General features: G+C 62.9%; 49 protein-coding genes (2 of these 49 running past the window's edge). 22 read left to right on the top strand and 27 right to left on the bottom strand.

Translation table 11 applies throughout. The features are described from left to right. The 3 genes from N436_RS11935 to N436_RS11925 all read right to left on the bottom strand — a co-directional run. Positions 1–391 carry the 5' portion of an amino acid synthesis family protein gene (locus N436_RS11935; protein ID WP_003256068.1) on the bottom strand. The gene continues 206 nt to the left of window position 1, outside the view, so only the first 391 of its 597 coding nucleotides appear in the window; its start codon is at positions 389–391; its stop codon lies off the left edge, out of view. 323 nt (positions 392–714) lie between these two features. After that, positions 715–1,755, bottom strand: coding sequence for an LLM class flavin-dependent oxidoreductase (locus N436_RS11930; RefSeq protein WP_110741118.1), 1,041 nt, complete (start codon positions 1,753–1,755; stop codon positions 715–717). Between the two features lie 75 nt (positions 1,756–1,830). After that, positions 1,831–2,316: a flavin reductase family protein gene (locus tag N436_RS11925; protein WP_060497080.1), complete on the bottom strand. Its 486-nt coding sequence runs from the start codon at positions 2,314–2,316 to the stop codon at positions 1,831–1,833. 317 nt (positions 2,317–2,633) lie between these two features. On the opposite strand from N436_RS11925, the gene N436_RS11920 reads away from it, so the two are divergent. Further along, positions 2,634–4,040: a cytosine permease gene (locus N436_RS11920; RefSeq protein WP_110741117.1), complete on the top strand. Its 1,407-nt coding sequence runs from the start codon at positions 2,634–2,636 to the stop codon at positions 4,038–4,040. 151 nt (positions 4,041–4,191) lie between these two features. On the opposite strand, the gene N436_RS11915 is transcribed toward N436_RS11920, so the two are convergent. Further along, complete coding sequence (locus tag N436_RS11915) at positions 4,192–5,817, bottom strand: methyl-accepting chemotaxis protein (RefSeq protein ID WP_105948830.1); 1,626 nt, start codon at positions 5,815–5,817, stop codon at positions 4,192–4,194. 232 nt (positions 5,818–6,049) lie between these two features. Then, the gene (locus N436_RS11910; protein WP_060497077.1) at positions 6,050–7,246 is read right to left on the bottom strand and encodes an NAD(P)/FAD-dependent oxidoreductase; all 1,197 of its coding nucleotides are present in this window, start codon (positions 7,244–7,246) and stop codon (positions 6,050–6,052) included. Between the two features lie 257 nt (positions 7,247–7,503). Here N436_RS11910 and N436_RS11905 point away from each other — a divergent pair, with 257 nt between their 5' ends. Continuing rightward, complete coding sequence (locus N436_RS11905; protein ID WP_060497076.1) at positions 7,504–8,043, top strand: Rrf2 family transcriptional regulator; 540 nt, start codon at positions 7,504–7,506, stop codon at positions 8,041–8,043. An 18-nt stretch (positions 8,044–8,061) separates the two neighbouring features. Here N436_RS11905 and N436_RS11900 read toward each other — a convergent pair whose 3' ends face one another. Continuing rightward, complete coding sequence (locus tag N436_RS11900) at positions 8,062–8,973, bottom strand: AraC family transcriptional regulator (RefSeq protein WP_105948829.1); 912 nt, start codon at positions 8,971–8,973, stop codon at positions 8,062–8,064. A 102-nt stretch (positions 8,974–9,075) separates the two neighbouring features. Here N436_RS11900 and N436_RS11895 point away from each other — a divergent pair, with 102 nt between their 5' ends. The 5 genes from N436_RS11895 to N436_RS11875 all read left to right on the top strand — a co-directional run bounded on the left by N436_RS11895 (position 9,076) and on the right by N436_RS11875 (position 13,565). Then, the gene (locus tag N436_RS11895) at positions 9,076–9,636 is read left to right on the top strand and encodes a carboxymuconolactone decarboxylase family protein (protein WP_105948828.1); all 561 of its coding nucleotides are present in this window, start codon (positions 9,076–9,078) and stop codon (positions 9,634–9,636) included. Between the two features lie 99 nt (positions 9,637–9,735). Beyond that, positions 9,736–10,800 (top strand): acyl-CoA dehydrogenase family protein, encoded by a 1,065-nt coding sequence (locus N436_RS11890; protein WP_105948827.1) that lies wholly within the window; start codon positions 9,736–9,738, stop codon positions 10,798–10,800. Next, positions 10,797–11,618, top strand: a complete 822-nt coding sequence (locus N436_RS11885) for an ABC transporter ATP-binding protein (protein WP_105948826.1) — start codon at positions 10,797–10,799, stop codon at positions 11,616–11,618. The genes N436_RS11890 and N436_RS11885 overlap by 4 nt, the downstream gene beginning before the upstream one ends. Next, positions 11,605–12,810, top strand: a complete 1,206-nt coding sequence (locus N436_RS11880) for an ABC transporter substrate-binding protein (protein WP_105948825.1) — start codon at positions 11,605–11,607, stop codon at positions 12,808–12,810. The genes N436_RS11885 and N436_RS11880 overlap by 14 nt, the downstream gene beginning before the upstream one ends. Then, complete coding sequence (locus tag N436_RS11875; RefSeq protein WP_105948824.1) at positions 12,810–13,565, top strand: ABC transporter permease; 756 nt, start codon at positions 12,810–12,812, stop codon at positions 13,563–13,565. The genes N436_RS11880 and N436_RS11875 overlap by 1 nt, the downstream gene beginning before the upstream one ends. Positions 13,566–13,614: 49 nt before the next feature. Here N436_RS11875 and N436_RS11870 read toward each other — a convergent pair whose 3' ends face one another. Both N436_RS11870 and argC read right to left on the bottom strand, forming a co-directional pair. Beyond that, positions 13,615–14,301 carry a GNAT family N-acetyltransferase gene (locus tag N436_RS11870; protein ID WP_110741116.1) on the bottom strand — a complete coding sequence of 229 codons (687 nt, stop codon included), beginning with the start codon at positions 14,299–14,301 and terminating at the stop codon, positions 13,615–13,617. A gap of 80 nt (positions 14,302–14,381) precedes the next feature. Further along, positions 14,382–15,323: an N-acetyl-gamma-glutamyl-phosphate reductase gene (argC, locus tag N436_RS11865; RefSeq protein ID WP_110741115.1), complete on the bottom strand. Its 942-nt coding sequence runs from the start codon at positions 15,321–15,323 to the stop codon at positions 14,382–14,384. Between the two features lie 116 nt (positions 15,324–15,439). Here argC and N436_RS11860 point away from each other — a divergent pair, with 116 nt between their 5' ends. Then, positions 15,440–16,321: a LysR family transcriptional regulator gene (locus tag N436_RS11860; protein WP_105948821.1), complete on the top strand. Its 882-nt coding sequence runs from the start codon at positions 15,440–15,442 to the stop codon at positions 16,319–16,321. Between the two features lie 12 nt (positions 16,322–16,333). On the opposite strand, the gene N436_RS11855 is transcribed toward N436_RS11860, so the two are convergent. After that, positions 16,334–16,540 carry a 4-oxalocrotonate tautomerase family protein gene (locus N436_RS11855; protein ID WP_105948820.1) on the bottom strand — a complete coding sequence of 69 codons (207 nt, stop codon included), beginning with the start codon at positions 16,538–16,540 and terminating at the stop codon, positions 16,334–16,336. Between the two features lie 18 nt (positions 16,541–16,558). Beyond that, positions 16,559–17,293, bottom strand: a complete 735-nt coding sequence (locus N436_RS11850) for an SDR family NAD(P)-dependent oxidoreductase (protein ID WP_110741114.1) — start codon at positions 17,291–17,293, stop codon at positions 16,559–16,561. Between the two features lie 124 nt (positions 17,294–17,417). Here N436_RS11850 and N436_RS11845 point away from each other — a divergent pair, with 124 nt between their 5' ends. After that, positions 17,418–18,338: a LysR family transcriptional regulator gene (locus tag N436_RS11845; RefSeq protein ID WP_110741113.1), complete on the top strand. Its 921-nt coding sequence runs from the start codon at positions 17,418–17,420 to the stop codon at positions 18,336–18,338. Between the two features lie 94 nt (positions 18,339–18,432). Next, complete coding sequence (locus tag N436_RS11840; RefSeq protein ID WP_105948817.1) at positions 18,433–18,705, top strand: hypothetical protein; 273 nt, start codon at positions 18,433–18,435, stop codon at positions 18,703–18,705. A gap of 123 nt (positions 18,706–18,828) precedes the next feature. Here the strand turns inward: N436_RS11840 and N436_RS11835 are convergent, their stop codons facing one another. Beyond that, positions 18,829–19,479 (bottom strand): TIGR04211 family SH3 domain-containing protein, encoded by a 651-nt coding sequence (locus N436_RS11835; RefSeq protein ID WP_060497064.1) that lies wholly within the window; start codon positions 19,477–19,479, stop codon positions 18,829–18,831. Between the two features lie 270 nt (positions 19,480–19,749). Here N436_RS11835 and N436_RS11830 point away from each other — a divergent pair, with 270 nt between their 5' ends. The 3 genes from N436_RS11830 (at position 19,750) to dddP (ending at position 23,193) form a co-directional block, all read left to right on the top strand. After that, entirely contained in the window at positions 19,750–21,093 is a 1,344-nt protein-coding gene (locus N436_RS11830; RefSeq protein WP_110741112.1) for an OprD family porin, read from the top strand. A gap of 131 nt (positions 21,094–21,224) precedes the next feature. Then, positions 21,225–21,704, top strand: coding sequence for a VOC family protein (locus N436_RS11825; RefSeq protein ID WP_110741111.1), 480 nt, complete (start codon positions 21,225–21,227; stop codon positions 21,702–21,704). 142 nt (positions 21,705–21,846) lie between these two features. Then, the gene (gene dddP, locus N436_RS11820; protein WP_105948814.1) at positions 21,847–23,193 is read left to right on the top strand and encodes a dimethylsulfonioproprionate lyase DddP; all 1,347 of its coding nucleotides are present in this window, start codon (positions 21,847–21,849) and stop codon (positions 23,191–23,193) included. Positions 23,194–23,333: 140 nt separating this feature from the next. Here dddP and N436_RS11815 read toward each other — a convergent pair whose 3' ends face one another. The 3 genes from N436_RS11815 to N436_RS11805 are packed head-to-tail and all read right to left on the bottom strand — an operon-like array spanning position 23,334 to position 29,042. Further along, positions 23,334–24,713, bottom strand: a complete 1,380-nt coding sequence (locus tag N436_RS11815; protein ID WP_105948813.1) for an efflux transporter outer membrane subunit — start codon at positions 24,711–24,713, stop codon at positions 23,334–23,336. Continuing rightward, the gene (locus N436_RS11810; RefSeq protein ID WP_110741110.1) at positions 24,713–27,847 is read right to left on the bottom strand and encodes an efflux RND transporter permease subunit; all 3,135 of its coding nucleotides are present in this window, start codon (positions 27,845–27,847) and stop codon (positions 24,713–24,715) included. Before N436_RS11810 ends, N436_RS11815 begins: the two co-directional genes overlap by 1 nt. 1 nt (position 27,848) lies before the next feature. Beyond that, entirely contained in the window at positions 27,849–29,042 is a 1,194-nt protein-coding gene (locus N436_RS11805) for an efflux RND transporter periplasmic adaptor subunit (RefSeq protein ID WP_256589943.1), read from the bottom strand. 151 nt (positions 29,043–29,193) lie between these two features. Between N436_RS11805 and N436_RS11800 the strand changes: the two genes are divergently transcribed. Next, on the top strand, positions 29,194–30,588 hold the full coding sequence (locus N436_RS11800) for an ATP-binding protein (protein ID WP_110741108.1): 1,395 nt from the start codon (positions 29,194–29,196) through the stop codon (positions 30,586–30,588). Next, a complete protein-coding gene (locus tag N436_RS11795; RefSeq protein ID WP_105948809.1) occupies positions 30,585–31,247 on the top strand; it encodes a response regulator in 663 nt (220 codons plus the stop codon). The genes N436_RS11800 and N436_RS11795 overlap by 4 nt, the downstream gene beginning before the upstream one ends. 46 nt (positions 31,248–31,293) lie before the next feature. Here N436_RS11795 and N436_RS11790 read toward each other — a convergent pair whose 3' ends face one another. Beyond that, entirely contained in the window at positions 31,294–33,039 is a 1,746-nt protein-coding gene (locus N436_RS11790) for a BCCT family transporter (protein WP_110741107.1), read from the bottom strand. A 316-nt stretch (positions 33,040–33,355) separates the two neighbouring features. Here N436_RS11790 and N436_RS11785 point away from each other — a divergent pair, with 316 nt between their 5' ends. The 4 genes from N436_RS11785 to N436_RS11770 all read left to right on the top strand — a co-directional run bounded on the left by N436_RS11785 (position 33,356) and on the right by N436_RS11770 (position 35,546). Continuing rightward, entirely contained in the window at positions 33,356–33,673 is a 318-nt protein-coding gene (locus tag N436_RS11785; protein WP_105948807.1) for a hypothetical protein, read from the top strand. Between the two features lie 8 nt (positions 33,674–33,681). Then, entirely contained in the window at positions 33,682–33,882 is a 201-nt protein-coding gene (locus N436_RS11780) for a DUF1289 domain-containing protein (protein WP_016715730.1), read from the top strand. 51 nt (positions 33,883–33,933) lie between these two features. Beyond that, on the top strand, positions 33,934–34,575 hold the full coding sequence (locus N436_RS11775; RefSeq protein ID WP_019096410.1) for a LysE family translocator: 642 nt from the start codon (positions 33,934–33,936) through the stop codon (positions 34,573–34,575). A gap of 182 nt (positions 34,576–34,757) precedes the next feature. Next, positions 34,758–35,546, top strand: coding sequence for an ABC transporter substrate-binding protein (locus tag N436_RS11770; protein ID WP_110741106.1), 789 nt, complete (start codon positions 34,758–34,760; stop codon positions 35,544–35,546). Here the strand turns inward: N436_RS11770 and N436_RS11765 are convergent, their stop codons facing one another. Genes N436_RS11765 through N436_RS11750 form a run of 4 tightly spaced genes read right to left on the bottom strand, consistent with a single transcriptional unit; the run spans position 35,547 to position 40,648 of the window. Beyond that, a complete protein-coding gene (locus tag N436_RS11765) occupies positions 35,547–36,569 on the bottom strand; it encodes an XdhC family protein (protein WP_110741105.1) in 1,023 nt (340 codons plus the stop codon). A gap of 12 nt (positions 36,570–36,581) precedes the next feature. Further along, complete coding sequence (locus N436_RS11760; RefSeq protein WP_110741104.1) at positions 36,582–37,925, bottom strand: cytochrome c; 1,344 nt, start codon at positions 37,923–37,925, stop codon at positions 36,582–36,584. Between the two features lie 18 nt (positions 37,926–37,943). Next, complete coding sequence (locus N436_RS11755) at positions 37,944–40,193, bottom strand: molybdopterin cofactor-binding domain-containing protein (RefSeq protein WP_110741103.1); 2,250 nt, start codon at positions 40,191–40,193, stop codon at positions 37,944–37,946. After that, the gene (locus N436_RS11750; RefSeq protein ID WP_060497053.1) at positions 40,193–40,648 is read right to left on the bottom strand and encodes a (2Fe-2S)-binding protein; all 456 of its coding nucleotides are present in this window, start codon (positions 40,646–40,648) and stop codon (positions 40,193–40,195) included. Before N436_RS11750 ends, N436_RS11755 begins: the two co-directional genes overlap by 1 nt. Before the next feature lie 245 nt (positions 40,649–40,893). On the opposite strand from N436_RS11750, the gene N436_RS11745 reads away from it, so the two are divergent. Next, on the top strand, positions 40,894–43,080 hold the full coding sequence (locus N436_RS11745; RefSeq protein ID WP_110741102.1) for an OsmC domain/YcaO domain-containing protein: 2,187 nt from the start codon (positions 40,894–40,896) through the stop codon (positions 43,078–43,080). A 283-nt stretch (positions 43,081–43,363) separates the two neighbouring features. Further along, a complete protein-coding gene (locus N436_RS11735; RefSeq protein WP_110741101.1) occupies positions 43,364–44,179 on the top strand; it encodes a class I SAM-dependent methyltransferase in 816 nt (271 codons plus the stop codon). Here the strand turns inward: N436_RS11735 and N436_RS11730 are convergent. The 4 genes from N436_RS11730 to N436_RS11715 form a co-directional block, all read right to left on the bottom strand. Then, a complete protein-coding gene (locus tag N436_RS11730; RefSeq protein WP_110741100.1) occupies positions 44,163–45,044 on the bottom strand; it encodes a hypothetical protein in 882 nt (293 codons plus the stop codon). The genes N436_RS11735 and N436_RS11730 overlap by 17 nt on opposite strands. Positions 45,045–45,046: 2 nt before the next feature. Then, on the bottom strand, positions 45,047–48,037 hold the full coding sequence (locus tag N436_RS11725) for a T6SS effector BTH_I2691 family protein (protein ID WP_110741099.1): 2,991 nt from the start codon (positions 48,035–48,037) through the stop codon (positions 45,047–45,049). Between the two features lie 295 nt (positions 48,038–48,332). Further along, entirely contained in the window at positions 48,333–48,632 is a 300-nt protein-coding gene (locus tag N436_RS11720; RefSeq protein WP_105947454.1) for a hypothetical protein, read from the bottom strand. 200 nt (positions 48,633–48,832) lie between these two features. Beyond that, positions 48,833–50,965 carry a TonB-dependent siderophore receptor gene (locus tag N436_RS11715; protein ID WP_177410879.1) on the bottom strand — a complete coding sequence of 711 codons (2,133 nt, stop codon included), beginning with the start codon at positions 50,963–50,965 and terminating at the stop codon, positions 48,833–48,835. A gap of 215 nt (positions 50,966–51,180) precedes the next feature. Between N436_RS11715 and N436_RS11710 the strand changes: the two genes are divergently transcribed. Continuing rightward, a complete protein-coding gene (locus tag N436_RS11710) occupies positions 51,181–51,762 on the top strand; it encodes a hypothetical protein (RefSeq protein WP_105947456.1) in 582 nt (193 codons plus the stop codon). Positions 51,763–51,764: 2 nt separating this feature from the next. On the opposite strand, the gene N436_RS11705 is transcribed toward N436_RS11710, so the two are convergent. The 4 genes in view from N436_RS11705 to N436_RS11690 are tightly spaced (at most 56 nt apart) and all read right to left on the bottom strand, a layout consistent with a single transcriptional unit that may run on beyond the window. After that, on the bottom strand, positions 51,765–53,114 hold the full coding sequence (locus N436_RS11705; protein ID WP_110741097.1) for a cation:proton antiporter: 1,350 nt from the start codon (positions 53,112–53,114) through the stop codon (positions 51,765–51,767). A 23-nt stretch (positions 53,115–53,137) separates the two neighbouring features. After that, a complete protein-coding gene (locus N436_RS11700) occupies positions 53,138–54,625 on the bottom strand; it encodes an amidase (RefSeq protein WP_110741096.1) in 1,488 nt (495 codons plus the stop codon). Beyond that, the gene (locus tag N436_RS11695) at positions 54,625–56,289 is read right to left on the bottom strand and encodes an NAD(P)/FAD-dependent oxidoreductase (protein ID WP_104834591.1); all 1,665 of its coding nucleotides are present in this window, start codon (positions 56,287–56,289) and stop codon (positions 54,625–54,627) included. The genes N436_RS11700 and N436_RS11695 overlap by 1 nt, the downstream gene beginning before the upstream one ends. 56 nt (positions 56,290–56,345) lie before the next feature. Beyond that, positions 56,346–56,672: the 3' portion of a peroxiredoxin-like family protein gene (locus N436_RS11690; RefSeq protein ID WP_105947459.1), read on the bottom strand. It continues 312 nt past the right edge of the window; only the last 327 of its 639 coding nucleotides appear in the window; its start codon lies beyond the right edge, outside the window; it ends in the stop codon at positions 56,346–56,348.

Raw genomic sequence — 56,672 nt, 5'->3', positions numbered from 1 at the left:
AGGTGCCTGGGCCGCCACGTTTGTTGGTGAAGCTCAGGTAGCTCTTGGCCTGTACCGCTTCGCGGTAGTGGTTGCCGAAGCGCAGGGTGTGGATCACCGCCGAGGCGTGCTCGATTTCGCCATCGGCGCCCACTACTGCAGCTTTACCGTAGGCTTCGATCTTGTCGGCACCGCCGATGGCGGCAGTCAGGCGCTCGACCATCAGGGCACCCAGCTCGGAGCAGTTGGCGCGGATTTCCGGCTTCAGATCTTCAACGAAACCGCGACCGGCCCATGGGTTCTTGATCACGACGGCCAGGCCGACCATGGTCACCGGCTTGTCGGTGGCCTTGCCGCCTTCGATGCGGGTCTCTTCGGAGTAGGTGACGATCTTGCGGATTTCGAAACTCATGGGTGGCTCCTGGTGAGGGTTATCAGCTCTTGTTGTCTGATGGTATACCATAATATTTGTTGTGCAAGAGGGGGCTGGAAATTTCTCTTGTGAGGGGACGAAAGGTGGGCTGATGCCCTGAATCTTGTGGTGTCTGTACTGGCCCTATCGCCGGCAAGCCAGCTCCCACAAGGACTGCACTGCTTTCAGAACCTGTGGTGATCCTGTGGGAGCTGGCTTGCCGGCGATAGGGCCAGTGCAGGTTTCATAAAAAAGCCCGCTCATGCAGGCCGCAGTGGCCCACGTGAGCGGGCGCGTCCCGCAATGATTCAGGCAATGGGAATTCAGGCGAACGCCGGCACCACTTCCTTGATGAACAGCTCCAGCGACTTCTTCTTCTCAGCGTGGGGCAGGCTGTTGTCGCACCAGAAGCTGAACTCGTCGACACCGAGCTCCTGGTAGTACTTGATGCGCGCAATGACCTCTTCCGGGGTGCCGATCATGGTGTTCTTGCGGATGTTCTCCAGCTCGAACGCCGGCACTTCGGCGAACTTCGACTCCGGGCTTGGCTCCAGGAAGCCGTTGACCGGGGTGGTCTTGTTGCCGAACCAGGCGTCGAAGGTGCGGTAGAAGCGCGAGATGGCCTGGGCGCCGACCTTCCAGCCTTCCGGCTCCGCCGGGCTGTGTACATGGGTGTGGCGCAGCACCATCAGTTGCGGGCGCGGCACATCCGGGTTGTTGTCCAGGGCGGCCTGGAACTTGTTCTTCAGGTCCAGCACTTCTTCGTCACCCTTCATCAGCGGAGTGACCATGACGTTGCAGCCGTTGGCCACGGCGAAGTTGTGCGAGTCCGGGTCGCGGGCGGCGATCCACATCGGCGGGGTGGCGTTGAATGGCTTCGGTACGCTGGTGGAAGTGGGGAACTTGTAAACTTCGCCGTCGTGGGCGTAGTCACCTTCCCACAGCTTGCGCACTACCGGCACCATTTCGCGCAGCGCCTTGCCGCCGTCGGTGGCCGGCATGCCGTTGGCCATGCGGTCGAATTCGAACTGGTAGGCGCCACGGGCCAGGCCCACTTCCATGCGCCCGTTGCTGATCACGTCGAGCAGGGCACATTCGCCCGCCACGCGGATCGGGTTCCAGAACGGCGCGATGATGGTGCCGGCGCCCAGGCGGATCTTGTCGGTGCGTGCGGCCAGGTAGGCCAGCAGCGGCATCGGGCTTGGCGAAATGGTGTATTCCATGGCGTGGTGTTCGCCAATCCACACGGTGCTGAAACCGCCGTCTTCGGCCATCAGGGTCAGTTCGGTCAGGTCTTCGAACAGCTGGCGGTGGCTGACCTGTTCATCCCAACGTTCCATGTGCACGAACAACGAAAATTTCATGGGGCTTTCCTCAACGCTTGAAAGGGGCTGGCGCCGGGCAGGGGAGGCGCCAGGGGACTCGATTCAGAATAGGCTTCAGGCAAAGGCCGGCAGGCTGGCCATCTTGCCGCGGCAGTACACCATCGGGCGTGGCGCTTCTGCCGGGACGATCAGGTTATGCACCTTGCCGACCATGATGGCGTGGTCACCACCTTCATATTCACGCCACAGTTCGCATTCGATGACGGCAGTGGCACCGGCCAGGATCGGGTTGCCCAGTTCGCTCAGGGTCCACTCGATGCCACTGGCCTTGTCCTTGCCCTTTTTGGCGAACGCATAGGCTTCAGCCTGCTGTTCACCCGAGAGCAGGTGAATGGCGAAGCGTTTCTGCTTGATCAGCACAGGGTAGGAGTCGGAGGTGTAGTTAGGGCAGAACAGCACCAGCGGCGGGTCCATCGACAGGGAGGAGAAGGCGCTGGCGGTCAGGCCGACAACCGAGCCGTCGTCGTCCAGGGTGGTGATGACGGTAACGCCGGACGGGAAGGAGCCCAGGACGTGCTTGTAGACGGTTGCGTCGATCATCTCGTGTACCTCTAAAAGGCTGCGGTGGTCCGCGGTTTTTATCGTTGATGTGTCTGATGGTATACCGTAATACCTATTTTGCAAGCGGAATTTTCAACCCTGACTTTTCACGATGAACGGCTCAAGGCCACGTAAATAGAGGCTTTGAGCGATGAGGCGGTTTGTCGCAGGGGTTTCGCGAGCAGATCAGCGGCCGTTTTTTCCTGCGGATCAGTGTTGTCAAAAGTTTGGAATACCATAATATGGTCCGCAGCTGAGAGGCCGCCCTGGATGCGGTTTCCTTACAACGATAAAAACGACCTTTCGAGCTGAATCCTATGTCCCAACCGTCGTCGCAACACCAGTTTGTCGAGAATCACACGGTCGATTACGTTCCACCTGCCGAGCGCCATGGGAAGGCGCACGACCTGTTCACCCTCTGGTTCAGTACCAACATTGCGCCACTGCCTATCGTCACCGGCGCCATGGTGGTCCAGGTGTTCCACCTCAATCTGTTATGGGGGCTGATTGCCATTGTGCTGGGCCATCTGGTCGGCGGCGTGGTCATCGCCCTGGCCTCTGCGCAGGGACCGCAGCTGGGCATTCCACAGATGGTGCAGAGCCGTGGCCAGTTCGGCCGCTACGGCGCCTTGCTGATCGTGTTCTTCACCGCGCTGATTTATGTCGGCTTCTTCATTTCCAACATCGTCCTGGCGGGCAAGACCATCCATGGCATCACCCCAAGCGTGCCGATGCCGGGCGCGATCGTGATCGGTGCCCTCAGCGCCACTGCCATTGGCGTGATCGGTTATCGCTTCATTCATATTCTGAACCGTATCGGTACCTGGGTGATGGGTTCGGCGCTGCTGGCCGGCTTCATCATGATGTTCGCCCAAGACCTGCCGGCCGACTTCTTCAGCCGTGGTGCATTCAACCTGTCGGGCTTCATCGCCACCGTGTCATTGGGCACCATCTGGCAGATCAGCTTCTCGCCATACACCTCCGACTATTCGCGCTACCTGCCGCGTGAAGTAGGCATCGCCAAGCCATTCTGGGCCACGTACTTCGGCGCCACCCTGGGCACCATCCTGTGCTTCAGCTTTGGTGCGGTAGCGGTGCTGTGCGTGCCGGAAGGCACCGACGCCATGGATGCGGTGAAACAGGCCACCGGCTGGCTGGGCCCGATCCTGATGGTGCTGTTCCTGCTCAACATCATCAGCCACAACGCCCTCAACCTGTATGGCGCGGTGTTGTCGATCGTCACCGCGATCCAGACCTTCATGGCCGATTGGACGCCGAGCATCAAGGTGCGGGTGATCCTGGCATCGGTGATTCTGGTGGGCTGCGGGATGGTTGCCCTGAACGCCTCGGCGGACTTCATTGGCCACTTCATCGGCCTGATCCTGGCGCTGCTGCTGGTACTGGTGCCGTGGGCTTCGATCAACCTGATCGACTTCTACCTGATCAAGAAGGGGCAGTACGACATTGCGTCGATCTTCAGTGCTGATGGCGGTATCTATGGCCGCTTCAATCACCACGCGATCATTGCCTATGCGTGCGGGATTCTGGTGCAACTGCCGTTTGCCAATACGTCGCTGTATGTGGGGCCGTATTCGAACATTGTCGAAGGGGCGGACTTGTCGTGGCTGTTCGGCTTGATCGTGACGGTGCCGCTGTATTATTGCCTGGCGACCCGCGGCAAGGCTGTCGAGAAGGCGGGGCGGGTTGTGAGTGTTAACGACTGATAGAACGTCGTTGCTGTAACGGGGGCTGCTTTGCAGCCCATCGCCGGCAAGCCAGCTCCCACAGGGATCGCGCAATTCCTGAGGTCTACGCGGTCCCTGTGGGAGCTGGCTTGCCGGCGATGGGCCGCAACGCGGCCCCGGCTATTTCAGGTCAAACCTTGAACTGCGCCACCATGCCGTTTAAATCTACCGCCAACCGCGACAGATCCTGCGCCGCCGCACTGGTCTGGTTCGCCCCCGCCGACGTCTGCATCGCCAGATCACGAATGTTCACCAGGTTGCGATCAACCTCTCGGGCCACCTGCGCCTGCTCCTCCGAAGCACTGGCAATCACCAGGTTGCGCTGGTTGATCGACGCAATCGCCTCGGCAATCACTTCCAGCGCCTGACCAGCACCTTGCGCCACATCCAGTGTGCTGGTGGCACGCCCCTGGCTGCTGTGCATCGCCGTCACCGCCCGCTCGGTACCGTTCTGGATACCGGCGATCATCTGCTCGATCTCCGCCGTCGACTGTTGGGTGCGGTGGGCGAGGGCGCGAACCTCATCTGCCACCACCGCAAAACCACGGCCCGCCTCGCCTGCGCGGGCTGCTTCGATAGCGGCGTTCAGCGCCAGCAGGTTGGTTTGCCCGGCAATCGCGCCAATCACATCCAGCACGCGGCTGATCTCGTTGGCATTGCTGGCCAGTTGCTCGATTTCGGCCGAGGTACCCGTTACGTCAGCCACCAGATGCTGAATGGATGCCAGCGCCTGATTGACCCGGTCGCGGCCATCGCGGGTGGTCTGGTCGGCGCCCTTGGACGCATCGGCAGTGCTGACCGCATTGTTCGCGACCTCTTCGACGGCGGCGGTCATCTGGTTGACGGCGGTGGCCGCCTGGTCAATTTCCGCGCTCTGCTGGTGCAGGCCGCGGCTGGTGTCTTCGGTAACGGTGTGCAGCTCCTCCGAAGCCGAGGCCAGCTGGTCGGACGACGCGGCGATCTTGCGCAGGGTGTCGCGCAGGCTTTCCTGCATACGGGCCAGGGCGCGTAACAGCAAGGCTGGCTCGTCACGGCCGATCACGCGAATTTCCCGGGTGAGGTCGCCAGTGGCCACGCGTTCGGCAACAGCCACGGCATCGGCCAGTGGTACCACGATGCTGCGGGTGAGCACGGTGGCAATGGCGGCCATTGCAAGCATGATGACCAGCAACGAGGCGATGATGGCGGTGAACGCTTCGTCGGCCACATCGCTGCTGCGCTGCGAGGCGTCTTCGGCACCCTTGCTGTTATAGCCGAGCAGGGCGGTCATGGCCTTCATCATGGTGTCGGCGCGCTGCGTGAGGGGGCCGCTGATCTGCTGCTTGGCATCGTCCATGCGGCCTGCGGCAATGTCTTGCAGCACTTTTACCTGCAGGTCGAGGTACTGTTGGTGTGCGTCATTGAAGGTGTTGAACAGGGCGCGGTCGTCGGCCGCGATGATGGTGTCGGCGTAGTCTTTCAACCCACCCTTGAGCTCGGCGTTGATGCCTTCGAGCAGCTGCAGGTTGCGTGCGCGCTCGGCGGGGTTGTCGTCCAGTGCGGCGCGCAAGGTGACAGCCCGTGCGCGGCCCAGGTTGCTGCTGATGTCACCCAGGGCTACCACGGCGGGCATCCAGGTAACACGGATCTCGTCGGTGGCCTTGTCCATCTGGCGGGTTTCATAGAGTGCGATAAGGCCCATGAACAGGACCAGGATGCCCAACAGGGCAAATACGCTGGCAGCGCGAATGCCGATCTTCATATTCCGTAACTGCATGGAATGCTCCTTGACGGTGGCGTGCAGGCCTCAGGAGCTTGGTCGGAAAGCCGGGTCACCGGTATGGCGCCAGGCTCTTGATGCGCTGCGGATTAGTAGTGTTGCCTCACCCTCTTGAATACTTTTTTGGTTTGAATGATGCCATATGGCCATCATTGTTGAACAGTCCAACAATGTAACGACATAATTGACAAAACCGTCGTTTATTGACGGTTTTGTCAGGATCTTGCTGTCAAACGATCGCAATCATCGGGTCGGCGGCAGCCAAGGCCACGGCACGATCAGCCGCGGGCGGGTAGATCCATACCGAGTTGATCTGGCGCTTGAGGTCCTTGCCTTCCTGGCCTTGCAGCTTCAGTTCGCGCTCCCAGCCTTCGCTGTACGCCGCGCCCCATTCACCCAAGTCAAGGCAGGTGACGTACTTCGGTTGGCGGTACACCACCGGTGCCACCCCAAGCAGGTCAGCCATGGCGTTGTTGCCGCTGTGGCGACCCATGGGAATGGCGTGCTGGCAGGTCATCAGCGCGTGGTTGCCGATTTCATCGACGGCGGCCCAGGCGGTATCACCGGTGGCGTAGATGTGCTGCTGGCCCACCACTTTCAGGTGGTCATCGACCTTGAGCCGGCCGAAGTTGTCACGCTCGCCGGCAACCTGTGCGGTCAGCGGGCTGGCCTTGACACCGACGGTCCAGATTACGGTGCTGCTGGCGATGTATTCGCCGTTGTCGAGGGTGACGCCGCCTGCATCCACAGCCACCACCGAGGTATCGGTCAGCCATTCGACCCCGGCCTGTTCCGAGGCCGCAACGATCGACGGCTTGATGCCAGCACCCAATGCCGCGCCAATGCTGACACCACGGTCAACCAGCAGCACCCGTACATCGTCACCCAGGATGGCACGCAGTCGGGCGGGCATTTCGGTGGCGGTTTCGATACCGGTGAAACCACCGCCACAGACCACCACGGTGTTGCGGGCAGGTGAAGCGGGCAGGGCCCCCAGACCCGTCAGGTGCTGCTCCAGGCGAACAGCCGATTCCATCTGGTCGACATCGAACGTGTGCTCAGCCAGGCCCGGGACTGCCGGGCGCGCTACCTGGCTGCCGGCGGCGAGGATCAGGCGGTCGTAGGCGATTTGCTGGCGCTGGCCGTGGCTGTCGATGTAGCTGACGCTGCGCGCATCGGCATCGATGGCCTCGGCGTTGCCAGTGATGAAGCGCACGCCAACGGCTTCGAACAACTCACCCACGGGGGCCTTCAAGGTATGCGCGTTGGCTTCGTAGAAGCGCGGACGAATACGCAGTTCTGCTTGCGGGGCGAGCACGCTGATGCTCAGGTCGTCGCGCTGGGCCTGGTCGAGCAGGCGAGCGGCGCTCAGGGCGCTCCAGACACCGGCAAAGCCGGCACCGATGATGAGGATGTTCGATTTCATGTAGATGCTCCGCAAGGTTCGAAGAGGGCTTCGAGGACGGGTGGGTGTCGCTCGAATAACTACGACTGTATTGGTCGTAGTTAATCCCTGCAAGTCTTTTTTCGAGCACGCCGGTGCCTCGCGCCGCCTGAAAAGGGATCAGATGGCTGTATTTGCTGGTTCAGAGGTGTGGGGTGAACCGACAGGCGGCAACTGTCTGCTTTGCCCATCCAATGCGTTCGGCGTATTATTTGCGACAAGATTGGTCGGAGATTGATATGTCGCTCTACAGTGCTGGCGTCGAATATGGCATCCATTGCCTGCTGTTCCTGGTGGACGAACGTGGCGATTCGCGCGAGTCCAGCGTGCGCGACCTGGCAGAGTTGCAGGGGGTGCCTCAGGAGTATCTGGCCAAGGTCTTCACCAAGCTGGCCCGTGCCGGGTTGGTCGCGGCCACCGAAGGTGTTCGCGGCGGTTTCCGCCTGGCGCGGCCGTCGGACGAAATCACGGTGCTGGATATCGTCAATGCCATCGACGGGCCGAAGAAGATTTTCGACTGTCGCGAGGTGCGTGAGCGTTGCAGCCTGTTCGACGGCTCGCCACCTGGCTGGGCGACCGAGGGCACCTGTGCGATCCATGCGGTGATGCTGGGGGCGCAGAAGCGCATGGAGGAAGCGCTGGCGCAGCAGACCATTCTTGACTTGGCCCGGCGGTTCGGGCGCAAGGCGCCGGCCGAGTTCGGGCAGCAGGTGAACAGCTGGATGGGAGAGCGGCGCGAAGGTAAAGGTGGCGGGGATATACCTGTCAGCCAGGTCTGAACCTGTTGCCGCTACAGATCAGCGCCCTTCATGTTGCCGTCGATAAGCGCCTGGCTGCACCCCCACCGCCTTGGCAAACGCCCGGGTAAATGCCGCCACCGACTGGTACCCCACCTGCGCGCCTACTTGCTCCACGGTATTCCCCGCCCGCAGCAACTGGCTGGCATGGCGCATACGCAAAGCCAGCAGCACCTGTCCCGGCGATTGCCCGGCCAGCTCATTGAAGCGCTTGAAAAACGCCGAGCGTGACAAGCCGGTGCAGGCAGCCATGCTTTCCAGTGTCCAGGCCTGCCCCGGTTGCTCGATCAATTGCTCCAGCAAACCGGCAAACGCCGGCTGGCGGGCGAGGGCGACCAGCCCGCCCAGTGACTGCCCGGCAATTACCTGCTGGCGCAGCACGTACAGGAACAACAGGTGCGTCAGCCGCTCCAGCAACGCCTGCGACGGGCCTGCGGCACGTCGGCACTCTTCCAGAATCAGCTCGAACAGCGCCCGCGCCGCACTGCCGGCGGGGTCTTCGGCGTGCAGCAAGATCCAGTCAGCCAGGCCTTCGACAATCAGCGAAGACAGGCCGGACTGAAAGTGGAAGAAGCCGCAGACCAGCCCTACGCCGTCACTGGCCTCACTGTCCAGCGCCTGCATGGCCTGGCGCGGTTGGGCACAGGCGTCGGCCGGGTCCTGGTCGCTGGACAAGCGATAGGCAAGGTCGCGTAACAGGAATACTGCATCGCCCTTTTCCAGGCGCACCGGTTGCGCTTCGCCGTCGATGTGCAGCCAGCAATGCCCTTGCACCACCAGGTGGAAGCTGGCGCGGCCCATGCCTTGGGTGCTGGCGTGCCAGCCACCGCAGTAGCGCCCGACATGAAACAGGCTGGCATCGAGCTCCAGGCCCTCTAATAACCAATCGACAAGGTGGCTGGACGAAATCATCTAATACAAACACTCAGGAGCAAGGAAAGGCGACTGATGAATATGGAGGGTAATTCTTATAACCAACAGACTGTAGTGACCCCCATCAAAGGAGACCACTCCATGTCCTCCCGCATTACTTTACACACCCTGCAGAGCGCCCCGGAAGCGGCCCGTCCATTCCTCGAGAATGCCCAGAAAAACTCAGGCTTCATCCCCAACCTGCTGGGTGTGCTGGCCAACGCCCCGGCGGCGCTGGAAACCTACGTGACCGTTTCGGCGCTCAACGGCAAGTCCGAGCTGAGCCTGGCCGAGCGTGAAGTGGTTCAACTGATTGCCGCTACCCAGCATGGCTGCGACTTCTGTGTGGCTGGCCACACCGCAGTGGCACTGAACAAGGCCAAGCTGCCGCTGGACGTGGTCGATGCCCTGCGCGCCCGTGGCGAACTGCCCGACGCCCGTTACGAAACCCTGGCCGCGTTTGCCCGCGAAGTGATCGCCACCCGTGGCAATGTCAGCGAGGCCACCTACCAGGCCTTCCGCGCAGCCGGGTTCAGCGAAGGCAACGCACTGGAGGTGATTCTGGGCGTGAGCCTCGCAACCCTGTGCAACTTTGCTAATGTTTTCGCCCAGACGCCGCTCAATGAAGAGCTTGGCAAATACCGTTGGCAGCCTTCTGCGTAACCCATCCGTGATAGCGGCCTTGATGCGGTCGTTGTAGAAGCGGCCTTGTGCCGCGAATGGGCCGCAAGGCGGCCCCGGCGTTCCCAAAGGAGCAAGACCATGCAAGATTGCGCATTTCGTCACTGGCTGGATGCCAATGCCGAGGCCATCGACCGGGGCCTGTGCGAACCGCAACAGGTGCTGGCACAGATCGCCGAATCACAGCTGCTGCGCATTGGTGTCGACCCGGCCTTGGGTGGCACGGGCGGGCAGGTGACCGACGCCGTCGAGGCCATCGCCGCGATTGCCAGCCGTTCGTTGGCTTCAGCCTTTGTCTGCTGGGGCCAGCGTGCCTTCATTGAGTACCTGTTACACAGCCCCAACCAGCCATTGCGCGAGCGCTTGCTGCCGCGTCTGTTGACGGGCGAGCTGGCGGGTGCCACCGGGCTGTCCAACGCCATGAAGTTCCTGTCCGGCATCGAAGCGCTGCAGGTGCGTGGCCGGCCGGTAGCTGATGGCTGGCACCTGGAAGGGCGCTTGCACTGGGTGACCAACCTGCGCAAGAGCGGCTTCGTGGTAGCGGCGGCCATCGAAGACGAAGCCGGCGGTGCGCCGTTCGTGCTCGCCATACCTTCAGACGCCCAGGGCCTGCAGCGCTCCGATGACTTGCAACTGATGGGTCTGCAATCGAGCAACACGGCGGCGCTGGCTTTCCACCAGGTGCCGCTGGCGCGTGACTGGTTGCTGCACGATAACGCCCGCGAGTTCCTGCCGCGGGTACGCCCGGCTTTCCTGGCATTGCAATGCGGGATGGCCATCGGCTTGGCGCGACGGGCGCTGGAAGAGGTGCAGGCGCATCTGCATGGGCGTGCCTCGTTCCTCGATGAAGCCCGTCAGGTACTGAGTGAGCGCCTGGAAAACACCGTGAGCGAGCTCAAGCAGGGGTTGCTCGATGGCCGCTTCCAGCAGCAGCCAGCGGCGTTGTTCAAGTTGCGCATCACCCTGGCTGAAAGTGCTGCCGATGCTGTGCAACTGGAGTTGCAGGCCAGCGGTGGCAAGGCCTACCTCAGCGAATATGGCGAAGGCTTTGCCCGCCGCTGGCGCGAATCGGCCTTCGTGCCGATCGTCACCCCCAGCCTGGTGCAATTGCGCGCCGAACTGCAACGCCAGGCGGGTGCCGCATGAGCCACGTGTTGCTCGAAGCCTGCGATATCAGCCTGGGCTACCCGCGTGAGGGTGGCTGGCAGCAAGTGCTGGCGCAGTTTGACCTGCAATTGGCCCCGGGCGAGGTGGTGAGCATTCTTGGCCCCAGTGGCGTCGGCAAGTCCAGCCTGCTGCGGGTGCTGGCAGGGCTGCAGCAGCCCCGTGGCGGCAGCGTGACCTTGCACGGCCAACCCTTGCAGGGGCCGCACCCACGGCTGGCAGTGGCCTTTCAGGACCCGAGCCTGCTGCCCTGGCTGAGCCTGGAGAAGAATGTTGCCTTTGGCCTGGACTTCGCCCGCCAGCCAAAGCTGGATGCTGCCGAGCGGCGCGCGCGTATCGACCATGCGATTGCCGCCGTGGGCCTGGCCCACGCCCGTGGCCAGTACCCGGCGCAGTTGTCCGGCGGCATGGCCCAGCGCACGGCGCTGGCCCGTTGCCTGGCCCGCCAGCCCGAAGTGCTGTTGCTGGACGAACCGTTCGGCGCGCTGGATGAAGTGACCCGGGCCGACATGCAGCAACTGCTGCTGCAACTGATCGCCACCCACAACACGGCGGCGGTGCTGATCACCCACGATATCGACGAAGCGCTGCTGCTGTCCGACCGGGTTCTGCTACTGGGCAACCACCCAGCGCACATCCTCGGCCAATGGCACATCGACCTGCCGCAACCACGCGCGCAGCGGGTTGAAGAACTGGGTGCCTTGCGTATCGAAATCCTCAAAACCCTTCGGCGGGCAAGCCGCACCGTAGAACCTACCCTAACCCCGTTGCCCTCGGAGGCTGTCCATGTGCATGGATGACTGCTGTTCCTCTTCTTCGCGTCGCGATTTTCTCAAGCTTGGCGCCATGCTTACGGCGGCGGGTGCGCTGCCATTGCTGTCGAGCCTGCAGGCGCGCGCTGCCGTCGAGCCGGACGCGCCGGTGCGCATCGGCTACCTGCCGATCACCGACGCCACGCCATTGCTGGTGGCGCACAACAATGGCCTGTTCGAGGCCGAAGGTATCAAGGCCGAGCGCCCGGTGCTGTTGCGCAGTTGGGCACAGGTGATCGAGGCGTTCATTTCCGGCCAGGTCAACGTCATCCACTTGCTGTCGCCGATGACGGTGTGGGCGCGTTACGGCAGCAAGGTGCCGGCCAAGGTCGTGGCGTGGAACCACGTGGGCGGTTCGGGCCTGACCGTGGCTCCGGACATCACCGACATGAAACAGCTCGGTGGCAAGACCGTGGCCATCCCGTTCTGGTACTCGATCCATAACGTGGTGCTGCAGCAGATGCTCAACGACAACGGCCTGACGCCAGTGTCGAAGCCGGCCAACGCCCAGTTGGCTGCCACCGAAGTCAACCTGCTGGTGCTGCCGCCCTCCGACATGCCGCCCGCTTTGGCCAGCAAGCGCATTGCCGGCTACATCGTCGCCGAGCCGTTCAACGCCCTGGCCGAGAACCTCAAGGTTGGCCGCGTACAGCGTTTTACTGGCGATGTGTGGCGCAACCACGCGTGCTGCGTGGTGTTCATGCATGAGCATGACCTGAACAACCGCCCGGAGTGGTCGCAGAAGGTGGTCAACGCCATCGTCAAGGCCCAGCACTGGACCCGCGACCACCGCGCCGAAGCCGCTGCCTTGCTGTCCAAGGCCGGCCCCAACAAGTACACCCCGCATGAGCCTGCCGTGCTGACCAAGGTGCTGGCCCCGGCCGCCGAGGATCGTGCCGGCTACATTGCCAGCGGTGCCATTCGGCATCAGCAGTGGGACGAAAAGCGCATCGACTTCCAGCCGTATCCGTTCCCCAGTTACACCGAGGAACTTGTCAAACGCCTGAAAACCACCCTGATCGAAGGCGACAATGCGTTTCTTGCCGGGCTTGATCCGGCGCAGACTGCCCGCGACCTGGTCGACGACCGATTCGTGCGCAATGCCATCGCTGCGGTGGGTGGCCCGTCGGTGTTCGGCATTGCCGACAACTTCGAGCGTAGCGAGGAGTTTGCGGTCTGATGCGCACGCATGTCGTACATGCCGGCCTTGGCCTGGCCGGATTGCTGGGTTTGTTGTTGCTTTGGTGGGCTGGCGTTGCCGTGTTCGGCCAGGCTGACGGGCTGTCGGCGCGCTTTTCTCCGGCGGCAACCCTGGCCAGCCTGTTCGAGTTGCTGGGGCAGGGTGAGGTCTACGGGCATATCTGGGTCAGCCTCAAGCGCATCCTGGTCGGACTGTTGCTGGCACTGCTCATCGGTGTGCCGCTGGGTTTGCTGGTCGGCAGTTACCGCCACCTGGAGGCGGCAACCACCCCGGCGTTCCAGTTCCTGCGCATGATCTCGCCGCTGTCGTGGATGCCGGTGGTGGTGATGCTGATGGGGGTGGGTGACCAGCCTATCTACTTCTTGCTGGCGTTCGCTGCGTTGTGGCCGATTCTGCTGAACACGGCGGCCGGGGTCAGGCAACTGGACCCCCGCTGGTTGCAACTGAGCCGCAGCCTGAGTGCCACGCGTTGGGAGACGTTGTGCAAGGTGATCGTGCCGGGGGTGATCGGCCATGTGCTGACCGGCGTGCGGCTGGCCATTGGCATTTTGTGGATCGTGCTGGTGCCGTGCGAAATGCTCGGGGTGAGTGCGGGGTTGGGGTATTTCATCCTCGATACGCGTGACCGGCTGGCGTATTCCGAGCTGATGGCGATGGTGCTGCTGATTGGTGTATTGGGGTTTGTGCTGGATGCCTTGGCGCGAGGGCTGCATCGGCGCTGGGTGCATGGCTGAGGGGCCAGTGGGGCCTTTTCGCGGGTAAACCCGCGAAGAGGCCCTCGGATCAATGCACAGTCTTGCGCTGCCGCACGCACTCTTGGGCTTGGACGGTCAATTCATCCAGCCGCTCATCGCGCATCTGTTCGGCTTCGATCATCGCATCCTCACCCTGCTGGTTAAGCAGGTAGGTATGAATCTGCAGCACTTCTGCCGTTTGATAAATCGGCGCAATGTCCAACCGCCCGATCAATGCGCCGCTGGCCAGCCCGGTACTGCTCATGAGCACCTGCGGCCCATTGGCGGCTACAACTTGCATGCCCATCGCCTCAAACCACGGCACCTGATTGGCAAAGGCATTCAGTTCCACGCAGGTATGGCGTGCCTGCAGGTCACTCAGCAGGGCACGGGCGATGCCCAGGCGGCGGTGGCTGTCGCGCACGGCAAGAAATGCCAATGAGCATGCCTGCTCATCGTCCTCGGCCGGCAGCGACAGGGCAAAGCCCAGCAACTGGTCCGGCGCTTCGGCATCCAGCGCCAGGGTTAGCGCCACGGCCAGGCCACGGGTGCCGTCCAGCGCTTGCAGGTACTGGTGCACTTCCATACCAACGCCGTACTGGTACAGCGGGTACAGCGGGTTGTCGGCGGTGATGGCAACACTGCTCAATTCACCGACATTGTGGATCACCAGTTCGCGGATCTGGTTCTGGAAAGACTCGGGCGGCACGCTGTCGAGGCGGCTCAGGATGAACATCGGGGGGCAGGCTCCGGCGGGTGGGAATACAGCCCACGCCGTGTAGGCGCGGGTTGTACAGTCTAACCGGTTTTGCCGTGTCAGCCTTGTGCCTGTAGTGCACCGAGCATCAGGTCGAGGTTTTGCACCGCAGCACCCGAGGCACCTTTGCCCAGGTTATCGAACACCGCAGTGAGCAATACCTGGCCATGTTCGGGGTTGGCGTACAGTGCCAGGCGCAGGTCGTTGCTGTCGTTCAATGCTTCTGGGTCAAGGTTGGCTGCTGCGCCTTGTTGGTGCAGCGGCATCACCTGTACGTGGCGGGCGCCCTGGTAGTGCTGTTCCAGGCAGGCCTGCAGCTGGTCAGCGCTGACCTGGCCGGGTAGCAGGCGCAGTTGCAGCGGGATGCTCAACACGATGCCCTGGCGGTAGGCCCCATAGCCGGGCATGAACACCGGCCGTGCCGACAGCCCGGCGTGCTGCTGAATTTCGGGTACGTGCTTGTGGGCAAGTTCCAGCCCGTACAGTTGCAGGGTCGGTGCCTTGCTCGCGCCGGGGTGTTCGTGGCGCTCGACCGCCGCCCGGCCACCGCCGGAGTAGCCGGAAATGGCATGGATGCCCAGCGGGTAGTCGGCGGGTAGTAACCCGGCCTTGACCAGCGGGCGCAGCAGGGCAATGGCGCCGGTAGGGTAACAGCCTGGGTTGCTGACGCGTTTGCTTAGGGCAATGCGCTCGGCTTGCTGCTCGTCGAGTTCCGGCAGGCCATAGACCCAGCCCGGTGTGGTGCGATGCGCCGAGCTGGCGTCGATCACCCGCACCTGAGGGTTATGGATCGCCGCCACGGCCTCACGGGCGGCGTCGTCGGGCAGGCACAACAGGGCGATGTCAGCGCTGTTGATGGCCTCGCGGCGGCGTTGCGGGTCTTTACGCTCGGCTTTGGGGAGGGTGAGCAGGCGCAGGTCGCTGCGGCCTTGCAGGCGTGCATGGATCTGCAGGCCGGTGGTGCCTTGGTCGCCGTCGATGAAAACAACAGGGGTCTGCATGGTCAGGGTCCGGTAGGGTTGGGATGACCTATGCTCGCCTGTGGCTGAGTTAATGGAAATTTGAATATCATGATGCTGATGTTCATGTTTCATGAATGAAAAGGCCAGCACAGACCATGCGTGAAATCAGCCTCGACCGCCTGCGCACCCTGGTGGTCATCAGCGACCTGGGCTCCTTCGCCGAGGCGGCTCGCCAGCTCAACCTGGCACCGCCCACCATCAGCCTGCATGTGGCTGAACTGGAGTCACGTATCGGTGCCCCGTTACTTAGCCGTGCCCGCGGCCAGGTGCGCCCAACGACCATTGGCGAAACACTGCTGGCCCGCGCCCGGCGCTTGCTGGCCGACGCCGACCTGGCGCTGGACGAAGTACGCCGACAGGTCGAGGGGCTGACCGGCCGGGTACGCCTGGGCGCGTCCACTGGTGCCATCGCTCACTTGTTGCCACAGGCGCTGGAGCACCTGCGCGTGGAGCACCCGGGGATCGACGTGCAGGTTCAGGTGCTGACGTCCCAGGCATCGCTGGCGCGTTTGCGTGAAGGCGCGCTGGATATCGGCCTTGTGGCCTTGCCGCAAGTCGCCGGCAAAGGGCTGACAGTGACGCCCTGGCGGCGCGATCCGATCCTGGCCTACGTGCCGGTCGACTGGCAGCCACCGGCCAAGGTCACCCCGGCCTGGCTGGCGCAAAGGGCGTTGATCCTCAATGACAGCAGCACCCAGCTCTCGCGAGTGACAGGGGAGTGGTTTGCGGCAGCGGGGTTGTACCCCGAGCCTCGGATCGAGCTGAACTACAACGATGCGATCAAGAGCCTGGTCGGCGCCGGGTACGGGGCGACGTTATTGCCGCAGGAGGGCGAGGCGGCCGAGCTGGACCGGCGCATTGCACGCCGGCCACTGCGGCCCGGGTTGTGGAGGCAGTTGGGTATCGCTTGCCGGGAAGGCCAGGTTGAGCGGGCCACGGCGTATGTGTTGCAGGCATTGGAGCGGTTGCGGCAGTAGCGATTGCTGGCTTTACCCTCGCTCTCGTGCCCGCACCACGGTCACCGTCTCGCCGCCCACCCCCCAGTTATCGGTCGGCACCTCTTCGATCACCACAAAGGTACTGGCTGGCGGCTTGCCCAGCACATCCTTCAGCAGGCGGGTCGTTCCCTCGATAAGCTGGCGCTTGTGCTCGGCAGTAACCCCTTCGTCAGTTACGCGAATATGTACATAAGGCATGGTTGCACGCTCCTCAAGTCAGTGCCAGGTGCCAGCGGTACTGCCGCCATCCACAGGCAGGATGACGCCGCTGACAAAACGTGAATCGACCAGGTACAGCACGGCGTCCACCACATCCTGGGGCGAGCCGGTGCGGCCACTGGGCGACAACGCGCCCATCCCCTGCACATTGTCGCCATGCAGGGGTGTTGCGATGATCCCTGGCGCCACGGCATTCACCTGCACGCCGTTGGCCGCCAGTTCCAGCGCCAGACCCTTGACCGCCTGGTTCAGGCCGCCCTTGACCAGTACCGGCAGCAGGGCTGGCACGCGGGTGTCCGGTTGCAGGGCAATGGACGCGGTGATGGCGATGATTTGCCCGTGCCCTTGCCTGGCCATGACCCGCGCCGCTTCCTGGGCCGGGTAGAAAAAGCCTTTGAGGTTGGTGCCGACCAGTGCGTCAACATCGGCTTCGCTGTATTCGGCAAAGGGTTTGGCAATGAAGATGCCGGCGTTGTTGATCAGGATGTCCACGCCGCCAAACATTTGCAGGGCAGTGGCGAACAGCTGCTGCGCCGTAGTGGGCTCGGCAATGTCGCCCGCCACGCCGATAAACCGCGAAGGGTTGCCTAGACGCGCAGCGGCCTGGTCCAGGCGCGCCTGGCTACGGGCGTTGCCGACCACGTTGTCGCCGCGTTCGAGAAAGGCCTCGGCCAGGGCGAACCCCAGGCCGCTGGAGGCCCCGGTGATAATGACGGTGCGTGGCGTGTTCATGTGCATCCTCTCCAGTGAAGTGAGCCATCGGCTCGGTGTGACGCCACTGTAGGCTGCCACCAGCACTTGAAAAATGAGGCGCAGGGCATTTCAATCGATACATCATGTAATCAATCGAGCCGCCATGACCCGCCATTTCGACGACTTTCAACTCGGCAGCCTGGAACTGTTCTGCCTGGCCGCAGACAGCGGCAGTTTCACGGCTGCCGCCACGGAGGCTGGTGTTACCCCGGCGGCAGTCAGCCGCAGCGTGGCGCGCCTGGAGGAGCGCCTTGGGGTGCGCCTGTTTGTCCGCACCACGCGGCAGATGCGCTTGTCCGCCGCCGGCGAGATCTATTACCAGCAATGCCGGCAGGCGCTGGGGCAACTGGTCGAGGCCGAGCGCCAGGTGACGGGTGGGCAGGTTGAACCCAGCGGCCGCTTGCGCATCAGTGCGCCCACGCCCTATGCCCACCACCGGCTGCTACCGCTGCTGCCGCGCTTTCGTCAGCGCTACCCGAAGGTGCAGGTGGATGTGCATGTCAGCAACCGCAATGTCGACTTTGCCGAAGAACCCTTCGACCTGGCCATCCGTGGTCGCGAACCGGCCGATTCACGCCTGGTGGCGCGCCGCCTTGAAGATGCCGAGCTGGTGGTGGTGGCCACGCCAGGCTATCTGGCCCGTGCCGGCACGCCGCGGGTGCCGCAAGACTTGCAGCAGCACGAGTGCATCCAGTTCGAAATGCCCAGCAGTGGTCGTCGCCCACCGTGGAGTTTTCGCCAGGATGGCCGCCACATCGAGATCGAAACCCAAGGCTCATTCACCTGCCTGGGCGACTTCCTTGCCACGGCAACGTTGGTGCGCCATGGCGGCGGCTTGATGCAGGCTTACCGCTTTACCGTGCAGGACGCATTGGCCAGCGGCGAATTGGTGGAGGTGCTTGCTGAGTTCGGCGGGACTACACGGCCGTTCATGTTGATCTATCCGCATGGCCCACACATGCCGTTGCGGGTGAGGGTGTTCATTGATTTTCTGTTTGCCGAAGCCGAGCGACCGCTGGGCTGAAGGGGTGCGGGGCAGGCACGGGCCTACTATGCTTTTGGCTGCGTCGAGCCGAACGGGCCTCGACGAACCCTATGGTTTTCCAGGAGAACGCTCCATGAAATCCACGAAATGCATACCTCTGCTGGTGATTGCTTCCGTCCTCAGTTTTGCTGTGCACGCAGACCCTGCAGGCAACTGTGCGGCCAAGATCAAGGAACTTGAGGATTTCCACAAGGCCAGTGGCCAGGCGATGCATGGCGGTATGGCTCATGACTTCAAAGTCCACATGCAAAATGCCAAGGATGCTCAGAGCAAGGGTGACTATACCCAGTGCCAAGCCTCGGCGGACCAAGCCAAGACCATCTACAACAAGGCACGCAGCAAATAAGCCTTCGCGGGCCTCATCGCGGGTAAACCCGCTCCTACAGGTACATCACCGGCCTCGAACCTGTTGAAAGTCCTGTGGGAGCGGGCGAGCCCGCGAAGAGGCCAATGCAGCATGGCCGCAGTGTCAGAACCAGCGGTCGTTCTTCTTCCGACCCCGAGTCAGCGCCGGCAAGATCAACCCCGCCAGCAACCCCGCCCCGGCAATGCTGCCGCCATACACCATGTAGCGCATCATCACCTGTTTGTTCTCGTCACCCAGGCGTGCCTGGGTATCGCGCAGGTCCGACTGGCTCTGGTCAAGCTGCTCGCTCAGTGCCTTGTTGCGCGCCTCCAGTTCGTCGTTCAGCTTCTTGCGTGAATCCAGGGTTTCCTGCATGCCCTGCACGCGGCTCTTCCAGCTGTCGTCGATGGTCTTCAGCTGCCCGGTCAGCTCCGCGACCTGGGCATCGAGCTGCGGCAGGCGCTCGTTCTGCCCCGGCACGGCCTGCAGGTCGTTGCTGAGGATCCACACCACATCGCCGTTCTGCCCGCGCACCTGGCTGTAATTGCCCTGGCTGCCGAGCAGGGTCAGCTTCTGCCCGGATTTGAGGGTTCCAACGATGCGGTGGCCATCGGTCGGGCCGCTGCGCACGTAGGTGCTCAGGCTGTCGCTGACCCAGCGTGCGTCGCTGGCGGGCTCTTCGGCGTGCGCCGGCAGGGCGAGAGCCACCAGAGCGGCAATCAGGCCGCCGCGCAGGGCAGGGAGGGCGGAAGCGGTTGGGCGGAAATCGGGCATGTTGGGTCTTCGCTGAAACAGGACAAAAGTAGGCCCGGTGACTGGGCCGATGAACCGGTCGGTGAGTTGACCGTCAGCGAAAGACCGCTTTTTTGTCAGCAGGTTCACTACCTGATGTCGGAAATGTCTGCAGGATGTTGCAGAACCCTACCCAGAGCGCTTCCTCGACGATGACGCAATTGTAATGCGCCGATCACCTTGGCGTTATCTGCCGGCCGTCAATCTCGGGCCGCCGACACAATTATAAAGACGACGTTCAAGGAGCATCGGATGACCTGCAGATCACCCCTGAAACTGGCTGCGTGCCTGGCGCTTTCCGGCGTCGGCAACCTGGCCATGGCGGCGGACGACGCCGCAGAAGGTTTTATCGAAGGCAGCACGTTGAACGTGCTCAACCGCAACTTCTATTTCAACCGCGACAACCGCGACTCCGCAGCCCCTACACACAACCCGGACAAAGCACCCGATAACGGCTATTCCGAAGCCTGGGCCCACGCCGTCATTGCCCGTTTCGAGTCGGGTTTTACCCAGGGCACTGTCGGCTTTGGCCTGGATGCGTTCGCCATGCTCGGCCTAAAACTGGACTCCGGCGGCGGCCGCAACGGCGGGCGCAGTTCGTTCGACGTGCTGCCGGTCGATCATGACGGCCAGGCCCGCGACGAATACACCAAGGTGGGTGGCGCAGCCAAGGTGCGCCTGTTCGACACCGTACTGAAAGTGGGCGATGTGTTCCCGGCCAACCCGGTAGTGGCCGCCGGCGATTCACGGCTGCTGCCGGAAAGCTTCCGTGGCGTGACCCTGGAGAACACCAGCATCAAGGACCTCACCCTGCAGGCCGGGCGCCTGCATGCCATGAGCCAGCCGGTGTCCAGCGATATGCGGGAGAACTTCGTGACCTTCTACGGCGGCCCGGTCGATTCGCCGTGGATCGCCTACGGCGGGGGTGACTACACGCTCAATGAGCATGTCAGCGTCAGCCTGTTCAGCAGCCGCCTCAAAGATGTGTGGAACCAGTACTACGCCGGCACCAGCCTCAGCTACCCGCTGAGTGATGATCTGGCCCTGATTGGTGGCTTCAACTATTACAAGGCGGTTGACGAGGGGCAGCAACGCCTGGGCGCATTCGACAACGACATCTGGAGCGCCAAGCTGGGCGTGCGCTTTGGTGCCCACACCCTGGCCCTGACTCACCAGCGCAACAACGGTGACGACGACTTCGACTACCTGCGCCAGTCCGACTCGATCTTCCTGGACAACTCCATCCAGTACAGCGACTTCAACTCGCCCAAGGAGCGTTCGTGGATGTTGCGTTACGACCTGAACATGGCCGCTTACGGTATTCCCGGGCTGTCGTTCATGACGCGTTACGGTAAAGGCACCGATGCCGACTACTCCAATGCCAACACCTTTTACATGCGCCGCGATGCCGGCGGCAACCCGCTGACTGACCAGAAGCGCTGGGAGCGTGACATCGAGGTCAAGTATGTGGTGCAGACCGGCGCAGCCAAGGACTTGTCACTGCGCGTACGTCAGGCCACCACCCGGGCCACGGCGTTCGAGTCGGACCTGGACGAAGTGCGGCTGATCGTGGAGTACCCGTTGTCGATCCTGTGAATTCACCTGGGTAGCGTTACAGCTCCTTTGGTTTGGGTGGATGTTTTGGCGCTCCGTATGGGGCGCTTTTTTTTGAGCGGCAAGGCTGCGACTAGACTCAATGGCTCCACAACCTTTCATGGAGCACGGCCATGACTGCCAAGAACACTATCTGCCTCTGGTTCGACAACGATGCCGAGGAGGCTGCCAACTTTTACGCCAGCGTATTCCCGGACAGTAAAGTGATCGCCCTGCACAAGGCGCCAAGTGATTACCCTTCGGGCAAGGAGGGCGATGTCATCACGGTCGAATTCACCGTCATGGGCATACCCTGTGTGGGGCTCAATGGGGGCAAGGCCTTCACGCATTGCGAGGCGTTTTCGTTCCAGGTCAGTACCGAAGACCAGGCCGAAACCGACCGCTTGTGGGATGCCATAGTTGGTAATGGCGGAGAAGCCAGCGTCTGCGGCTGGTGCAAGGACAAATGGGGGATTTCCTGGCAGATCACCCCTCGTATCCTGATCGAAGCCATCGGTCATCCCGACCGCGCCGCAGCCAAGCGGGCGTTCGAGGCCATGATGCAGATGGGCAAGATCGATGTGGCAAAAATAGCGGCGGCATTGAAGGGGTGATGCCCGCCTATACGCTCTGGTTATCGTTTTGCCCCGGAAAATATCGCTTATCGAGGTGTGCCGCTGTTCCTAAACTCAGGTGGCGGCCCCCGATCCAAACGCTGTTTTCCACACAACAATAACCGACGGAATACCGCCAGCCATGATGACATCGCCGTTCTCGATCCCCGCCCATACCCGCCGTATCGACCCTTCACGCCAGCGCGCTGCCGCACTCAAGGCCGATGGCTCTGTGGATGACAACGACCGCACCGAAATCGGCCCTACACCGCTGGCCTTCGCCGAGTGGGCAGCGCTTGGCCTGCAGGCGCCGCACTTGCCGACCCTGCGCGAATACCGCCTGCAACGCATACGTGACCAGCTGGTGGCCCGCGACCTGGGCGGCATTCTGCTGTTCGACCCGCTGAATATCCGCTACGCCACCGACACCACCAACATGCAGCTCTGGACCACCCACAACCCTGCGCGCGCCTGTTTCGTTGCTGCCAGCGGCCATGTGGTGCTGTGGGACTTCCATGGCTGCGACCATTTGTCCGCGCACTTGCCGTTGGTGAGCGAGCTGCGCAGCGGTGCCTCCTTCTTCTACTTCGAAACCGGCGACCGCACCGACGAGCACGCCCGGCGCTTCTGCGCCCAGGTCGACGACTTGCTGCGCACCCACGCTGGCAACAACCGCCGCCTGGCCGTGGACCGTATCGAAGTGGCCGGCCTGCGTGCCCTCGACGCTTTGGGCGTGCAGGTACACAACGGCCAGGAAGTCACCGAGTTCGCCCGGCTGATCAAGGGCCCCGACGAAATCCTGGCCATGCGTTGTGCGGTGGCCTCCTGCGAGGCCTCGGTTGCCGAGATGCGTCAGGCGATGCGCGCGGGGGCCACCGAAAACGATGTCTGGGCAGCGCTGCACAGCGGCAACATTCGCCGTGGCGGTGAATGGATCGAAACCCGCATTCTCAGTTCCGGACCACGCACCAACCCCTGGTTCCAGGAGTCTGGGCCACGGGTGCTCAGCGATGGCGACCTGTTGTCGTTCGACACCGACCTGATCGGGGTGTATGGCGTTTGCGTGGACATGTCGCGCAGCTGGATCTGTGGTGGCCTGGAGCCCACGGCCGAGCAGAAGCGCCTGTACCGCATCGCCCACGAGCACATCCACTTCAATGCCGGGATGGTCAAGCCTGGCGTACGTTTTACCGACCTCACCCGCAACGGCCACCGCCTGCCGGAAAGCTGCCGCGAGCAACGCTACGGCGTGATGTTCCATGGTGTGGGGTTGTGCGACGAGTACCCGAGCATTCGTTACCCGGAAGACCTTGAGTCTTATGGCTACGAAGGTGAACTGCAGCCGGGCATGGCGTTGTGTGTGGAGGCGTACGTGGGGGAGGTGGGTGGGCGTGATGGCATCAAGCTGGAAAACCAGTTGCTGGTGACCGAGGACGGGTACGAGTTGTTGACCCATTACCCGTTCGAAGAAAGCTTCCTGCGGGATTGAACGCGTTCAGGCACTTTGGGGCTGCTGCGCAGCCCATCGCCGGCAAGCCAGCTCCCACAGGGACTGCGCAAAAATTGAGGATGGCGCGATCCCTGTGGGAGCTGGCTTGCCGGCGATGGGCCGCCAAGCGGCCCCAAAATTCAACCCTGCCACCCACCGCCCAGCACCTTGTACAACGTCACCCGGTTCTGCTGCTCGGCCAGCTCCAGGCTGATCAGCGTTTGCTGCGCCGAGTACAGCGACCGCTGTGCATCCAGCACCTCCAAAAAGCTCTCAGACCCTTGCTTGTACAGCGCCAACGACAGGTCATAGCTCTTCTCGGTGGCGTTGGTCAGGCCACGCTGGGCATCCAGCCGCTCATTGATGTGCCCCCGTACCGCCAATGCGTCGGCCACTTCACTGAAAGCGGTCTGCAAGGTCTTCTCATACGTGGCCACCTCGATCTCCCGGTTGACCTTGGCCGCATCCAGTGACGCCCGGTTGCTGCCGGCATTGAAGATCGGCAGGTTGATCGACGGCGCAAAGCTCCAGGCGCGGCTGCCGCCACCAAACAAACCGGACAGCTCGCTGCTGGCGCTGCCACCGCTGGCGGTGAGGGTGACACTGGGGAAGAATGCCGCCCGCGCCGCGCCGATGTCGGCATTGGCGGCCTTGAGCGTATGCTCGGCGGCCAGCACATCCGGGCGCCGCTGCAACAGGCTCGAAGGCAAGCCTGCTGGTACGCCGACCAACAGCGCTGCATCCAGGCGGACATCACCCGGCAACAGCGTATCGTCCAGACGGTGACCCACCAGCAGCTCCAGGGCATTGCGGTCCTGTTCCACCTGGCTTTGGTAGTTGGCTACGTCGGCCCGTGCCGACTCTACGGTACTGAGCGCCTGCGACAGGCTCAGGCCAGACTCGCCACCCAGCGCGTGGCTCTGTTGCACCAGGTCGTGGGTTTTCTGTTGGCTGGCGTAGGTTTGCCGGGCCAATGCCAGTAGTTGCTGGTCGGCGGCCAGGGTCATCCAGGCACTGGCCACTTCGGCCACCAGGCTAATCTGCGTGCTGCGCCGGGTCTGTTCCAGCGCCAGGTAGTCTTCCAGCGCCGCGTCCTTGAGGTTGCCGAGGCGGCCGAACAGGTCCAGTTCGTAACTGCTCACGCCCAGGCCGACGCTGTATTGGCTGCTGACGGCGTTGTTGCCATCGCTCACGCTGCGTTGGCGGGTGCCGTCTGCCGTGGCGGAAACGGATGGGAACAACGCCGCACGCTGGATACGGTACTGCGCACGCTGGTACTCCACGTTCAATGCTGCTACCCGCAGGTCGCGATTGTTGGCCAAGGCCAGCGCCACGGTGTCGCGCAGGCGGGCATCAACGAACAGCGCCTGCCAGGCGATGTCGGCGCTGTTGCTACTGCTGGCCGTGGTGCCCGGCCATTGTTCGGCTACGGGGGCAGCCGGGCGCTGGTAGTCCGGGGCCAGGTTCACACAGCCGGCCAAGGCCATGACCAGCACCAGGGGAAGAGGGGACAGGCGCATCAGGCTTCTCCTGCAACAACGTCAGTGCGTGGGGCGTTGCGGCGCGCAGCCAGGCGCTGCACCAGCACATAGAACAAGGGGATGAAAAACAGGCCAAGCACGGTGGCGGCGAGCATGCCGCCCAGCACGCCGGTACCGATGGCCTGGCGCCCGCCAGCACCGGCGCCGCTGCTCAGGGCCAGCGGCAGCACGCCGAGGATGAAGGCCAGCGAGGTCATCAGCACCGGGCGCAGGCGAATGCGCACGGCCTCTAGCGTGGCAGTCAGCAAGTCCTGGCCGCGTTCGTAGCCTTCCTTGGCAAACTCGACGATCAGGATCGCGTTCTTCGCCGCGAGGCCTACAGTGGTCAGCAGCCCGACCTGAAAGTACACATCGTTGTCCAGGCCACGCAGCCCGGTCAGCACCAGCGCGCCGAGGATGCCCACCGGTACTACCAGCATCACCGCGAACGGCACCGACCAGCTTTCATACAACGCCGCCAGGCACAGGAACACGAACAGGATGGAAATGGCATACAGCAACGGCGCCTGGTTGCCGGCCAGGCGTTCCTGGTAGGACTGGCCCGCCCAGGCATAGCCAATGCCCTCCGGCAGTTGCGCCATGATCTGCTCGACCGCCGCCATGGCGTCACCCGAGCTGACGCCGCTGGCCGGTTCGCCAACCAGTTCGTACGAACCAAACCCATTGAAGCGCTCCAGCAGCGGCGAGGCGGTGCTCCACGAGGTGCTGGTGAATGCCGACAGCGGCACCATGGCATCGCTGTCGTTGCGCACGTACCAGGCGCCGATGTCCTCGGCCAGCATGCGTTTGTCGGCTTCGCCTTGCAGGTACACCTTCTTCACCCGCCCGGCATCGACAAAGTCGTTGACGTAGCTGCCACCCATCACCGTGCTGAGGGTGGCGTTGATGTCACTGGCGGCAACGCCCATGGCACCGGCCTTGCGGTCGTCGATGGCAACGTTCAGCTGGGGCGTGTCCTCCAGGCCCTGGGCCCGTACATTGGCCAGGCGCGCGTCCTTGGCGGCGAGGCTGATGAACTGGTCACGCGCCTTGAGCAGTTCGGCGTGGCCCAGGCCTGCCAGGTCCTGCAACTGCACATCGAAGCCCGAACTTTGCCCCAGGCCCTGGATGGCTGGCGGCGCCATCACGAACACGTTGGCGTCGAGAATTTTCGACAATGCCATGCTGGCCCGGCGCGCCACGGCAGCGGCGCTGTGTTCGTCGCCCTGGCGTTCGCTCCAGTCCTTGAGCTTGATAAAGCCGCGCCCCGAGTTCTGTGCGTTGCCGCCATTGCCCAGGCCACGCACGATCAGGATCGAGGCCACCTCCGGTTGTTGCAGCATGTAGTCCTGCACCTGGCTGCTCACCGCCTGCAAGCGTTCGTCGGTGCCGCCCACCGGCAGGGTCATCTGCATCATCAGCATGCCCTGGTCTTCTTCGGGCAGGAACGCCGACGGCAGTTTCTGGAACATCAGCGCTACACCGCCCAGCACCAGGGCGTATACCAGCAGCGCTCGCAGCGGGCGTGCCAGCACCGTGCCAACCGCCTGCTGGTAACGCCGGGAGGTGCGATTGAAGTGGCGGTTGAACCAGCCAAAGAAGCCGCGGCGCGGTTCGTCATGGGCTGACACAGGCTTGAGTAACGTGGCGCACAGGGCCGGGGTGAGGGTCATGGCTACCAGCACCGACAGCGTCATTGCCGCCACCAGGGTGACCGAGAACTGCTTGTAGATCACCCCGGTGGAGCCACCAAAGAACGCCATGGGCACGAACACCGCTGACAGCACCACGGCAATGCCGACCAGCGCGCCACTGATTTCGCCCATCGACTGGCGTGTCGCCTCGCGCGGTGGCAGGCTTTTTTCGGCCATGATGCGTTCGACGTTTTCCACCACCACAATGGCATCGTCCACCAGCAGGCCGATGGCCAGCACCATGCCGAACATGGTCAGGGTGTTGATCGAGTAGCCGAGCAGGGCCAGCACGCCGAAGGTGCCCAGCAGTACAACCGGCACGGCGATGGCCGGGATCAGCGTGGCGCGCAGGTTCTGCATGAACAGGTACATGATCAGCACCACCAGGGCGATGGCCTCGAACAGCGTCTTGACCACTTCCTCGATGGAGATTTTCACGAACGGCGCAGTGTTATAGGCCACTTCGCTGCGCAACTGCAGCTTGCCGGGGAAGAACTGTTCCAGCTCGGCAAGCTTGGCCTGCACCGCTTCGGACACGTCCAGCGCGTTGGCGCCCGTGGCCAGGCTCACCGCCAGGCCGCCGGAGGGCCGGCCATTGTGCTCGGCGACCACGTCATAGCTTTCGCTACCCAGCTCGACGTGGGCCACGTCCGCCAGCGTCACCACCGCGCCAGCGCTGTTGTGCTTGAGCACCAGCTCGCGGAACTGCGCGGCGGTCTGCAGCTTGCTGCGGGCGTTGATGGTGGCGTTCAGCTGTTGGCCGGCGCGGGCGGGCAGGGCGCCCAGCTGGCCGGCGGAGGTGTCGACGTTCTGCGCTTCCAGGGCGCTGCTCACATCCGAGGGCATCAGCGCGTACTGTTTGAGTTTGTCCGGGTCGAGCCAGATGCGCATGGCGTAGCTTGAGCCCAGGGTAGTCACCTGGCCGACGCCGCTGACCCGGCTGATCTGGTCGTACAGGGTGCTGGAGATGAAGTCGCTGATATCGGTGGCGCTGACGTCGAGGTTGTCCGACACCAGCGACAGGATGATCAGGAAGTCGCTGGCGGAGTTGTGAATCTCGATGCCTTGCTGCTGCACGGCTTCGGGCAGCCGCGCCTTGGCCTGCTCCAGCTTGGTCTGCACCAGCATCTGCGCGGTGTTGATGTCGGTACCGGCCTCGAAGGTGAGGGTGATCGAGGCACTGCCCGCCGAACTGCTGCTGGACGACATGTAGGTGAGGCCGTCCAGGCCGGTCATTTGCTGCTCGATCACCTGGATGACCGAGTCTTCCATGGTCTTGGCCGAGGCGCCGGTGTAGGTGGCGCTGAGGCTGATCTGCGGCGGGGCGATATTGGGGTATTGCGCCAGCGGCAGCTGGAAGATGGCCAGGCCGCCACCGAGCATCACCAGGATGGCGATCACCCAGGCGAAGATTGGCCGGTCGATGAAGAAGCGTGCCATGTCATTCGCCTCGCTGGCTGTCGTTGCGGGCGGTCAGGGCGTTGTCCCGCACCTGGACTTGCTGGCCAACGCGCACCTTTTGCAGGCCCTGGACGATCAACTGGTCGCCAGCGGCCAGGCCTTGGCTGACCCACCAGCGGTTGCCCACTGCGCGAGCCAGGGTCAGTTCGCGTTGCTGTACCTTGCCGTCGACCACCACCAGGGCGGTAGCATCGCCGCGTTCGTCACGGCTCACGCCTTGCTGCGGTACCAGGATGGCATCCGCTTGTACGCCTTCCTGCACGGTGGCCTTGAGGTACATGCCCGGCATCAGCAGGCCATCGGGGTTGGGTACCACGGCGCGGAAGGTCACGCTGCCAGTGCTTTCATCCACGCTCACGCCGTTGAAAGTAAGGGTGCCGGCATGGGTGTAGGTGCTGCCGTCTTCCAGTTCCAGGCTGATACGGGTGGCGTCCTGCTGCGTGCTGGGCGCCAGCTTGCCTTCGGCCAGTTCGCGTTTCAGGCGCAGCAGGGTGCTGCTGGGCTGGGTGAAATCGACGTAGATCGGGTCCAGTTGCTGCACGGTGGTCAGCGCGGTGGTCTGCTCGGCGGTGACCAGTGCGCCGGGGGTCACCGACGAGGTGGCCGTGCGCCCATCAATCGGCGCATTGATGCGGGTGTAGTCCAGGTTGATACGCGCGGTGCGCTGCGCAGCCTGGGCCGATTGCAGGCTGGCGCGGGCTTCGAGCAGAGCGGCCTGGGCGCTTTCGTTGTCTTCGGCGCTGATGGCGTCGAGCTTCACCAGTTGGGCATCGCGTTTGGCCTTCAGCTCGGCGGCCTTGAGGGTGGCGCGTGCTGAGCTGACCGTGGCCTCGGCCTGGGCCAGCGTGGCCTGGTAAGGCTGCGGGTCGATCTGGTACAGCGCCTGGCCGGCCTTGACCGTATCGCCCTCGTTGAACAGGCGCTTCTGGATGATGCCGCCGACCTGTGGGCGAATCTCTGCAATCAGGTGAGCACTGGCGCGACCGGGCAGGGTGGTGGTCAAGGTTTGGGCGGCAGTGGTCACCTCGTAGACGGCGACTTCCGGTACGGGGGGCTCTGCGGCGCCCGTTTCGGCTTCACGGCAGCCGCCAATGACCAGCAGGCCGGCGCCCAGCAACAAGGCACGCGCCAGGGGCGAACGGGCGAACATCAGGGAATGGAATAAAGTAGGCATCGCAGGCTCCGAGCCAAGGGATTTCGATGGCGCCAGCGTGCGCGGCAATTGTGCAGGCAATGTGCAGAAAGCATGGAGATTGCCCGCCGAGCCTTGCGGCACATGGGCCTGCACGGTTCAATACGGGCAATTCCAACGTGCCGGCGGTGCCATGAAAGTCAGCCTTTCGCGCAAGTTCTTCTTCGCCATGCTCGCGGTGTGTGCGTTCGCCGTGCTGGGCATGGTGTTTGCCGCCTACCTGAGCTTGAAATACGGCTTTCTCGGTTACCTCAACCAGCAGGCCGAAGAACGCATGGACCGCATTGTGCCGAGGGTCGAGCAGGCCTATGCGCGCAATGGCAGCTGGGATTTCATCCGTCGTGACAAGGACCAGTGGTTCGAGTTGTTGCGCCCGGAAGACGTGCTGCCCAATGCACGTTTCGACGCAAGCCTGCTGACGGTTTCCGACCTGACCGGCGCGTTTGTGCGTTTTGCCCTGCTTGATGCGCAGCGCCAGCCGATCATCGGCTACCAGGGCGCTCTGGCCGACATGCTCTTGCGCCCCATCCGTCACCAGGGGCAGGTGGTGGGCTGGATGGCCCTGGCACCCTTGCAGTCGGTGACCAGCATTGGCGACCAGCGTTTCCAGCTCAACCAGCTACGTTCCAGCCTGCTGATCGGGCTGGCCTGCCTGCTGGCCACGGCGGTCATCGCCTGGTGGCTGAGCCGCGCCCTGTTGCGGCCCATCCGCGAAGTGGCCCGCGCCACCCATCGCCTGGCAGCAGGCGACTACGCCATCCAGCTGCCGGTACGTTCGGCAGACGAAGCCGGGCAACTGGCCGGTGACTTCAATCGTATGGCTGCCACGTTGGCCAGCAACGAACGCCTGCGTCGCGACTTCATGGCGGACATCTCCCACGAGCTGCGCACGCCGCTGGCTGTGATGAGGGCCGAGCTGGAAGCCATGGAAGACGGTATTCGCCCGCTCGACGGCAATGCTTTGCGATCATTGCAGGGGGAGGTGGGCGCATTGAGCAAGCTGGTCGACGACCTGTTCGACCTGTCGTTGGCGGAAGTCGGCGGCCCTACGTACCGCCGCGAACGCATCGACCTGTGCGTGTTGCTGCCGGTGGTGGCCGAAGCTTTCCAGGCCGGTTTTGCCGAACGTGGCTTGCAGCTACGCCTGGAATTGCCCGGGCAGCCGTTGTGGGTGTTGGGCGATGAGTCGCGCCTGGGCCAGTTGCTGCACAACCTGCTGGAGAACAGCCGCCGCTATACCGATGCAGGTGGCCATACTGTGTTGCGTGCGTTTCAGGAGGGTGACGAGGTGCTGGTGCAATGCGAAGACACCGCCCCCGGCGTCGACAGCGCGTCGCTGGCGCGCCTTTTCGAACGTTTCTACCGTGCCGAGCGCTCGCGCAACCGGGCCAGTGGCGGCACCGGGCTGGGCCTGGCGATCTGCCGCGGTATTGCTGAAGTACACGGTGGCCGGCTGACAGCCAAGGCCTCTGCCATGGGCGGGCTGCTGCTGGTGCTGGCCCTGCCGGTTGCTGGAGAGCAAACATGAGCCGGATCCTGCTGGTAGAAGACGAACCCAAGCTCGCCGCCCTGGTGGGCGATTACTTGCGGGCGGGTGGTTATGGCGTCGATCATCTGGCCGACGGCCTGGCGGTGATCCCGGCCATTCGCCAGGGCCAGTACGACCTGGTGCTGCTGGACCTGATGCTGCCGGGCCGTGACGGCCTGGACATCTGCCGGGAGCTGCGCGGCTTCAGCCACTTGCCGCTGATCATGATGACCGCTCGCGTAGACGAGATCGACCGCCTGCTGGGCCTGGAGCTGGGTGCGGATGACTACATCTGCAAGCCTTTCTCGCCCCGTGAGCTGGTGGCACGGGTGAAGGCGGTGCTGCGCCGCAGTGGCGAGCAGCCAGGCAACCTGGGCCTGGAACTGGATGCCCGTGCATTCCAGGCGCGCTATCGGGGCGTGGCGCTGGAGCTCACACCCGTGGAGTTCCGCATGCTGGCAGCGTTGGCGGTACGCCCGGGGCAGGTGCTGTCGCGGGACCAGTTGATGAACCACATCTACCAGGACCACCGGGTGGTGGCCGACCGCACGGTGGACAGCCATGTGAAGAACCTGCGGCGCAAGCTGACTGCGGTGACGCCGGGGCATGACCCGATTCGGTCGGTGTATGGGGTGGGCTACAGCCTGGAATTTGAATGAAGGTGAACGGGGCTGCGCAGCAGCCCCGGTTTCCAGGCCGTCCCGGTCAGCTACCGGTCACTTCGGCTTCTGTTGAGGCCTTCACCGAAGCCTTCTTCTCCTGCACCACGATGTAGAACTCCTCGCCATGCTTCACCGCGCCATACAGCACGGCCTTCTCGATCAGCTCGTTACCGCGCAGGTGGCGCAGCATCATCGGGTCTTTACGCAGGTCGCGGTACAGGGCCAGGCACAGCAGCACCATCACCACCACAAAGGGCAAGGCCACGACGATGGTCAGGTTCTGCAACCCCGTCAGCGCCTCGCCCGGGTCCCGCGGGTCGCCAATCGCCAGCATGATCGCCGCCACGGTACCGGTCAGCGCGCCCCAGAAAATCACCGTGCGCCGCGAGGGTGCGGTGGTGCCATGTTCCGAGAGTGTGCCCATCACCAGCGAGGCGGCGTCGGCACCCGAAACGAAGAAGATGCCCACCAGGATCATCACCAGCACCGAGGTCGCTGAGGCCAGTGGATAGCTGTCCAGCAACTGGTACAGCGCGTGGTTGCTGTTGACTGCGCCATTGGCCAGCTGGAACACGCCTTCGCGTACGGCATCGATGGCCGCACCGCCAAAAATGGTGAACCACACCAGGCTGACCAGGCTGGGCACCAGCAGTACACCGGTAACGAACTGGCGAATAGTGCGGCCGCGGCTGATGCGGGCGATGAACATGCCCACGAACGGTGTCCAGGAAATCCACCAGGCCCAGTAGAACACGGTCCAGCCGGCCAGCCAGCTGTTCATCTGCTCACCGCCGCTGGCGTTGGTACGGGCCATCATTTCCGGCAGCATCTTGATGTAGATGCCGAGCGACGTCGGCAGCAGGTTGAGCATCAGCAAGGTCGGGCCGACCATGAACACGAACACTGCCAGCACCAGTGCCAGCACCATGTTGGTGTTGGACAACCACTGGATGCCCTTGCCGATGCCCGACACCGCCGAGGTGACGAAGGCAATGGTCAGCAGGGTGATGATCGAGATGTAGAACAGCTTGCCGGGGCTCTCGATCCAACCGTTGTATTCCAGGCCGCCGGCAATCTGCAGGGCCCCAAGGCCCAATGAGGCGGCCGAGCCGAACAGCGTGGCGAAAATTGCCATCATGTCGATCATGCGCCCTAGCGGGCCGTTGGCATGCTTGCCGATCAGCGGCCGGAAGGCAGCGGAAATCAGCTGTGAACGGCCACGGCGGAAGGTGCCATAGGCAATCACCAGGCCGACGATGGCGTACATGGCCCAAGGGTGCAGGGTCCAGTGGAACAAGGTGGTGGCCATGGCCACCTGCATCGCTTCACTTGTCTGCCCGGTGGCCGAGCCCGGCGGCGGCGACACATAGTGCGACAGCGGCTCGGCCACGCCGAAGAACATCAGGCCGATGCCCATGCCGGCGCTGAACATCATGGCCACCCAGGACACCGTACGGAATTCTGGCTGTTCGCCATCACGCCCCAGTGGCACCCGGCCATAACGGCTGGCGGCCAGCCACAGCACGAACACCACGAACAAGGTGGATGTGAGCACGAAGAACCAGCCAAAATTGAGAATGACCCAGGACTGCGCGCTGGAAGCGCTGCTGGCGAGGCTGGCCTGGTTGAGGAAGCCCCAGAGTACGAACGCGATTGCCAGGAGGCTGGTGAAACCAAACACGACGCCGTCGAGTTTGCCCTCGAAATGCCGGTCCTGGCGGGCTTCTGCGGTTTTCGAGGGGTCCGTCACGCCAAGGTCGAGCGTTTCGGTGATGTGTTCCTTTGCCATGAATGATGAGGCCCCTTTGTGGCTTACCTGCGCGCGCAGGCTTGTTGTTGTGTGAGCTACCGAGTTCGATGACGGCCTCGGCGGGGTGGAATGCTGGCGCGATTATCCTGCGCGGGAAAAGGCGGCCCCTGTCTCGATAACGCCCTGGGGCGTCCCTTGCGCGACTTGGCAAATACTTTTAGTTCTGGGGGCAATAGCCCTTTCTGCCTCGGGTTCTGGTACCCTGATGGGCATTACCCGGGCCCGCTCATCCGAGCACCGTAGAAGCGCTGCTGCTTGCGGGCCTGGCCGTACCAGGAAACGGAGATTCGTCAAAATGGCCACTGATCGTGTGAGCCTGATTCATTTCGATAAATTGAGCATGAGCCCTGCCGCTGCCGATCGGTTCCAGAAAGCCCTCGACGCGCTGGCAGCGCTCAAGCTGCAGGACCGTTACGTGTACCTCATCGCTCCCTATCTGGGTGATATCGCTGACGCGTCTGACGCCGAGCAACTGGACACCGCCCTGGGCCAGTGCATCCGGGTGGTTGATGAGCTGCTGGCTGCCAGGTCGGTGAGCAAGGTCAAGGCCGAGGAAGTGCGCCAGGTGTTCCACAGCGCTGCCGAGCGTGCGCGGGCAGAACTGCCTGGCTGAGTGGTGGCATGGCCAAAGACATCGACAACCCCTGCGTTTCGTTATGCCAGCTCAACAGCGAGCTGTGCGTGAGCTGTGGCCGCACCCGTGACGAAATTCGCAAGTGGCGGGGCATGAAACGGCCGGAAAAGATGGCCACCGTGCAACGCGCGGCAACGCGGATGAAGGCTATCGTCAAGAAGGCAGCCAAGCGGCAGAATGCCGACTGAACCCTCGCGCCCTGTACAGGGCCTTTCCTGATTTGCCTGAAGAGCCTGAAAATGGATGTTCACTCGCTGCTAGCGTTTACCCTGGTTGCCGCCATCGCGATCGCCAGCCCCGGCCCCGCCACCCTCATGGCCATCAACAACAGCCTGGCCCATGGCCAGCGCAGCACGATCTGGTCGTCGTTGGGCAATGGCTCGGGCCTGTTCTGCCTGTCGGCAGCCGCCATGCTGGGCCTGGGCGCGCTGCTGGCCAGTTCTGAAGTGCTGTTCAATGCCGTGAAAATCCTGGGGGCGGGCTACCTGTTCTACCTGGGTGTGCGGCAGTTGCTGAAAAAAGGCCCGATGCTGGCGCAGGCTACGGCCGAGGGGGCGGCCAAGGTTCGCCCCTCGCCGCTGAAACTCTACAAGTCGGCGTTCCTTACCGCAGTGACCAACCCCAAGGCAACCATGTTCTTCACGGCGCTGTTCCCGCAGTTCATCGACCAAGGGGCCGCACTGTTGCCGCAATTCCTGGCCTTGACCGGTATTTTCGTGGCGTTGTCGCTGGTTTCGCTGAGCTTGTATGCCGCGCTGGCTGCACGGGCGAAAGGCGTGCTGACCCGGCCGTCGCTGTCGCGCTGGGTGAGCCGGGTGGTGGGCACCACCTTCATCGGGTTTGGTGCGGCGATCCTGGCGATGCGTCGTCAGGGCGCCTGAGTGCCAGAGAGGGTAATCGACGACCCGTTTCATCGTTAGCCGATGAAAGGCCCATCTACTTTTCGCACAGGGTCCAGACTGTCTACAGCCCGCACAGATGAATGCTGCAGTTGATCACAGGATGTGGCAGCCTTTGGCCACCACGCCGGGTCACCGGATGTAACTTGTGCCGAGGGTTGTAGATGATCGAGCGTTGCTTTCGCCGCGCCTTGCTCCTGTTGTCGTGCCTGCTGCTGCCGTTGGCTGCGGTAGCGGAAGAGCCTTGCCGGCGGTTGACCGCCACCGGCAACCCGGAATACCCCCCGTACCTGTGGCGCGACCCGCAAAACCCCCAGCAACTGATCGGTGCCAACGCTGACCTGCTCAAGTACCTGGGCAAGCAGTTGGGGCTGGAGATCGAGGTGGTTTACGGCGGGCCGTGGTCGCGCGCCCAGGAAGAGGTGCGCACCGGCCGGATCGACTTGATGGCCGGGTACTTCATGACCCAGGCCCGGCAGCAACAGATGGACTTCATCACCCCGCCATTTCTGCACACGCCCAGCGTGGTCTGGGTACGCCAGGACAATGCCTTTGCCTACCACCAATGGGCAGACCTGAAAGGTCGCAAGGGTGGGACCTTGGTCAACAACAGCCACGGTCAGCAGTTCGACGACTTTGCCAGGGCCAACCTCATCCTCGAAGCGGTACCCAGCGCCAGGCAGGCATTCGAAAAACTCATGCACAAACGCAGCGACTATGTCGTGTACGAGCAGTACCCCGGCATGGCACTGGCGCGTACCTTGGGTATTGCCAGCACTGTGCAGGTGCTGGAACCGCCAATCTCCAGCGAAGGGCTGTACCTGGCGCTTTCGCATGATTCGCCCTGCAATCGGCCGCATTTGCGTGAAGCGCTGGCGCGGGAAATGGAAAAGATCGTGGCCGGGGCGTTGCCGCAGCAGTTGTTGCAGCAGAACCTGGAGCGGTGGCAGTGATCAGCGAGGAAGGTGCGCGGCCTCCCGTGCGTGCTTGGCCCGGGTCACGTTGACCGCACCAGGCAGGGTGACGTCGTTCTTCGCTGCGAGGATTTCGGCCATGACGCTGACGGCGATCTCGGCCGGTGTCTTGCTGCCGATGTAGATGCCAATCGGGCCATGCAAGCGTTGCAGCGAAGCCTCACTTACACCGAAGTGCTCGATCAGGCGTTCACGGCGCAGCTGGCTGTTGCGCCGCGAGCCGATGGCGCCAATGTAGAACGCCGGGCTGTGCAAGGCTTCGAGCAGGGCCAGATCATCCAGCTTGGGGTCGTGGCTGACGGCGACGATGGCGCTGCGCAGGTCCGCAGCGAAGGCGCGGACCACATCGTCGGGCATGCCGGCCAGCAGGTTGACGCCGGGCACGCTCCAGCCTGCGGTGTACTCAGGGCGTGGGTCGCACAGCGAAACGTTGAAACCATTGAACAGGGCCATGGTGGCCAGGTACTCGGCCAGTGCGCCACCACCGATCAGCAGTAAACGGTAGCCCGGGCCAAGGGTGCTGAGCATGTGGTGGCCATCGAAGCTGAACAGGTCAGGCGTGCTGGTAGGGGTCAGGCTGATATCACCGTTGTGCAGGTTGAGCCCGCGGCGGACCAGGCTGCCCTCATCGAGGCAGGCCAGCAGTCGTTCGAGGTGCTGCAGCGGCGGTGCGAACTCCAGCACAAGCTCCAGTGTGCCGCCACAGGGCAGGCCGAAACGGTGTGCTTCATCGGCGCTGACGCCGTAACGCACCACTTGGGGTAGGCCGTTGGGCATGCCGGGGCCGCCGTAGGCAGTGGTGTAACGGTGAATGAGGTCGTCCTCGATACAGCCACCGGAGACACTGCCGACCACCCGGCCGTCACTGCGCAAGGCCATCATCGAGCCCACCGGGCGCGGGGAGGAGCCCCAGGTGCGGGCTACCGTGGCCAGCAGGACGCGGTGCCCGGCGGTGAGCCAGTCTCGGGTGGTGCGCAGCACCAGCAGGTCGATGCTTTCCATGGAGGCTCCCGTTCAGCGCATATGCAAAATGATCGGGCTGCTGCTGGCCGGGTCGGTATGCCCACGCAACGTGCCCACCGCCTGTGCATTCACGGCACCGCCCCGGTTGCCCCAGGCCGTGCGCACAAAACTCAGCACATCGGCAATTTCCTGGTCACTCAACTGCTCCCGGAAGGCTGGCATGCGATAAGCATCAGGCAACCCCGCCGTCACCACCCGCTGCGAACCGTTCAAGGTAATGTTGATCGCCGAAGCGTCTTCTTTCGCCAGTGCCGAGGTTGCCCCCGCCAAAGGCGGCATCCATTGGTCCTGGCCCTTGCCCTCCAGCCCGTGGCACGAGGCGCAGCGGGTCACGTATGTATGTGCGCCCGGGCTGTCGAGCTGTGTTGCTGCCGACTCGGCCACGTACTGCCACGGCGCCCCATCGCGCTGCGGGTCGCCGGGAAGCGATTTCAGGTAGTGGGCGATGGCCGCCAGGTCATCGTCGCTCATGAACTGCGTGGAGTTGTTGAACGCCTCGGTCATTGAGCCGAACACGACGGCATGGCGGTTGCGGCCGGTTTTGAGAAACTGCGCAATCTCGTTTTCGCTCCAGCGCCCCAGCCCTGTGTTGTGGTCGGCACGCAGGCTCGGTGCGTACCAGCCATCGAGCAGGGCGCCCGCCAGGAATGGTTTGCCGCTGTCATCCAGCGCCTTTTCGTTGAAGGCCAGGCCACGGGGCGTGTGGCAACTGCCACAGTGACCGGGGCCCTGAACGATATAGGCACCCCGGTTCCACAGCGCATCCTGCCCGGCCTTGTCGGCGTAAGGCGTGGTGGCGGCGAACAGGCCGTTCCACAGGGCAATGGGCCAGCGCAGGTTCAGCGGCCAGGGGATGTCGCTGGCCAGGTTGGCCTGCCGGGCCGGTTGCACGCCGTGCATGAAGAATGCGTACAGCGCCTTTACATCGTCGTCACTGAGCTTGGCGTAGGACGGATAGGGCATGGCCGGGTACAGCCGCCGGCCGCCGGGCGCGACACCCTGGCGCACGGCGCGGTCGAAGTCGGCGAGGCTGTAGCTGCCGATACCGGTGTCCCGATCAGGGGTAATGTTGGTGGCGTGGATGGCCCCCAGCGGGGTGGCCATTTCCAGCCCGCCGGCGAACGGTTTGCCGTCCGGCAGGCTGTGGCAAGCCACGCAGTCGCTGAGCCGGGCCACGTACTCGCCACGGCTGACCAGCGCCGGGTCGGCGGCACTGGCCTGTGCATCGACGAACGGCGAGGCAGGCTCACGGGTGACATACCAGGCCATCAGGCCTGCCGCGACCAGGCACGGCAGCGCCAGCCAGCCAGCGGTTCTTGCGAAACGATGGGTCATGGGGCGATCCTTGTGCGGTCAGCTGAAGGTATGGCGGCTCATTGGCAGGCTGCGCACGCGCTGGCCAGTCAGTTGCGCGACGGCGTTGGCCACCGCCGGGGCTACGGCCGGTAACGGAGGCTCGCCAATGCCGCCCATCTTCGCCCCGCTTTCGACAATGCGCACATGCACCCGGGCCATGCGTGAAGGCGGCAGGATCGGGTACAGGTCGTAGTTGCGCGCTCGTGGTTTGCCATCCACGTATACCGCCTCTTCCACCAGCGTCTGCGACAGGCCCAGGGCGACGGCGCCGTTCACCTGATGCTCGATGATTGCCGGGTTGACGATGCTGCCAGGGTCGATGGCCTGCCAGATGTCGTGCACCTTCACCTGCCCGTTCTCGATCGACACCTCGGCGATGACTGCCGCCTCCGAACCGAATGGCGAGGCCATGGCCACGCCGCGTGCCCGTTTGCTGCCATCCTCGGCGGTGAACGGGCCGCGCTTCCAGCCACCGGACAGGTCGGCGACCGCGTTCAGCAGGTTGGTCAGGCGCGGGTTGTCGCGCAGCAGGTGCAGGCGCAGTTCGAACGGGTCCTTGCCTCCTTTGTCGGCCAGTTCGTCGAGGAACGACTCGTAGAAGAAGTCGTTCAGCGAGTTACCCACCGAACGCCAGTAGCCGAGCATGGCCGGGCCTTTTACGTAGATCTGCGCGATGCGCTTGTTGGCGATGGCGTAGGCTTTGCCCGACAGCCCTTCAAGCGCGGTCGGGTCGATCTTTTCACCTTGCTTGCCGGCCAGGGCCTCGGTCGGGCCTTCGGTGGCGCTTACCGCTTCGAGGGCCACCGGCATGCCGTCGGCATCCAGGCCGGCGCGGAACTTCACCACGGCGACCGGGCGCAGCACATCACGCAGGAATTCCTCTTCGCGGCTCCAGATAAGCTTCACCGGCCGGCCAACCGCCTTGGCCAGGGCAATGGCCTGCGGGTAGGGGTTGGCCGAGTCGTACAGGAAGTGGCGGCCAAAGAAGCCGCCCAGCAGTGGCGAGTGCAGGTTGATCTGCGCAGCCTCCAGGCCTGTACGCTTGGCAATGTCGTCGCGGAACATGTCCGGTGCCTGGTTGGGCAGCCACACGTCCAGGGTGCCGTCCGCGTTGAAGCGGGCGAGGGCTGAGGGCGGTTCCAGCTGGGCATGGTTCAGGTACTGGTTGTGGTAGCTGGCCTCGACCTTGGTCTTGGCATTGCTCAAGGCACTCGTGATATCGCCCTCGTTCTCCTCATCACGTGCCGGGCCCTCGACCGTGGCCAGGTGCTCGCGCCAGCCATCGCTGGAGAAGTCTGCCGGCATCGCCCGCACCTTGGTGTCGGCGGTCGCCTCTTGCCAGTCCACCTGGATAGCCTCCACCGCGCGTTTGGCATGCCACCAGCGTTCGGCGACCACGGCGACAGCGCCCGGCAACTGATGCACGGAATGCACACCCTTCATGGCCTTGACCTGCTCTTCGTTGCGCAGGCTGCCCACGGTCATGCCCAGGCGTGGCGCGTGCTGCACGGCGGCGTGGAGCATGCCGTCGACCTTGATGTCGATGCAGTACTGCGCCTTGCCGGTGGACTTGTCGTAGGCGTCCAGGCGACGCACCGGCTTGCCGATCCAGCGAAACTGGCTGGGGTCGCGCAATTTGACGCTGTCCGGGTCGGGTACTGGCAGGTCCATGGCGCGGCCGGCAAGCTCGCCATAGGGGATGGAACGGCCTGTCGTGGTATGTACCACGCTGCCCGGCGTGGTGGAGAGCTCATCGACCGGTACACCCAGCTGCTGGGCGCCCGCCTGCAGCAGCATGGCCCGGGCGAGGGCACCCAGGCGGCGCATGGTCGGGTAGCTCATGCGCACCGACATGCTGCCGCCAGTGATGCGCATACCGTTTTCCATGACGACATAGGCTTCGCCCGGTGGCGCGCTGTCCACCACGAAATGGGCAGGGTCGACATCCAGCTCTTCACCTACGATCTGCGCCATGGCGGTGAAGGGCCCTTGCCCGCCTTCCATGAAGGGGCTGAGCAGGCGCACCGTGCCATCCGGGCGAATTTCCAGAAACGCAGGCACTTGGGTACCGCGTTGCGGGGCGGCTATAGTCGCCGCCTGTACGCGTGCCGACCCCATTGGCAGGCCGAAACCCAACACCAGGGCCCCGACGGCCGTGCCGGCAAGAAAGCGCCGACGCGACAGGTTGACGGTTTCGCCCATTTGCAGCTTGAGCAGTTCGGCCGGTGTATCGACTGGCGTGTTCATCAGGCCTGCTCCCCTTGGGCCAGCGCATGCACGGCAGCATGAATGGCGTTGTAGGTGCCGCAGCGGCACAGGTTGACCATGGCCGCGTCGATCTGCGCGTCACTGGGCTTAGGGGTGTGCTTGAGCAGCGCCGTGGCCGCCATCACCTGGCCGGACTGGCAGTAGCCGCACTGGGCCACCTGGTGCTCGACCCAGGCCGCGACCACCCGTTTGCCAACGGCATCGGCTTCGACCGCCTCGATGGTCGTCACTTCGCGCCCGACCACGCCGGCCACCGGGGTGACACAGGCGCGTACCACGTTGCCGTCCACCAGCACCGAACAGGCGCCGCACTGGGCCAGGCCGCAGCCATACTTGGTGCCGGTCAGCCCCAGGTCGTCGCGGATTACCCACAGCAGGGGCGTGTCGGCGTCCACCTCGACCTGATAGGTCTTCTGGTTGATGCGTAGTTCCATGGTTCACCTGCCAATCATCGGTTGCTGTCGCTGTGTTTTTTCTGGGTGGGGAATACGTTGTTCCCCAGAGAAGAAACGCTAGCACAGGGGCATGACCGCTGGTCTGGTGGCGGGGGCAGGTCCAGAGGATCAGGCAAGCAATTCGGTGGAATGCGCAAGCGACGAGGTAAACAGGACTTCCAGGCTGAAAACCCGGATAATGCCGGCCACTTTCGTTTTGCACGCTTAAATCACGGTAAACCCGCATGGAAATCAAGGTCAATTTTCTCGACAATCTCCGTCTCGAAGCCAAGTTCGACGACTTCACGGTGATCGCCGACCAACCGATCCGCTACAAGGGTGATGGTTCGGCCCCAGGCCCGTTCGATTACTTCCTGGCGTCTTCGGCCTTGTGCGCGGCTTACTTCGTCAAGCTGTACTGCCAGACCCGCGACATCCCGACCGAAAACATTCGCCTGTCGCAAAACAACATCGTCGACCCGGAAAACCGCTACAACCAGATCTTCAAGATCCAGGTCGAGCTGCCCGAAGACATTTCCGAGAAGGACCGCCAGGGCATCCTGCGCTCGATCGACCGCTGCACCGTCAAGAAGGTGGTACAGACCGGCCCCGAGTTCGTGATCGAAGTGGTCGACAACCTCGACGCCGATGCCCAGGGCCTGCTGATGCCGGTGTCGGACAGCACCACCTACATCCCTGGCAAGGACCTGCCGCTGGAGCAGACCATCGCCAACATGTCGGGCATCCTGGCCGGGTTGGGGATGAAGATCGAGATCGCTTCGTGGCGCAATATCGTGCCCAACGTGTGGTCGTTGCATGTGCGTGATGCGCAGTCACCGATGTGCTTCACCAACGGCAAGGGTGCCACCAAGGAAGCCGCGCTGGCATCGGCGCTGGGTGAGTTCATCGAGCGCCTGAACTGCAACTTCTTCTATAACGACCAGTTCTGGGGCGAGGACCTGGCCAACGCGCCGTTCGTGCATTACCCGAACGAGCAGTGGTTCAAGCCTGGCCCACGCGATGCGCTGCCCGCCGAGATCCTCGACGAGCACTGCCTGGCAATCTACAACCCCGACGGTGAGCTGCGCGGTTCGCACTTGTACGACACCAACTCGGGCAACACGGCGCGCGGCATCTGCTCGCTGCCGTTTGTACGCCAATCGGACGAGCAGGTGGTGTACTTCCCGTCCAACCTGATCGAAAACCTGTTCCTCAGCAACGGCATGAGCGCTGGCAACACCCTCGCTGAGGCGCAGGTGCAGTGCCTGTCGGAAATCTTCGAGCGTGCGGTCAAGCGCGAAATCCTCGAAGGCGAGCTGTGCCTGCCGGATGTGCCGCAGGACGTACTGGCCAAGTACCCGGCCATCGTTGCCGGCATTCAGGGCCTGGAAGAACAGGGCTTCCCGGTGCTGGTCAAGGATGCGTCGCTCGGTGGCGAATTCCCGGTCATGTGCGTGACCCTGATGAACCCGCGCACCGGTGGCGTATTCGCCTCGTTCGGCGCCCACCCAAGCCTGGAAGTGGCACTGGAGCGCAGCCTTACCGAACTGCTGCAGGGCCGCAGCTTCGAAGGCCTGAACGACCTGCCGCAGCCGACCTTCGAAAGCCACGCCCTGACCGAGCCGAACAACTTCGTCGAGCACTTCATCGACTCCAGCGGTGTGGTGTCGTGGCGCTTCTTCAGTGCCAAGGCCGACTTCGAGTTCGTCGAGTGGGACTTCTCCGGCCACGGCGAGGATTCCAATATTCAAGAGGCCGCAACCCTGTTCGGCATCCTCGAAGACCTGGGCAAGGACGTGTACATGGCGGTGTACGACAACCTGGGCGCCACCGCCTGCCGCATCCTGGTGCCGGGCTACTCGGAAATCTACCCGGTCGAGGACCTGATCTGGGACAACACCAACCGCGCCTTGTCGTTCCGCGCCGACATCCTCAACCTGCACAACCTTGAAAGCCGCCCCCTGAAGCTGCTGCTCAAGCGCCTGGACAACTGCGATGTGGATGACTACACCACCATCACCACACTGATTGGCGTGGAGTTCGACGAAAACACGGTGTGGGGCCAGCTGACCATTCTGGAACTGAAGCTGCTGATCTGCCTGGCAGTGCAGCGCTTCGAGGAGGCCAAGGAACTGGTCGAGGCGTTCCTGCAGTTCAACGACAACACTGTCGAGCGCGGGCTGTTCTACCAGGCCCTGAACGTGGTGCTGGAAGTGGTGCTGGATGATGAGCTGGAAATGGACGACTACGAGCCCAACTTCCGCCGCATGTTCGGCAACGCGCGCATGGACGCGGTGCTGGGCTCGGTGGATGGCAGCGTGCGTTTCCATGGCCTGACCCCGACCAGCATGAAGCTCGAAGGCCTTGATCGCCACCTGCGCTTGATCGAAAGCTACAAGAAACTGCACGCAGCCCGGGCCAAGTTCGCCTGATAGCTGCTGTCTTACTCGTTATTTTGTGCTGGCTGTACCGGCCTCATCGCCGGCAAGCCAGCTCCCACAGGTACTGCATCGTTCTTGAGCGTTTTGCTGAGCTTGTGGGAGCTGGCTTGCCGGCGATTGGGCCAGCAGCCCTCATATAGCACTTTGATCTTTGCGCTATCCCCAATGCGTCTTTGCGCTTCGCCTGACAGGGGCGTAGCGTTCTGCTCCCCAAATCCATGGCGCGTTAACCGCCAGAAGGACCTCGGCCGCGCACAGCAAAAAGGCGCAGACCATGAGCACCCCTTTGGATACCAATGCCCTCAAAGCCCGTCAGCAAGCCGCCTGGGCCAGCGGTGACTACGCGGTGATCGGCACCACCCTGCAACTGGTTGGCGAGCGCCTGGCAGAAGCCTGTGACCTGCGCTGGGATGAGCAGGTGCTGGATGTTGCGGCCGGCAACGGCAACGCCACATTGGCTGCTGCCCGGCGCGGTTGCCGCGTCACTTCCACCGACTATGTACCCGAGCTGCTCAAGCGTGGCGAAGAACGGGCACGGGCCGAACACCTGAATGTGCTGTTTCAGGCTGCCGATGCCGAAGCGTTGCCGTTTGCCGATGGCACCTTCGATGCGGTGCTCTCCACGTTCGGTGTGATGTTTGCACCTGATCAGGCCCAGGCCGCACGTGAGCTGGGGCGGGTATGCCGACCCGGTGGCCGTATAGGCTTGGCCAACTGGACCCCGCAAGGTTTTGTCGGGCAGATGTTCAAAACCCTCGGGCGGCATGTACCACCACCCGCCGGGGCCTTGCCGCCCTCGCGGTGGGGTGACGAGGAACAGTTGCGCGCGATGTTCGAAGGGGTTCTGGGTGAGCTGAATGTCAGCCGCCAGCAGTTCAACTTCCGCTACCGCTCGGCGGCGCATTTCATCGAGGTGTTTCGTACCTGGTACGGGCCGGTGCACAAGGCGTTTGCTTCGCTGGATACGGAGAAGGCCACTGCTCTGGAGCGAGACCTTACTCAGTTGCTGGATGAGAGCAATGTGGGAGGGCCTTCATCGTTGGTGGTACCCAGCGAATACCTTGAGGTGGTGATCATTCGCGGGTGTTAGTCGGCACACCTTCAAAAGCCTCGGCGGGTGGCGGTGCCGCGCGGACATTGAAGAGCTTGCAGATGAAGTACCAACAGATGGCGACGGTCAGGTTGTAAGGGAACAGGACGGCCCAGAAGGGCAGTTGCCAGTTTTTCTTGCCCTGCATTTCACCGGGTTCGCCGGTTCGCCAAGGGGCGTAGTGGCGCCAGGCTTCAGCCGGGGTCAGGCAGATGGCATGCAGGGGCTTGTGCCACCAGTTGGGTTCGCCGGGTGGGGGGAGTTTGTCGGGGCCGTGGGCCATGAAGTGGCGCAGGTATTCCCAGACTTCGGCGACGTGTCTGACGCCGGGTTCGGTGGGCTCGTTGCTGTCGACCCAGAGGCAGTCTTTTTGGTGGAGGCTGCCGTCTGCTCGGCGGGGGGCGAAGGCGAGGGCATAGCTGGTGCTGAAGGATGAGCCACCGTTTTCGGTGCGTTTGAAAAGGCCACCGCCGGTGTTGCTCCACTCAAAGACTAATACTTTGCTCAAACGTCGGTAGTAGATTTTTTGAGTTGAACGGTTGAGGCAGAAGCTTGATAAGCGTTTTATAAAATATATACGATAAAATAAAAAAGGAAGGAATATAAAAGGTCCAAATGCTACGCTGGTTATAAAAATAGGGCTGAAAATGTATGGGTCCCAGGCTTCGCTCGATAGTAAGTAAGGATAAAAGCCGATCATCAGTGCGAGAGTCATTGCGCAGTACAGTTTTCCCATGAAGACTGAGTCTGTCACCCAAGGATTTCTCAAGCATAAGGTGTTGTCGGATAAGTTTAATAATTGCCCGGCGATAGCGGGATTATGCCCTGAGTCCGACATTGAGTTGAATATCCAAATGGTTGCCATGATCAGCGCTCCAGGCGAAAAATTGACAGGGACTCATTGTCTTCATCCAGCCCTTGATTGGCGCGGTAAGCTAGATGCAGTGAGACATGCTTTTGATTGGTCAACGTGTTCTCGAAATGCAGGACCAAGCCCGCACTTACGATGTGGCTGGTCGGGGCGATAGGGAATACGTCCATTCCTTGGTCGTCACGGAGGGTACTTAAACTTCCTGACCATTCGCTTACGCCTAGAACAAAGCCTGGTAGCAGTACGGTGAACTCAACGGTTGGTTGAGGTGTGGCTACTTCATTGTGTGTAATGGCTGTCCAGTTTGGTGGGGACCAGTGATCGTTCTGATGCCATCGGGTGTCGACTTTAGTTATGCCGAGTGATACAGCCTGCTCGGCGGATAGTAGTTTGGGTCCGTAATGCTCGTTGTGCCAGGCTTTGATCTCGGCTTGTAGTGAGTCATAAACAGGCAGTTTTTTCTGATAGTCCAAGGCAATGTCAGGACGCACCTCTCCATCATTGATGCGATTGCCAAAGATGCTGCGTGCGGCCCAGAGCTCAATTGGGCTGTGAAGGTGCTCGTGTGCCTTGGCGTGCAGGTACAGGCCTCCTGCAATGATGGCTACGCCCACGAGGACTAGGGCGGCTGCGGCCCATCCGGCAAAAGGCACTACTGACGTAGCGCCAGCAATGGCAAGTCCAGCCTCAAGGACGACTGCAGAACCAACAGCCATGGTTAAGCTACCAGTCACCGTGTAGTCGGCAGCCGCTCGATTGCCATTCGACCTCTGACGCCCAGCCTTGGAGAGATCAGAAAACAGGCCGAATGCTATTGCAGGATATCCCGCTAAACGAGCAAACAAATTACTGCTTAAGAATTTGATGATTCCGTTACCGAATGCCATCCCTGGCGCTGTCGAACTTAACCTCAGCATGACGGCCTTCTGCGTCGCCCGCACGCTAACCAGCGTCGCCGCTGCTGCACCGATCACCCCGAAAATCGACGAAGCAAAACCCAAGGTGTATTCCGGGGCATTGCTCTTTTGCAGGCTGTTGTAGGCCGTCTGGAGCGATAGGATGTTGTACCACAGCATCCCCGCGTTCAAACCTCCGCCTCCGCCCGAGGTGAGCATCCCGAGAAAGTTGGGCTTCACCCGTGCAGTGGTGGTCAGTTCGATCGAGACCGTCCGGCTCCCCGAAATGCGCAGCTGCTTCATCTCCTCAACCTGCGCCATGCCACTCTTCAGGTACTTCTCCACCTCCTGGCTGAACGGGTTGTTCTTGATGGCCTGCCCGGTGATCCGGTAACGCGCTGCCAATAGCCCCAGCGCTTTCTCGGCATTCGCTTCACGCGCCGCCAACAACACCTGCTGGCGCAGGCCATGGCTGGCGTCCCAGCGGGTTTGCCCGTGCAGGCGTTTGAGCACCACGGTATTGACCGACTGGGCGGTGAGGTCGGTGATGTCGGCCATGGCCGGGAAGCGACCGGCCAGCCCCTCGATCACATTGTCGCTGGCGCCGAACAGGCTGCCGATCGAATCGGCCTTGTCCTTGAACGGGTTGAACGGCGCCAGGGCGGTGTACAGCGGGCTGTCGTCCCGGTCCAGCCACTGCTCCAGGCGTTTGAAACGCCGATCCTGTTCTTCGGCGCCCGGTGTCGGTTGGCCCATCGGGTGAATCAGCAGCGCCAGGGAGATTTCCAGGCCTCGGGCGGACACGATTTCGTCGCGGTCGTAACAGGCCAGGGCGGCGGCCAGGCTGTAGGGGTTGTCGATATGCTCGGGCTCGGCTGTCGCCAGCCAGGCGTCATGGTCGTTGCTGGCGTGCAAGGCCTGGTTGCGCAGGGCGGCCATCCGGCGTCCCAGCTCGTCGCGTTCGGCGAGGAAGCGCCGGTATTTGTCCAGATCGAGGCGCTGCGCCAGGCGCGCGCCGTGGGGGGAGTAGTCCTTGTGGGTGAGGGCCTGGAAATGTGATTCGGCGGGCGACAGGGCGGGGCCCCGGCGTTCCGTGCCCAGCCGGAACGCGGCGAGTTCGGGCGAGGCAGCGTCGGCCGGGTACATACTCTCCAGCGTCTTGTTCAGCAGCATGGCCACCAGGTTGCGATGGTGAAAATCACGGCTCTGCGTGCTCAACTGTTCGGCATCCAGCTGGAAGCACGCCGGCACGCGTTCGTTCTCGGGCGGTTGGGCGGGTTTGGTGTGTTGCAGCTGCTCGGCGGGCATCAGGTCACGCAGCTGGTGCTGGTAGGCCGATACCGACAGGCTCAGGTCCAGGGCCATGCCTTCGGCGTCGGCGAGCGCGACCACCACTGGCACTTTGGGTTGGGTCCAGGGATAGTGCCGGGCCACGGCGACGAGGTTGCCGATGGGCAAGGTGTCGGTGATCGGGTCGCTGCTCCAGCTCAGCGGCATGCGCCGCTCGGTGGGCTTGAAGTCTTCGACCCAGGTTTGCAGGGCACTGACCGGCAAGACATGGGGCTGGGTCGAGGGTGCCCGGTTGCCGGTTATCAGTTCGGCCATGTCCAGCCGGCGCATGTGCCGTTTAAGCAGGGCGGGCGAGCCGGTGATGCGGGCGGTCATGGCGTTGGTCCACAGGTGCGGGCTGTAGCCGATCCACACCTCCCTGGCGGTATCGGGGCAGGTGTCGGCCCACACCCAGCCCATGGGGCGGCTGGACAGGTAACGGTCACGCCGGTGGTAGCCATCCAGCCCTTTGTAGAGCAGCTCCTTGTACAGGCCCGCGCCGACGTACTCATGGATGACCAGCTTCTGGCCCAGAGCGCCTTTCATGAACACGTAGACATAACCCGGGCGCAATGCGCGGAGGGTATAGGCGGAGCGCTGCAGCGGGGCGAAGCCTTGCTCCAGGTTGAAGCCTGAATCGGCGTAACGGCAGGCGGGTGCGTCAGCGGTGCGCGGCACGATGGCATAGCGGATGGGCAGAATGGGGACGCGTGCGCTGCAGGCAGGGCCGGAGGTGGCGCTGCTGACGGAAGCATCAGTCATGTGAACTCCTTGTTCAGCACTTGCCGTTACAGGTCGTGCACAAGCCCAGTGCGCACTACTTAGGCTTCGAGAAAGTTGAAGAATGAAACTTTCTTGATCAATGAAGTGTGGTGAATGAATCTTCAGTTGATCTTAAAGTGCAGGACATTGCCTTGATTAAGGCAGGAGTGTCGAGGCGGGAAGTGTAAGAATATGTTGTCGGGTTTTGAGTCTGATAGTTGTGGTGTTTAATGCAGTAAGACAGCTTGTTTATATTTGTAGGAAGTTTCCGTTTTTATTGGTAGTGCATAAACACTTAATTCTTGCACTTGGCCATCACCACTTGACACGTTCTAGGCGTGCCTCCTGACCGGGTGGCATAGCGCACGCAGTTGTTCAGCGACTTCTGCCGGGCAATGCTCAGGGTATTCCCCCACGCCAGACCGCCTTCTCCGGTTGAGGGGACTGCTTTGGCAAAGCAGTTCGAGCCTACGGTAGAAGCTGCATAGCGTGCCTTGCTGTTTTTGCTGGAGCAGCCAGCAGAGAGCGCCAGGCTGAGGGCGAGCAGGGTGGTCAGAGCCAAGGAGGTATGGGGGCCCTTCGTGATACTGCTCATGTTTACTCCGGCTTCATGTGTTGAATACCTTGCAGGATATTTCATTCACGCGAAGCGGTGAACTGTTGCATCGCAGTAGCGGGCTGATTCGTATGTGCAGACATCGGCGAAGCTGCAAACAGGCGGGGCGCTGCGCGCCCCTTTCGTGACGGAAGGCCCCGCTCATACGGGGCATGCAAGGCTTCAGTGTGTTCCGAAGGTCAGAAGCGGTAGTTGAAGCTGGCTTCCAGCGTACGGGGTGCCCCTGGGGTAACCAGGTCTACCGAGCCATGTGCCGAGGCATAGTAATCCCGGTCGAACACGTTCTTCAGGCGCAGCGCCGCATCCCACTGCGGCACGCTGTACAGCAGCGCGGCGTCGAAGGTGGTGTAGCCCGGCATCACCACCACGTTGTCGAGCGCGGTGTAGCGTTCGTCCACGTAGTTGGCGCCAGCGGCCACGCGCCACTCCGGGGTCAGGGTGCGTACCAGCCAGACGTTGGCGCTGTTACGCGGCGTCAGGGTAGGGGTCTGGCCTTCGTTGGCCACGCCGTTGGTTTTGCTGTTGGACTTGGTGATCTCGGCATCCAGGTAGGCGTAGCCGGCGTAGATCTGCCACTTGTCCGTAAGCTGCCCGCTGACGGTGGCCTCGAAGCCGTCGGTGCGTTGTTCGCCGGCCAGCACGGTCAGGTTGGGGTTGGCCGGGTCGGCGGTCTTCATGTTGGTGCGTTCCAGGCGGAACACCGCCGCTGTCAGCGACAGGCGGCTGTCGAGCAGGTCCCACTTGGCGCCGATTTCGTAGTTGGTGGTTTCTTCCGGTTCCAGGTGCTGGTTGGTTGGGCTGACCGCGAACACCTCGCCCGAAGGCTGGTAGCTGCGGCTGACCGACACGTAGTAGGACTGGATGGCGTCTGGCTGGTAGACCAGGCCGGCACGCGGGCTCCAGGTCTTGTCGGTACGGTCGAGGTCGACGTTCTGCACGCGGTCGTCGTCGTACTCCTGGCCAAAGATGTCATAACGCACCCCGACCAGGGCCTTCCAGTGCTCGTTCAGCTCGATCATGTCCTGCAGGTACAGGCCGGTGGTCTGCTGGAAGTTGGTGCCTTTGGAGGAAAGGTTGGCAGCGTGCTCAGGTACCGATACCAAGGCGTCGCGGTACACCGGCACCTGGGCCACGTTGTTCTGGCTCAACACGCGCTGGTACTTGTCCTGGAAGCCCACCTCCACGCCGTACAGCAGGTTGTGCTGCATGCCGGCCAGTTGCGCCTGTTGTTTGAGCTCGGTCTGGTTGAATACGCCGTATTCGTCACGGGCCACGTTGCCGCGGTTGAGCTTGACCAGCAGTTCGCCGTTGGGCGCAGTGACGAAGCGGGTCGGGCTGCTGTCAGCCAGGGTGTTGTTGCGGTCCAGGTCGTAGCGGTAGTAGCGGCTGGTGTTGGTCAGGGTGAAGTTGTCGTTGATGCGGTAGTCCAGGCTGGCGGTCAACGAGAACACTTCGCTGCGGGCATAGTCCTGCTCGGCGTCGCCAGAGCCGAAGCGCTTGTCGCGGTCCACATCCACGGGGCGATTGCCCAGGGCCGGGATGCCGAAGTCGATCAGGCGCTTGTCGTACAGGTAGGTGGCACCCAGGTTCAGTTCCAGGTCGTCGGACAGGCGGAAGTAGGCCGACGGCGCAATGGCCTTGCGGTCGATGTAGCCATCGTCGCGGAAGGTGTCGCTGTCTTCGAAGGCGCCGGTAACACGGTAAGCCTGGTTGCTTTGCGGGTCGGCCCAGCCGGTGTCGAACTGCGTACGGCGCTTGCCTTCGCTGTCGAAACTCATGCCGACCTCGCGCTTGGGCGTAAAGCTTGGTTTCTTGCTGATGCTGTTGATCAGCCCGCCGGAAGAGCCGCGGCCATACAGCACGGCTGCAGGGCCCTTGATGACCTCGACACGCTCGATGTTGGACAGGTCGCGGAAGTACAGGGCGTCATCCCGCACGCCGTCGATGTACATGTCACCAATGGCGCTGAAGCCACGGATGGTCACCTGGTCGCGCTGGCCGTCGCCGTTGGACAGGCCGATGCCGGGCACGTTTTTCAGCACGTCTTCCATGGATTGCGCGCCTTGGTCCTTGATCACGCTTTCAGGCACGACGTTGACGGTTTGCGGGATGTCACGCAGTGGCGCGTCGATCTTCATGGCGCTGCGGCTATCACTGGCCTTGTAGCTTTGTTGCTCGTAGGCGCTGGTGACGGCAGTGGCGGGCAGGGCGAGTGAGCCCTGAGCATCGGGTTGAACGGCGGCGTGAACAGCAGGCACTACTAGCAGGCCCAGCATGGAAATGGATGCTGGGGCAACAGACCTTTTTGCCATTAAAGGTGACTCTTTGTTGTTTTGAAGGTCACGAATAGTAATGATTTGTAAATGTAAAGCAAGTGTAAAGAGTTCGCATTTGCTATTGCAAGGGTGGGCATGACGAAAACGGGACGAAATAGGTCGCGCCAGCAGGGTGGCGGACAGGGTCTATGCTTGTTGGCGCGCGAACGTTTCGCGCCCCTATCCGGTCTTGATCACATGGAAGCAGGCCTATGAACCCGATCCGCTCTCTTGCGCGTGCTGTTGCTTTGGCCACGCTGGTGTCCGCTACCAGCCTCACTGTGCACGCTGCAGATATCCCGATTGCCAGCGAGGCGCTGGAAAGTCACGTGACCACGCAGGTCACCGCCATCGACCTGGCCAACCGCCAGGTCACGGTGAAGGGCCCAGATAACAAGAAGGATGTGACGTTCCAGCTGACTGAAAAGGCCAAGGCCCTACCCAACCTCAAGGTGGGGGACCAGGTCGACATCTTCGTGACCCGTGCCGTGGCCTATGTGCTCAACACGGATGTGGGCGGGGCGCCGAAGGCCAGTGAGGAGTCCGGCACCATTCGCGCCACGGCGCAAAACCCCAACCCGGGCGGCGAGGCCTTCCGCCAGGTCAGGGTCACCTCGCAGATCAAGAAGATCGACCTCGCCAAACATGAAGTGAGCCTGCTGCCGCCAGAGGGCAAGCTGCAGGTGGTCAAGGTCGAGAACCCGGACCTGCAGGCGCGCATGAAAAACCTCAAGGTCGGTCAGACCGTCGACGCGATCTACACCGAAGTGCTGCGCGTCGAAACCTCGCGCTGATTTCAGCTGCTGCCGACCTCGGTTGCCTCCGAGGTCGAGCGTGGGGTGCGGGCATGTGCTGTGAGCAGCCGGATCAAGGGTGAGGCGATGAAGGTACTGATGATGGCCATGATCACCAACAGGGTGAAGTACTCCTTGGGAAGTACGCCCAGGTCATAGCCGACATTCAGCACGACCAGCTCCATCAGCGCCCGGGTATTCATGCACACGCCTATCAGCGCCGCATCACGGCGGCTTTCGCCAAGCAGGCGGCTGGCTCCGTAGGCACCGAAAAACTTGCTGGCGAAGGCCACCAGGCAGATCAGCAGGCAATTCCACAGTGCGGTCGTGCCTTCCAGGGCACCCACATCCGTGCGCAGGCCGGTGTAGGCGAAGAATATCGGCAAGAAGAATGCATTGACCACGCCACTGACCTTGGCATTCCACTGCTGGACGAAGCGGCGTTCAGTGTGCAGGGCAACGCCGAGAATGAAACCGCCGATGATCGAGAACACGCCGATCAGGTTGGTCACGGTCGCGCTGGCCAGCAGGATGATCAGCATCAGCGATATGCCTTGGGCCGTCAGCGGTCGGCGCTCCAGGTCGCCGAGGATCCAGCGCATGATCAGCGGTCGCACCAGGCCGATCACCAGCACAATGAACAAGCCCAGCGCCAGCACCCGGGCCAACGAAGCCCAAGGGTTGAACTGCGAGGCGATCAGCGATGTAACGCCACCAAGGATGAGCCAGCCACAGACATCGTCTATTGCCGCCGCACCGATGGTAAGGGTGGCGACTCGCGAGCGCGAAAGGCCCAGTTCCATGAAGATGCGCCCGAGGATGGGCAGGGCGGTAATTGACAGTGCCGTGGCGAAGAACAGCTGGAACGCCAGCAGGGGCGGTCTGTCCCCGCTGATTTGCTGCCAGAAGTACTCGGCAGTGAGCATGCCGCTGGCAAAGGGTACCAGCAGCCCACCCATGCTGATGATGATGACCGAACGCTTGCGGCCCTTGAGGTGCGCACCGAACTCGAACTCCAGGCCGACCTGGAACATCAGCAGGATAAGGCCGATTTGTGCTGTTACCACGAAGGCAGTGGCCGTTTGCGGTACGAACAGCGCGGCCAGTTGCTCAGGAAAAAAGTAGCCGAGCAGGCTTGGGCCTAGCACCAGCCCGGCAAGGATTTCGCCGGCGACTGGCGTTTGGCCCAAGCGGCGGGTGCTGAACCAGGCGATCAGCCGCGAAACACTGAAGATCACGATGAGCTGCAGTAGAAACATCAGGGTCAGGTGTTCGGCCTGGGAGCCAACGGCTGACTGTGCCGGCGCCGTTGGCGCGAGTTGCACGGTACTGGCGTGAAGGGTATTGGGCATGATGGTGTCCCGAATGTGTTGGGTCAGAAGGGCGGTGCGATCCAGCCACCGAATGCGAGCTCCAGTGAGCGCGCTGCGTCGAGCAGCACATGCTCCTGGCCGGGGCCGGCCACCAGCTGCAGGGCCACCGGGCAGCCTTGATCGAGGCGCCCCATGGGTACCGTCAGGGCCGGCAGGCCCAGTACGTTGAACAACGCGGTGTAGCCGATATCCCCCGGGTAGCGCAGGGCATGGCCATGCTCGGGCGAGGTGCCGGGCAACGCTGGCAGGGCCAGTACACTGTTGCCATCCAGCCGTTCGGTCAGCGCGTGGAACAGGGCATCGCGTTTGGGTAGCTGCCTTGCAAGGCCGGGGTTACCCAGGCATTCGCCCAGGCTGTCGAGCACGGTTGCCAGCCAAGGCCCGGTGGCATGCTGCGGTTGGCCGAGCAGTGCTTGCCAGGCATGCGCCAAATGCGCCACAGGCTGGCCGTCACCGAGAATGTCGGCCAGGCGCACGCCGGTTTCCTGCTTGAGCACGGCCAACCAGATGGCGAACGCATCGTTCAGTGCGTGGGGTAGCCAGCGCTCGACATGGGTGCCTTGGCTTTGATAGTGGTGGGCCACGTCATCCAGCGCCTGAGCCACGGCCGGCGAAACCCGGCTTCCCCAGGCCAGGCGTTCGGGCTGGCACAGGTACAGGCGTTGCAACGCTGCAGGCGGTGGGCGGTGTACGTAGCTGTCGAGGATATTGCGGTCCAGTTGGTCAGGCCCGGCAATGATCTCCAGCAGCACGGGCAGGTCTTCGGCATGCCGACACAATGGGCCGGCAGCAAAGTGCCTGGCGATGGCCATGGCATTCGGCTGCCCCAGGCCGCGTTCGTCCAAGGGGAGATGCCCGGTCAGTGGCACCAACCCCCGTGACGGCTTGAGGCCGAAAATGCCGTTGCAGGCAGCCGGGATTCGCACCGAGCCACCGCCGTCGGTACCCAGCGCGAAAGGCACGCAAGCGCTGGCTACCAGCACGGCATCACCGCCACTGCTGCCACCGGCACTCCGGTCGTTCCGGTAGGGGCTGCTGGTGCGGCCGTAGACCGGGTTATCGGTTTCTGGCCATAGCGCCATCTCGGCCTGGTTACCCAGTGCGACCGGAATGGCGCCCGCATCGATCAGGCGTTGCGCGGCGGTGGCGGTAAACCCGGCAACCTTGTGCTGTCGGCGGCGTGAGCCGCACGTTTTGGGCGCATCGGCCAGCCCCAGGCCCTCCTTGAAGCTGAAGGGCACGCCATGCAGTCGACCCAGCAGGACGCCTTGGTCTCGCTGGCGTTCGGCAACTTCGGCGGCCCGCCGCGCCTGGTCGTACAACGCCACTGCCACCGCGTTGCAGCGCCGTTGCACGGTTTGGCAGCGGCGGATGCTGTGTTCGACCAGTGCTACCGGCGACAGCGTGCCATCACGGACCCCGGCAGCCAGGCGCACACCGCTATGAGCCAGCAGTGCGTCGCTGCTGGCTTCGGCCATGGGCATGCCCATCAGTGGCGCGCCAGGTCGAGGAAGCCGCCGTCGCTGCCGAACGGCGACTTGAGCAGCTCGGGCGCCTCGCCGTACTTGTAGAACAGTGAAGGCATCAGCCGCAGGCTGGTAGCGCGTCCCAAGTCCTGCAGCGTGCCCAGGCTATGCCGCGCCAGCAGTTTCAGGTGGCGAGGCGCCAAACTCCAGCGCACCATGCGCATCAAGCGTAAGCGCAGCAGCGCCGAGCGCAGGAAGTAGCTGGCGGCGTATCGCGGCCGGGCCTGGTTGTCGGCCTTGTACAGGGCGAAGTTGATGGTGCGCGAATACAGGTTGGGGATCATCTGCGGGCTGATGCCCGGATTGGAACGGCGTACTTCACGTAACAGGCAGGCAAAGGGCAGCGGTGATGGCTGCAGGTCCCGCGTGTAGCGTGGCAACAAATCGGCGAATTGCTGGGCCTGATGGCCGTCGAGAAAATCACCGCTGACATACATGGGCAACACCACATGGAAGTACGCCATGTTGGCGAACAGCAGCGTCCAGCCCATCAGGAACGGGTCATCCATTACCTCGTACCACTTGCTCCAGGTGTCCTGAAGCGCCAGTTGCGCCTGGATGTGCGATTCCAGGCAATTGACATAGGCGGGCGTCAACGTGCCCTGGATGTCTTTCTCGATCATGGCGGCCACTTGCGGTATCTGCTGGGCTACATAGGCCAGCCCCGCACTGTTGGCCGGGTCGAAGGTGAACGCTGCATCGCCGATCAGGAACCAGCCATCGGTGGAGTAGTACTGGTTGGCCTCGTACATGTAGTTGTACATGGCGTGCTGGTCGATGACTTCGCCCGATGCCATCAGCTCGGTGATCACCGGGTGGTCTGCCATGACCCTTTCCTTGAAGGCTTCCAGCGTGCCAATCCGTTCGTTGATCATGTCCGGGCGGTAGGTAATACCGATGCTGATCATGTCGGCACCGTCTTCGCTGCGCATGGGTATGAGCCAGATCCAGTAGCCCTTGCCGTAGAAGTGATGGGTGACGTAGTACGGGTCGAAACAGTGATGCTTGTCCTTGTGGGTGTTGATGCTGTGCAGGATGTTGCGATCAAACTGGCGAAGGCGGAACCAGAACGTGCTGCGCTGGTAGGTCGGCTCCTTGTGCAGCTTCAGTTTCTTGGCCATGAAACGGTTGCGGCCGGTGGCGTCGACCACCCAGTCGGCGTCCATTTGCCAGGTTTGCGCTTCGCTGCGCAGGGTCAGGCGGTGACGGGTGTGCTCGCCTTCGTGCAGGTCGACCGCAGCCACGTCGGCCTCGATCAATTGCACCTGCTGGTCGGCCACGATGGCACGCAGGTCTTTGTCGAAGCTGAAGCGGTTGAGGTTGTAGGCGGGCATGCGGATCACCCCAGGTGCCTCATGGACCACGTAGTTACGGCACTCCGGGTTGTTGCGCAGTTTCAGGTAATAGGTCAGGCCGTATTTGTGGTAATGCTTTTCTTCAAGCAGGCTGCCCAGGCCGATACCTTTGAAAAAATGCGTGGTCAGCTCGACCGTCGACTCACCGACGATCGGCCGCTTGCGGTCCGGGCGGCCGATCAGCGTCACTTCTACGCCAGGCAGGCGCTTGCGCAGGTACAGGGCAGCCAGGTGGCCGGCCACGCCGGCCCCCATGATAGCGATACGTTTCATGTCATCAGTCCGTGATGGGGTGGGGCACCGGGAAAACCGGTGCCGGGGAGTGGCACTCAGTGGCTGGCGGCTTCGATCAGTGCCTGGGGTTCGGCGCGCTCGGAGTAGTCGACATTGATGAACGCCCGGCGTATGTGACCGTCCTGGCCGATGACGAATGCGCTGGCCATCGGCAAACTGAGGTCGTCGCTGGCATTGAGGGCCTTGAGGTCTGCACCAAGTGAGCGGTACACCGCCTCGAGCTCCGGTTCCAGTTCGAAGACGATGCCGTACTGGCGCGCCAACTGGTTGCCGGGATCGCTCAACAGTTGATAGCGCACCCCCAGGGCTTCGCGGGTTTTCCAGGTGGCGGCAGGGCTCTGGGCGGAGACAGCCACCAAGGT

Origin of the sequence: Pseudomonas sp. RV120224-01b (assembly GCF_003208145.1) — a bacterium.
Lineage (GTDB): Bacteria > Pseudomonadota > Gammaproteobacteria > Pseudomonadales > Pseudomonadaceae > Aquipseudomonas > Aquipseudomonas monteilii.
This window is presented reverse-complemented; position numbering and strand designations above follow the sequence as displayed.

Coding starts and splice junctions, on each gene's coding strand:
- N436_RS11930 (WP_110741118.1), bottom strand. CDS start 1,755: ATGAAATTTTCGTTGTTCGTGCACATGGAACGTTGGGATGAACAGGTC.
- N436_RS11925 (WP_060497080.1), bottom strand. CDS start 2,316: ATGATCGACGCAACCGTCTACAAGCACGTCCTGGGCTCCTTCCCGTCC.
- N436_RS11920 (WP_110741117.1), top strand. CDS start 2,634: ATGTCCCAACCGTCGTCGCAACACCAGTTTGTCGAGAATCACACGGTC.
- N436_RS11915 (WP_105948830.1), bottom strand. CDS start 5,817: ATGCAGTTACGGAATATGAAGATCGGCATTCGCGCTGCCAGCGTATTT.
- N436_RS11910 (WP_060497077.1), bottom strand. CDS start 7,246: ATGAAATCGAACATCCTCATCATCGGTGCCGGCTTTGCCGGTGTCTGG.
- N436_RS11905 (WP_060497076.1), top strand. CDS start 7,504: ATGTCGCTCTACAGTGCTGGCGTCGAATATGGCATCCATTGCCTGCTG.
- N436_RS11900 (WP_105948829.1), bottom strand. CDS start 8,973: ATGATTTCGTCCAGCCACCTTGTCGATTGGTTATTAGAGGGCCTGGAG.
- N436_RS11895 (WP_105948828.1), top strand. CDS start 9,076: ATGTCCTCCCGCATTACTTTACACACCCTGCAGAGCGCCCCGGAAGCG.
- N436_RS11890 (WP_105948827.1), top strand. CDS start 9,736: ATGCAAGATTGCGCATTTCGTCACTGGCTGGATGCCAATGCCGAGGCC.
- N436_RS11885 (WP_105948826.1), top strand. CDS start 10,797: ATGAGCCACGTGTTGCTCGAAGCCTGCGATATCAGCCTGGGCTACCCG.
- N436_RS11880 (WP_105948825.1), top strand. CDS start 11,605: ATGTGCATGGATGACTGCTGTTCCTCTTCTTCGCGTCGCGATTTTCTC.
- N436_RS11875 (WP_105948824.1), top strand. CDS start 12,810: ATGCGCACGCATGTCGTACATGCCGGCCTTGGCCTGGCCGGATTGCTG.
- N436_RS11870 (WP_110741116.1), bottom strand. CDS start 14,301: ATGTTCATCCTGAGCCGCCTCGACAGCGTGCCGCCCGAGTCTTTCCAG.
- argC (WP_110741115.1), bottom strand. CDS start 15,323: ATGCAGACCCCTGTTGTTTTCATCGACGGCGACCAAGGCACCACCGGC.
- N436_RS11860 (WP_105948821.1), top strand. CDS start 15,440: ATGCGTGAAATCAGCCTCGACCGCCTGCGCACCCTGGTGGTCATCAGC.
- N436_RS11855 (WP_105948820.1), bottom strand. CDS start 16,540: ATGCCTTATGTACATATTCGCGTAACTGACGAAGGGGTTACTGCCGAG.
- N436_RS11850 (WP_110741114.1), bottom strand. CDS start 17,293: ATGAACACGCCACGCACCGTCATTATCACCGGGGCCTCCAGCGGCCTG.
- N436_RS11845 (WP_110741113.1), top strand. CDS start 17,418: ATGACCCGCCATTTCGACGACTTTCAACTCGGCAGCCTGGAACTGTTC.
- N436_RS11840 (WP_105948817.1), top strand. CDS start 18,433: ATGAAATCCACGAAATGCATACCTCTGCTGGTGATTGCTTCCGTCCTC.
- N436_RS11835 (WP_060497064.1), bottom strand. CDS start 19,479: ATGCCCGATTTCCGCCCAACCGCTTCCGCCCTCCCTGCCCTGCGCGGC.
- N436_RS11830 (WP_110741112.1), top strand. CDS start 19,750: ATGACCTGCAGATCACCCCTGAAACTGGCTGCGTGCCTGGCGCTTTCC.
- N436_RS11825 (WP_110741111.1), top strand. CDS start 21,225: ATGACTGCCAAGAACACTATCTGCCTCTGGTTCGACAACGATGCCGAG.
- dddP (WP_105948814.1), top strand. CDS start 21,847: ATGATGACATCGCCGTTCTCGATCCCCGCCCATACCCGCCGTATCGAC.
- N436_RS11815 (WP_105948813.1), bottom strand. CDS start 24,713: ATGCGCCTGTCCCCTCTTCCCCTGGTGCTGGTCATGGCCTTGGCCGGC.
- N436_RS11810 (WP_110741110.1), bottom strand. CDS start 27,847: ATGGCACGCTTCTTCATCGACCGGCCAATCTTCGCCTGGGTGATCGCC.
- N436_RS11805 (WP_256589943.1), bottom strand. CDS start 29,042: ATGCCTACTTTATTCCATTCCCTGATGTTCGCCCGTTCGCCCCTGGCG.
- N436_RS11800 (WP_110741108.1), top strand. CDS start 29,194: ATGAAAGTCAGCCTTTCGCGCAAGTTCTTCTTCGCCATGCTCGCGGTG.
- N436_RS11795 (WP_105948809.1), top strand. CDS start 30,585: ATGAGCCGGATCCTGCTGGTAGAAGACGAACCCAAGCTCGCCGCCCTG.
- N436_RS11790 (WP_110741107.1), bottom strand. CDS start 33,039: ATGGCAAAGGAACACATCACCGAAACGCTCGACCTTGGCGTGACGGAC.
- N436_RS11785 (WP_105948807.1), top strand. CDS start 33,356: ATGGCCACTGATCGTGTGAGCCTGATTCATTTCGATAAATTGAGCATG.
- N436_RS11780 (WP_016715730.1), top strand. CDS start 33,682: ATGGCCAAAGACATCGACAACCCCTGCGTTTCGTTATGCCAGCTCAAC.
- N436_RS11775 (WP_019096410.1), top strand. CDS start 33,934: ATGGATGTTCACTCGCTGCTAGCGTTTACCCTGGTTGCCGCCATCGCG.
- N436_RS11770 (WP_110741106.1), top strand. CDS start 34,758: ATGATCGAGCGTTGCTTTCGCCGCGCCTTGCTCCTGTTGTCGTGCCTG.
- N436_RS11765 (WP_110741105.1), bottom strand. CDS start 36,569: ATGGAAAGCATCGACCTGCTGGTGCTGCGCACCACCCGAGACTGGCTC.
- N436_RS11760 (WP_110741104.1), bottom strand. CDS start 37,925: ATGACCCATCGTTTCGCAAGAACCGCTGGCTGGCTGGCGCTGCCGTGC.
- N436_RS11755 (WP_110741103.1), bottom strand. CDS start 40,193: ATGAACACGCCAGTCGATACACCGGCCGAACTGCTCAAGCTGCAAATG.
- N436_RS11750 (WP_060497053.1), bottom strand. CDS start 40,648: ATGGAACTACGCATCAACCAGAAGACCTATCAGGTCGAGGTGGACGCC.
- N436_RS11745 (WP_110741102.1), top strand. CDS start 40,894: ATGGAAATCAAGGTCAATTTTCTCGACAATCTCCGTCTCGAAGCCAAG.
- N436_RS11735 (WP_110741101.1), top strand. CDS start 43,364: ATGAGCACCCCTTTGGATACCAATGCCCTCAAAGCCCGTCAGCAAGCC.
- N436_RS11730 (WP_110741100.1), bottom strand. CDS start 45,044: ATGGCAACCATTTGGATATTCAACTCAATGTCGGACTCAGGGCATAAT.
- N436_RS11725 (WP_110741099.1), bottom strand. CDS start 48,037: ATGACTGATGCTTCCGTCAGCAGCGCCACCTCCGGCCCTGCCTGCAGC.
- N436_RS11720 (WP_105947454.1), bottom strand. CDS start 48,632: ATGAGCAGTATCACGAAGGGCCCCCATACCTCCTTGGCTCTGACCACC.
- N436_RS11715 (WP_177410879.1), bottom strand. CDS start 50,965: ATGGCAAAAAGGTCTGTTGCCCCAGCATCCATTTCCATGCTGGGCCTG.
- N436_RS11710 (WP_105947456.1), top strand. CDS start 51,181: ATGAACCCGATCCGCTCTCTTGCGCGTGCTGTTGCTTTGGCCACGCTG.
- N436_RS11705 (WP_110741097.1), bottom strand. CDS start 53,114: ATGCCCAATACCCTTCACGCCAGTACCGTGCAACTCGCGCCAACGGCG.
- N436_RS11700 (WP_110741096.1), bottom strand. CDS start 54,625: ATGGGCATGCCCATGGCCGAAGCCAGCAGCGACGCACTGCTGGCTCAT.
- N436_RS11695 (WP_104834591.1), bottom strand. CDS start 56,289: ATGAAACGTATCGCTATCATGGGGGCCGGCGTGGCCGGCCACCTGGCT.